The following is a 57,671-nucleotide window of genomic DNA, read 5'->3' as shown; positions in this document are numbered from 1 at the left end:
AAATCAAATCTGACGCTCGGGGCGCAACAACGACACCGCCGATTACAGTGCCCGACCCAATCGAAGCGTAGAGCTTAATAAAGCCATCTTTTATGCCTTGCATCTTGGCTCGCGGATTGGTCTCCAACATCACTTTTTGAATCTCACCGCGCACTAGGCCCTGCTCAATTTCCTTTTGGGACCAGCCCACCGAAGCAATTTCGGGAGCTGTGAAAACATTCGATGCCACATTGCGTATTCTGGTCGGAGCCGCTACATCCCCCATGGTGTGATAAACGGCGGTGCGGCCCATCATCGCGCTCACCGAGGCTAGCGGCATACCCGTTGAGCAATCCCCCACCGCATAGACATTTGCTCTTGAGGTTCTGGCGACTTTGTTTGCAATAACGTGACCCGAGTCAGTCAGGGCAACCCCGGCTTCTTCTAGGCCGAGACCTTGAGTATTAGGAATTGCGCCAACCGCCATCAAGCAGTGGGACCCCTCGACGCTGCTGCCATCGGCGAGGGTGACCCGAACCGAATCACCGGTGTTCTCCACCTTCTCGGCACGTGCGTTATTCAAAATATTCATTCCACGGGTCCTAAAAACCCGCTCTATCAAATCTGCTGCATCAGAGTCGTTGCCTGGCAAAACCTTATCTCGGCTCGAAATCAGAGTGACCTTGCTGCCTAGGTATAGATAAGCCGAAGCGAACTCGGCTCCGGTGACTCCAGAGCCCACCACAATCATGTGCTCGGGGAGCTCATCAAGACTGTAAAGCTGTTTCCAGTTCAGAATCCGCAAGCCATCCGGGGTGGCATTGGCTAACTCTCTTGGTCTTGCTCCGGTGGCAACAATTATGGTCTTGGCCTCGATTCGCTCTGGGGCTGAGCCATCAAGTGGCTTTACAACAACGTGATGATTACCATCCAGCACGGCGCGACCATTGATTATTCGCACCCCATCGGCTTCGAGGATTGAGAGCATTTCTGCCGACTGGCTTTTGGCCAAGGCCAGCAACCTGCGATTCACCGTCTTTAGATCAATCGCGATCTGAGGCTCAACGGTCTTCCCCTCCAACAAGAGAGTCACGCCCAAAGACTGCGCCACTCCAATCCGCTCGGCCGCTTCGGCGGTGGCAATCAGCGTCTTTGAGGGAACAACATCGGTGAGAACCGCGTTACCGCCGATTCCAGATTCTTCGATCAACACGACTTCGGCGCCAAGCTGACGACCGGCACGAGCCGCCTCGTAGCCTCCTGGACCCCCGCCAATGATGACTATCGGGTGAATGGTTTTTTTCTCAGTAGCTGACACAAGGAGTATTCTCGCTTAACCTTTGCGCTCTAGAAGGTTAGTTAGACTGATTTGATGGTCAATCCCCTTTATGAACAAAACGCCAACCCCTTTGAAATCGCGCAAGAAGCAGCCGATCAGATAGCTAAAATTTCAGGAATTCAATCCCACGACATAGCCCTCACCCTGGGCTCCGGCTGGGCAAAAGCGGCCGACCTACTCGGTGAAACCGTGAGCGACATCCCCGCAAGTCAAATCATTGGGTTCTCTAAACCCTCAGTGGTTGGCCACGTTGGCACGCTTCGTTCTGTGAAGCTCCCAAATGGCAAGCACGCTCTGGTGATCGGGGCTAGAACCCACTATTACGAAAACCATGGGGTTCGCTCAGTGGTTCACTCGGTGCGCACGGCCGCAAAAACCGGCGCAAAGATAATGATTCTGACCAATGGCGCCGGCGGCATTAAGAGGCAGTGGGATGGTGGCGCGGCGGTTTTGATCTCTGACCACATAAACCTAACCGCAAACTCTCCGCTTGAGGGCGCAAATTTTGTTGACCTGACCGATCTTTACTCGAAGCGGCTTCGCGACCTGGCCCACGAGGTAGACAGCTCCTTGGATGAGGGGGTCTACGTACAATTCCGAGGCCCGCACTACGAAACACCAGCCGAGGTTCAGATGGCAAAGATTCTGGGTGGCGACATTGTAGGAATGTCGACTGCTCTGGAGGCGATAGCCGCAAGGGAAATGGGAATGGAGATACTTGGGATGTCCCTCATAACTAACCTTGCAGCCGGAATCCAAAGCACGCCGCTGAACCACGCCGAGGTCCTAGAGGCTGGCAAAAATGCCGAGGCGCGCATCTCCAAGCTCTTGGCAGAAATTATTAAGAAGTTCTGATGAATCTGATTCCTACCGCTCAAGCCTGGCTGGATCAGGACCCTGATCCAGAAACCCGCAGCGAGCTCCAGAAGCTAATTTCCAACAACGAGCTGGCTGCCTTGGAAGCTAGATTCTCCAGTCGGCTCGAGTTTGGGACGGCAGGACTCAGGGGTGAACTGGGTGCCGGACCAAATCGGATGAACCGAGTGTTAGTAGCTCAAACCGCTCTGGCAATCGCCAATTTCCTGAAGCGAAACCAGAGCGAGTATCTGGATACAACCGGGTCGCTTTCGGTGGTAATCGGTTTTGATGGCCGAGTGAACTCCGATGTCTTTGCGCTTGATTCGGCTAAAATTATCGCCGGTGCTGGCATCAAAGTAAGCCTGTTTGATTCGCCGGTCCCAACCCCGGTGGCCGCATTTACCGGCAGGGGACTGCGTTCAAGTGCCACGATCGTGGTGACCGCAAGCCACAACCCGCCAAAAGATAACGGCTACAAAGTCTTTCTAGGTGGCGCCACCGGCGGATCTCAGCTTGTGCCCCCGCAGGATTCTGAGATCGCAAATGAAATCAACCACGTGGCAGCTAAGCTCAAATTTCCCGAAATCCCAAAGTCGGATGATTTTCAAATCATTGGCCAGCACGAGATAGACACCTACGTAAAGCGCGCCGCTGAACTGATTCCAGCTGAAGATTCCAGACGTAAAGACCTTCGAATCACCTACACCGCGATGCACGGCGTGGGCCACCGAGTAGTAAAAGGGATTTTAGACCTAACCGGGTTTGATTTTCAGTCGGTCCCAAAGCAGCAAGAACCTGACGGCAGTTTTCCAACCGTGGCATTTCCAAACCCCGAGGAAAAAGGCGCGATGGACCTGAGCTTTGAGACTGCCTCAGAGTTTGGCTCGGATTTGATATTGGCGAATGATCCGGATGCTGACCGCCTGGCGGTTGGAATCAAATCCACCGACGGGTTCAGGATGCTGACTGGCGACGAAGTGGGGTTGATACTTGCCGACCGCATGGCAACCTTGGGCAAGGCAACTGTGATTGCCAACTCTTTGGTGTCGTTGGACATGAGTGCGCTTGCAAAGCACTACGGTCTTGAGTACCAGCAAACTCTGACCGGCTTTAAGTGGATCTCCAAGGTTCCGAACCTCTCTTACGGTTACGAAGAGGCTCTCGGCTACTGCGTTGACCCCGAATTCACCCCGGATAAGGATGGCATTACCGCCGCCCTGATGATTGCGGATTTGGCTTCAGAGCTGAAGGCCTCGGGCAGCGACCTTGCTGAATATCTAGTCGAGCTTGCAGGTCGGTATGGTCATCAGAAAACTGGTCAAGTATCGATTCGAGTAACCGATCTGGGGATTATCAAAAATATTATGGCGACGGTTAGGCAATCGCCTCCAATCGATTTGCTTGGCGAAGCTTGCAAGAGTGAGGATTTGGCTTTGGGGGTCAATTTCCCTGCAACAGACGGCATGATTCTTGAAAGCCGAAATGCTCGCGTGGTGATCAGGCCTTCAGGTACCGAGCCCAAGCTCAAGTGCTACCTGCAATACACCGGGCCCTCCGAATTAGTAGCCCAAGAAAAACTTAATGAACTCAGCTCCTGGGCTAGCGAGCTTTTGGAGAACCTCTCCTAAACTCTCGAACGCTCTCGGGAATCTCTAACCGCTGCGCTTCCTCATCGGCCGAGACTATCTCTCCAATGCCTGTGACAAATGGAATGATCCCCGACCAGGTGCCTTTGCCTAGGTCCTCGGGATCATCGTCGTCTTGATTGACGGCTATTTTCACTGAGGTCTCATCAAGGGATAATGAAATTATCAGGCTCGCGGCAAGTTCTTTTTTGGTTGAAGGCCTAACCTCTTGGACCCGCCCCGGCAGCATGGCGTTGCTGATCGCGTTCAACGCTCGATCCTTCAAATCATCCGGCACTAATTCGGCTTTTCCAAAAATCACGACCGAGCGATAATGCATACCGGAGTTAAAGGTGGATCGGGCAACTTTGATTGCATTCAGTTCGGTGACACTCACGCACAAATTGGGCCCGTCAGCCAAGGCTCGCATGAGCCTGGAGCCGGAAGAGCCATGAAGATAAACGAGGTTGCCGACTCGGCCATAGGCCATTGGGATCACTAGCGGTTTGTCTTCAAAAATGATTCCAACATGGGCAACCAGGTTGGCGTCCAAAATGGAGTAGAGCTCTACTTGGCTGTTTGAAGCCTTATGGCTCAAACGATTGAGCTTGGTCTGATCTGTGGCTCCCGGCTGTGGCATCTAAAAAGCCTAGCCCAGCGCTATTCGTAACTTCTCCTCAAGCTCCGCCAGATCAAAAATGTTGTTCACCGCGATTACCTCGGACCGAACGTTCTTGAGCTTTTCAAGTAGCTCCGGAGTCGCCATCACAATCTGAGCCGGAGAGTCATCCTCTAGGGCTTGGGAAATGGCTACCGCGTGCACTTCAGCCTCGAAGCCTAAGGCCGCTAAAACTCGATCAACATTGGCCTTCAATAAGACCGAGGTGCCGATCCCGGCACCGCACACTGCGTAAATTTTCATGATGCAACTATTTAACCAACTAAGCGTTGATGACATCTCTTATCTCGCTCAAAGCGGAAGCATTTAATAAAAGGTTTACATTCCCTTCACTCGATAAAAGGGTCGCAAACTCAGCAAGCAATTCAAGATGGGATTCGGCATCCTTCGCGCAAAACGCAAACACCAGCTTCACCGGGTCATTATGGGAACCCGAAGCAACCGGGTAATCCAGCCGCAATAGTGCAAAGCCGACCGCCTTCACGGATCTTGAAGGCTTTGCGTGAACAATTGCTATCCCGGGGGCTACTACGAAATAAGGTCCGAGTTCTTGATTAGCGGCCAGCACCTCGTCGAGATAGGCAATCCCCACTCGATCATCGAGTTGCAATAAACCAATGGCCTGGGTGATAGCGCTAACCCAGTCGATGCGCTCACGCGCAATGGCTATTGAATTAGGCCCGAAGGCGCTACTGAGCAACCTGGGCCTCAGCGAAACCCATTTCAATCATGTCCATAAGCTCTTCGCGCTCGGTCAATCCCTGAAAAGCCGCCTCGGCCGCGTTCAGCTGAAACTGCTCCAGATCTCCTAAGTCATAGCCGAAGGTGTCGACCAGGATCTCTAGCTCCCGAGTGAGGCTTGTGCCACTCATTAAGCGGTTATCCGTGTTGACAGTAACTTTGAACCCCAAATCGTAGAGTGCATCAAAGGGGTGGTCTGCCATGGTGTCACCAAGCATAAAAAAAGCGCCAGTCTGCAAGTTTGAAGAGGGCGAAACCTCAAGGGTTATGCCACGATCGTGAACCCACTGCGCAACCTCACCCAAAACCACCAAGTCGGTATCACCCTCGCTCCGAGAAAACATAATGTCTTCCACCAAGCGAACTCCGTGGCCCAAGCGAAGCGCCCGCCCGGAATAAATTGCATCTCTGATTGACTCAATGCCGTCGGCCTCGCCAGCATGAACGGTCACCGGAAATAATTCCTTAGCTAGGTAATCAAAAGCGTCTTTGTGAAGGCTGGGCAGGAATCCGGCCTCCTCGCCCGCGATATCGAAACCGACAACACCATCGTTACGATGTTTTATCGCCAGATGCGCTATCTCCATGGCTCGGTCTGTGTGCCGCATCGCGATTATGAGCTGACCGGTGCGAATAAACCCGCCCTTCGCCTCTACGTCCGCCATGCCACGCTCCAAGCCATCCTGAACAGCAGTTACGGTGTCATCAAGGCTCAAACCCCCCGCTAGGTGCTGCTCTGGTGCCCAGCGCAGCTCAGCGTAGATTACGTTTTCCTTGGCTAAATCAATGACTGCCTCATAGGCCACTCGCTCTAGTCCGACCTTGGTCTGCATCACCGCGACGGTGTGCTCAAAGGTCTCCAAATAGCGCACTAAAGACCCAGAGTTGCAGGAATCGATAAACCAAGTGGCCAGCTCCTCGGCATTACTTTTTGGAAGCTCGTGACCGATTTTGGCAGCCAACTCGATTATGGTCTGGGGCCGCAGGCCACCATCTAAGTGGTCGTGAAGGGAGATTTTAGGTAGTGCCTGGATGTCCATTTGAGTCCTAACTAATGCGGTGCAGGATCAGCTTACGCGCACCACTTGACTGCTCAGAAATGGAAACTGCTTGCTCTGCAAGACCCAGGGCTCTGGCAAACTTTTCCTCGGTATCGGTGAATAGAGTCATTAGGGGTTCGCCCTTTTTCACCCTATCCCCAAGCTGAGCGTGCAATTGGACGCCAGCGCCAAACTGCACGGCATCTTCTTTTCGCTCTCTGCCAGCGCCCAAGCGCCAAGAGGCCACTCCAACATCCAGTGCATCTAGGCGCGTGATAAATCCGGACTCCGTTGCCAATACCTCGTGCGAGTGCCTAGCTTTTGGAAGCTCGGCATCCGGGTCACCACCCTGGGCAGTTATCATTTGGCGCCACTTATCAAACGCTTTGCCGTTTTTGAGATTTTCGCTCGGATCGACATCGCCCAAGCCAGCCAGCTTTAGCATTTCTTTGGCCAACTCAACCGTTAGCTCCACAACATCGGCCGGCCCACCACCTTGGAGAACCTCTACGGATTCTTCAACCTCTAGCGCGTTTCCGATTTTGAGACCCAACGGAGTTGACATATCGGTCAGTAGCGCCGAGGTATTTACACCGGCATCCTTGCCCAGCTGAACCAAAGTCTGAGCCAGCTCGATTGCAGTGTCGAGGGTCTTCATAAAAGCACCCGAGCCGACCTTGACATCTAGCACCAAGGAGCTAGTGCCCTCGGCAATTTTTTTCGACATAATCGAGGAGGCAATCAATGGAATGGCCTCCACTGTCCCAGTGACATCACGCAGCGAATAAAGCTTTCTGTCAGCCGGAGCAAGACCCGTGCCAGCTGCGCATATCACAGCACCAATCTCAGCTAGCTGACTGTAGAGCTCGGTGTTAGACAGGGTCGCTTGCCAGCCAGGAATTGACTCAAGTTTGTCTAGGGTGCCACCGGTGTGACCTAGGCCACGCCCACTCAGCTGGGGCACTGCAACTCCATAGGATGCCACTAGCGGTGCCAGTGGAAGCGTAATCTTGTCTCCAACACCCCCCGTTGAGTGCTTATCGGAGGTGGGGGCGGTGAGTCCGGAGAAGTCAAGTCGCTCACCGCTAGCAATCATTGCCATGGTGAGGTCTTTTATCTCTCGGCGATCCATGCCGTTGAGCAAAATGGCCATTGCGAGCGCCGACATCTGCTCATCTGCCACCACGCCAGAGGTGTAGTTTTCGACCAGCCAATTGATTTCTTTGCTAGTGAGCTCTTGGCGCTCTCGTTTTTTAATTATTAGTTCTACCGCGCTGAAACTCATTTTCTAATTTCCAAATCTTCGGGCCCGAAGGCATCGGGCAAAACTTCAGCCATTGTCTTGATCCCGGAAACGGTTGCCAAAAGCATCCCGGGTGCTCGGTGTTCGTATAGCAGCTGTCGGCAGCGCCCGCAGGGCATCAGGGCATTACCGTGTCCATCAACACACGCGAATGCCACGATCTTGCCGCCACCCAAGCGAAACAGTTCCGAAACCAACGAACATTCGGCGCATAGGCCCAGACCATAAGAAGCGTTCTCAACATTCGAACCGGTGATCACATCACCTTTATCGGTTAGAGCGGCCGCCCCGACCGGAAAGTTGGAATAGGGGACGTAGGCGTTTTTGAGGGCGCCCTTAGCTGCCTCGTGAAGCTGATCCCAGTTGATGTCCAAACTGCTAACCCTTCTCGTAGGGGATAGCTAACCCCTTAGGCGGCATTGATTTACCAACAAACCCAACCACCGCGATGATGGTTACCACATAGGGCACCATGGTGATGAACTCGGTTGGGATTCCAGGGCTTACCTGATTGGCCCAAACCCGCAGGATGATTGAGAACCCGAACAGCAATGCTGCCAAGGCGGCGTAGATAGGGTGCCAGCGACCAAGAATGACAACCGCCAGCGCGATAAAACCTAATCCACCGGACATTTCGCGCCCAAAGGCACCAGTATCTCCAATTGTCAAAGCCGCACCACCCAAGCCCGCTATAGCCCCGCCCAAGGTGACCCACCAGAACCTGGTTCGCCCAACATTGATGCCCACCGTGTCAGCAGCCAGCGGGTTCTCCCCAACAGCGCGAACCCTGAGACCCAGCTTGGTCTTGAACAACACGTACCAAAGTGCAGGAACAATGATTAGGGCTGCAAATACCGTCAACCGGTTCTCAAATAGAACCGGACCCAACAGTGGAATATCACTCAAAAATGGAATCCTGATTATGTCTAAGGTTCCAGGGAAGTTGACATTCTGGGCGTCTTGAGTGAGCCACTGCTGATATAAAAAGTTCGTGATTCCAATAACCAAGACGTTTAGAACAACTCCCACGATGATCTGCTGGGCAAGATATTTGATTGCGAACACCGCAAGGATTACCGAAAGCAAAGAGGACGTGAACATGGCGGCGAATATACCAAGGTAGAAATTACCAGAGATGGTAGAAACCACCGCAGCCATAAAGGCGCCCGTTAGTAATTGGCCCTCAATTGCGATGTTGGTCACTCCCGAGCGCTCGGACATGATTCCGCCCATCGCACCCAACATGATTGGCACTGCCAATACCAGCGCTGTTCCAATTATGAAAGCCAATGGGACCGACTTGCCAGCAGCAATCCAGCCCAATAAAGCAGTCACTCCGACCAGTCCGTAAAGAGCAGATAGCCACATCGGCGTGCGCTGATTTCGCATCGACCTCATGAGTGCAAAGCCGGCCGTTCCGAGCATCAAAAGACCGGCGATGATTCCCAGCAAGGATGAGTCGACCGGCAACGCAGGCACCTGAATGACGTCCTGTCGCCGAGAGATTTCAAAATCCACTGAGCCTTCTCGACCCAAGAATCCGAAGAAAACAATCACAACGGCCCCGAGGAAACCCATCACGATTGGAGCCTTGAATCCAACTTTTTCAGCTTTTAGGATTTCATTCATTTCGCTGCCCTCTTTCTAAAGAGGCGATCTTTAAATTCACCTAGAACGTGGCTAGTTTGAGGCTTGGGAAGATGGAAAATCGCCCTAATCAATGGTGGAGCGGCGATAAACAAAACAATTGCACCCTGCACAATTGCGAGCACCTCCGGGGAGATTCCCACCACCTGCATTGAAGGTGCCCCTGCCTTAAAGGCTCCAAAAAGCAATCCAGCCAAAAGAATTCCTGGAGCCGAAGAGCCGCCCAAGAGAGCAACCGTGATGGCGTCAAATCCAATATTCGAGTGTGAGGTGGGTGAAACCCCGCTCGCAGCGCCCAGGGTTTGGTTGGCGGCAGCAAGACCAACAAAGGCTGCTGAGAGCGCCATTGCCAAGATGAAAGTTCGGTTTACGTTAATTCCGGCAGTTTTTGCAGCATCGGCATTATGGCCAACCATGCGCAGTCTGAATCCGATCGTGGATCGCTCCATCAACCACCAGTAGACAACTACCGATACCAAAATCAGCACTAGACCCCAGTGGAGTGCGTAGTCATCCCCGAGTAGTCTCGGGAATATTGCCGTTTCGGCGGCCGGGTCGGCCTTGGGATTCGCTCCCTCGCGCCCCTCCTTGAGTAACTCTGGCGTACGCAAGATGAAAGTAAATAGGTTGATCATCACGTAGTTGAACATGATGGTGAGAATTACCTCGTGAGCACCGGTGCGCGCCTTCAAAAAACCAATTAAAGCGCCCAACAGCGTAGATCCGATGATTGCCGCAATGACTGCGACGATGGTGTGCAAAACGATTGGAAGCTCGAGGCGAGTTGCCACAAAGGTTGCGAAAATCATGCCCGAGATGATCTGCCCGGTCCCACCAATGTTGAATAGCCCCACCCGGAAAGTTAGGCCAATACCAAGACCCGCTGCGATAAGGGGGGCACCCAGGCGCAGCGATTCGGTTAGTGGCCTGATGGCCTTCACGAAAGTGTCGGCGTCGGCGTTGAAAACAGCTCCGCGGAATAGCGCTCCATAACCGGTTGCGACTACATTTCCGGCAGCTGCCAGAGCGTCGGCTGGTCTAGAAAAGAAAAAACCTAGCCCCTCGATGAACTCCTTATTCGACGCAATCATGAAGATTGCACCGACCAAGAATCCAAGGATCACCGAGATGATTGTGCGGGTGGCGCCACCCGCGAAGATCTCTTTCAGGGCTTGTGCGAAACGCTGGTCTTTTTCTACAGTTTGGCTCACGCTACAACTCCAGCCATCATTTTGCCGAGATTTTCTCTTGAGGTTTCTGGGGTCACAATACCGACAATTTTTCCTCGATACATCACGGCTATTCGATCAGCCAAAGCCAGGACCTCATCCAGCTCTGTGGAAATTAAAATCACCGCTCGGCCAGAGTCCCGCTCAGCGAGAATCTGCTCGTGAATAAATTCGATTGATCCGACATCAACACCCCGCGTAGGTTGCGCTGCGATTAGCAGATTGCCATCGCGAGATAGCTCTCGAGCTACCACGACCTTCTGCTGATTTCCACCCGATAGCTTGCTGGCGAGAGTCTGCGCGCTGGGGGTTCGCACGTCAAAACGTTTCACCAAATCCTCAGCTATTTTGCGACGGGCCGGGAAGTCTATGTTGAGCCCCTTTGTGAATCTGGACCGATAAGAGGAATCCAACATTAGGTTTTCTGCAATCGAAAACTCAGAAACCAATCCGTCTTTTTTGCGGTCTTCGGGAATGAAAGAAACTCCGGCTTCTAGCACTTTGCGAACCGAATCCTGGGTGATGTCTTTGCCATTCAGGGTCACCTTGCCGCGAGCAACATCGCGAATGCCCAAAAGTGCTTCTGCGATCTCGGTTTGCCCGTTGCCCTGAACTCCCGCGATTGCCAGAATCTCCCCTGCCTGCACGCTGAAGCTAACATCATTGACGGCCTTGTGAGAGCGATCATCCATAACGGTAATGCCCTCGACCAAAAGCACTTGTTGGCCAAGATTTGCCGGAGCCTTATTGAGCTCCATGTCTACCTCGCGGCCCACCATCAAAGAGGCCAGCTCAGAGGTTGAAGCATCTGGAGATGCGGAGCCCACCACGGCACCCAGGCGGATCACCGTGATGGCATCGGCCACCTCTTTTACCTCGCGAAGCTTGTGGGTAATAAAGACAATTGAAGTTCCGTTTTGGGCCAGCTGCCGCATGATGTTCATTAACTCATCGGTTTCCTGCGGAGTTAGAACTGCGGTTGGCTCATCGAGAACAAGGATCTTGGCATCGCGCGAAAGCGCCTTGATTATTTCCACTCGCTGCTGGATGCCGACCGGCAGGTCCTCGACCAGCGCATCGGGATCTACATTGAACCCAAATTTATCCGAAATCTCAATGACTCTTTTGCGGGCTTCGGCAAGATTCAGAGAACCGAATTTACTCACCGGCTCATGACCCAAGACAACATTTTCCGCCACGGTAAAAACCGGGATCAGCATAAAGTGCTGGTGCACCATCCCGATGCCGGCTGCCATTGCAGCTCCGGGACCGGAGAATTTCTGAACCTTATCGTCCAAAAGAATTTCACCCTCATCAGCCGTGTAGAGGCCATAAAGGACGTTCATCAGGGTGGACTTGCCCGCTCCGTTTTCGCCCAAAAGGGCGTGTATTTCACCAGGATTGACCGTTAGGTCAATTGAAGCGTTAGCTACCAGCGATCCGAAGCGCTTCGTGATTCCGCGCAACTCTAATTTCACTTGGTACTCCTTCGTACTGACTAATTATGGCTTAAAGAAAAGGGGTCGCGGTTACCCGCGACCCCTAACATTTTTGCTACTAGCTCATTGGGTCGATTTCACCCGAGATGATGCCTGCTTCTAGCTCAGCTAGACGGGCCTTTACCTCGGCGGAAATCTTGTCCTCAAAACCGTAAAGCGGGCTTAAGCCAGTTCCACCGTTGGCCAAAGTACCGATGTAAGCGTCAGCGGTGAACATGCCTCCGGCTGAAAGCTCAGCAATGACATCGTAAACCGCACTGGTCATGCGCTTCTCAGCTGAAGTCAGAACTAGGTCTGCGTACTCTGGTGAGGTGAGTGCGATGTCCTTGTCAACACCAACCATGACACCAGCAACGCCAGCCTCCTTGAAGGCCTCAGAAACTGCACCGAACTGGAAACCGGCAACTGGGAAGATTACATCTGCGCCCTCGTTGATCTGAGCTGCTGCGATGGACTTCGAGATACCAGAGTTAGCGTCAAAGTTACCCATGAACTGACCGTCTGGAGTCGCCAAAGTTGGGTCCCAGCCCAAGACTCGAACCTCAACACCGTTGTCGCGGCCATAGGCCATTGCACCGTAGTAAAAACCGTCCATGAATGCAGTAACTGCACCGACCGGAGCTCCACCGTATGTGCCCACGACCTTAGTGGTTGAGTAAGCGGCTGCAAGGTAGCCGGCCAGATAGCTGGACTGCTCCATTGCATAGTTGATTGGCTTTAGGTTTGTGGCTCCCATGGAGAATCCATCAATAGTGACGAAGTTCATGTCTGGGTTGGCTTCGGCGGTAGCGTTCACCGCATCGATTAGTCCAAACCCGACCGCGAAGGTTACGTCGCAGTTCAAGTCAACCATCGCCTGAAGGTTTAGTGGAAAGTCATCAGGTGAGTTTGACTCGGCATCACCGATCTGGACACCCAACTCAGCTTCAGCCTTTAACAGTGCGTCGTAGGTGGACTCGTTGAATGACTTGTCATTCCAGCTTCCCTCATCGGATACGGCGCAGGCCAAGTAGTCGACGGTTGGTGCTGCGCTGGTCGTGGTTTCTGTAGCCGTTGGCTCTGCATCTGGTGCGGCTGCGCAACCAGATAGCACTAGAGCCGATGCACCTAACAGTGCGAATGCGGCTGTTGCATTCTTAAGCTTCAAGGTTCCTCCTGAATTAGTGTGGCGCGATTGCGCCGTATTTGCTCAATACTCTAGTGGGCAAATTGCGATGAATTTGCCAGCTTTGATCAAGGTTTACAACAATGAAATAAAGGCTAAAGTAGTTCTGAGTGACCGGACTGTCGAAGCGCCTCCACCAGTGATTTGACCTTTTGAGCATTCGCCTTATTGGTGACCAATAGTGCGTCCGGGGTGTCAACCACAATCACATCTTCCAAGCCAATCAAAGCCACCAGGCGGTTGGTATAAGAAACCAAAATTCCACTCGAGGAATCGGAGAGCACTTTAGCCGACCCAATTACCGCCAAATTGCCTTTTCGCCCCTGCGATTGCAACTCTGCAATCGAGGCAAAATCTCCCACATCGTGCCATTCGAATTCAGCAGGAACAACCGCAACCAAATTCTTCAGTGCTGCTGGTTCTGCAATTGCGTAATCGATAGCGATTTTTTTGAGTTTCAGCCAGGTGGTTGACATCACCTGATCGCGCTCCTTTGAATCCCAAACCTGCGCGATTTTCATTACTCCAGCGTGGAGCTCGGGCTCGGTTTCTGCTAGCACCTCCAGCAAGAGCTTGGCCGGTGCGATGAACATGCCGGCGTTCCAAAAGTAATCCCCCGAGTCAACATATTCTTGTGCAAGATTGATATTGGGCTTTTCGACGAACTTTTTTACCGCACGAGCGCTCTTGGAATCTAAGGGTTCACCTTGCTGAATGTAACCGAATGCCACCGAGGCTTCGGTTGGCACTAGACCGATGGTCACAATTCGACCCGTGACAGCCACCTCCACCGCCTCCAAGACTGCCGCTTGGAACTTTTTATCATCCAAGATCACGTGATCGGCTGCGAAGGATCCAATGATGACATCCGGTTCGCGAAGCATCAGTATTGCGGCTGCTAAAGCGATTGCCGCAGTGGAGTCCCTGGGGGTCGGCTCCAAAATAATGTTCGATAAATCGAGTGCAGGCAACTGCTCTTCTACCGCTCTAGCGTGGATATCGCCGGTGACAACCATGGTCCGATCCTTTGCCAGAGGTTGCAGCCGGTCCCAAGTGTCTTGCAAAAGAGTCTGGCCACTGCCGGTGAGATCGTGAAGGAATTTCGGAGCGGCAGCTCTAGAAAGAGGCCAAAGTCTGGATCCTGATCCCCCCGCCGGAATAATTGCAAAGAACCGGCCCATGTTGCTCTCTTTAGAATTTTGCACGCATTTAGCCTAGGACTTTAGCCCTTGTTATAAAAGTGGCCACCAGAACCCTTTAGACTTTATTTATCTCTTTAACTACCCATGGAGGCTAGATTGGCACTAAAGCCACAAGGAACTCTTTACCGCGGCAAAGTAGGCATGTGGTCTTGGGTTTTGCACCGCATTACCGGTGTCGCAATATTCTTCTTTTTACTGGTCCACATTCTGGACACAGCTCTGGTTCGAATCAGCCCGGAGGCTTATAACGTGGTCATGGAGTCCTATAAGACCCCAATTATTGGCTTGGCCGAGTTGGGCTTGGTAGGAGCAATCTTGTTCCACGGTCTAAACGGCTTAAGAATCGTTGCAATTGATTTTTGGTCCAAGGGAACGAAATACCAGAGCATGATGTTCTGGGCTGTCATGGCTATAACGGTTGTAGCCATCGCGGGGTTCGCACCGCTTCACCTTGCAAGAGTATTCGCAGAATAAGGAGCAGCTGATGAGCGTAATAATCGAAACCCCAAATCAGCCCCGCACCCGCAAGCGTGCAAACTGGGAAAAATACGGCTGGCTCTTCATGCGCGTCTCCGGACCGCTTCTGATTGTTTTGGTCTTCACCCACTTGGTAGTGAATCTAGTGCTTGGCGATGGCATCACTGCAATCGACTTTGCCTTCGTGGCTGGCAAGTGGGCTGATCCCTTTTGGCAGGTCTGGGATCTTGCGATGCTCTGGCTCGCGATGATTCATGGCACCAACGGCATGCGAACCATCGTCAACGACTACACCTCTAGGGAAACCGTTCGAGTCCGTTTGAACTACACACTCTGGGCGGTGTGTGGACTGCTTGTTCTTTTGGGAACTCTGGTCATCTTCACATTTGACCCTTGCCCCGCCAATGGAGCAGCCTCGCTGCTCCCCTCATTTTGCCCAGCTAGATAGTAAGGAAAACCTTGAACTTAGAAGCGAATAACAACGTCACATATCACGAGTACGACGTTGTAATCGTGGGTGCCGGTGGCGCCGGAATGCGCGCCGCAATCGAAGCCGGTCCGCTTGCCAAAGTCGCCGTGGTTTCCAAGTTATTTCCAACCCGTTCGCACACTGGTGCCGCTCAGGGCGGAATGGCAGCGGCTCTTGCAAACGTTGAAGAGGACAACTGGGAGTGGCACACCTTTGACACCGTCAAGGGTGGCGATTACCTGGTCGACCAGGATGCTGCTGAAATTTTGGCTAAAGAATCAGTTCAGGCAGTCATTGACCTTGAGAATATGGGGCTTCCTTTCAACCGAACCCCAGACGGCAAGATTGACCAGCGCCGATTTGGTGGTCACACAAGAGATCACGGAAAAGCTCCGGTTCGTCGCAGCTGCTATGCGGCTGACCGCACCGGCCACATGATTCTGCAGACCCTTTACCAAAACTGCGTGAAGCTCGGCATTGAGTTCTACAACGAGTTCTACGTTTTGGACCTGGTGATGAACGATGGCAAACCGGCCGGTGTTGTGGCTTATGACCTAGCAACTGGAGACATCCACGTTTTTGCTGGTAAAGCGATCATTTTTGCAACCGGTGGTTTCGGAAAGATTTATAAGACAACTTCAAACGCCCACACCCTCACGGGTGACGGCGTGGGCATCATCTACCGAAAGGGCTTGCCCCTAGAGGACATGGAGTTCTACCAGTTCCACCCAACTGGTCTTGCTGGGCTCGGGATTCTGCTGTCCGAAGCCGCTCGCGGTGAAGGTGGGATTCTAAGAAACTCCCTCGGTGAAAGATTCATGGAGCGCTATGCGCCAACCATTAAGGACCTTGCTCCAAGAGACATGGTTGCAAGGGCGATGGCCAACGAGGTAAGAGAGGGCAGGGGTGGCGGACCCAATAAGGACTACGTCTTTTTGGACCTAACCCATCTGGAGCCAGCTGTGATTGACGCAAAGCTGCCCGACATTACCGAATTCGCCAGAACATATCTCGGGGTCGAGCCCTACACCGAGATGGTGCCGGTATTCCCAACTGCCCACTACGCAATGGGTGGAATCCCAACCAACATCAAGGCCGAAGTCCTCTCGGATAACAACACCGTTGTACCGGGGCTCTATGCCGCTGGTGAGTGCGCCTGCGTCTCGGTCCATGGCGCGAACCGCCTGGGCACCAACTCCCTGCTGGACATCAACGTGTTTGGTAAAAGGGCTGGAATCTATGCCGTCGAGTACGCCAAGACGGCTACCCAGGTCCCAGTTCCAGAGGACGCACCAGACATGGTTATTCGGATGCTTCAAAAGGTTCGAGATGCCAAGGGAACCGAAAAGGTTGCTGTCTTGCGCAAGGAGCTTCAGGAGACTATGGACAAAAATGCCCAGGTTTTCCGCACCGAGGAAACCCTGAACGAGGCCTACGAAAAGATTCAAGAGCTTCGCGTGCGCTACGAGAACATCTCGATTCAAGATCAGGGCAAGCGCTTTAACACCGACCTTCTCGAGGCCGTTGAGCTTGGCTTCCTAATCGATCTAGCCGAGGTAACAGTGATCACCTGCCGTGAGCGCCGCGAAAGCCGCGGAGCTCACCTTCGGGAAGACTTCCCAGATCGTGACGACAAGAAGTTCATGGTCCACTCGATGGCCTACCAGATTGACAAGGTCGACAAGACCACTAAAGCAAAGATAAAAATCGGTTGGAAGCCGGTTGTTGTAACCAACTATCAGCCGATGGAGCGTAAGTACTAATGGCACAGCAAGCCGCACCGCAAATCGAAGAGATTCCCTCATTCACAGTCACTTTATTTGTTCGACGTTTTGACCCAGAAACCGACACCGAGGCCAAGTGGGTCGATTACGACGTTGAAATGTATGGCACCGACCGCATTTTGGACGCCTTGCACAAAATCAAGTGGGAGCAGGATGGCTCTTTGACCTTCCGTCGCTCTTGCGCTCACGGCGTGTGTGGCTCGGATGCTATGCGCATCAATGGCCGCAATCGTCTGGCCTGCAAAACCCTTATCAAGGACCTCGACATTTCTCAGCCGATCTACATTGAGCCCATCAAGGGTTTGCCGGTTGAAAAAGATTTGATTGTTGACATGAACCCTTTCTATCAGGCGTTCAGGGACATCAACCCGTTCTTAATTGCCTCGGATAAGCCTCAAAAAGAGCGCCTTCAATCCCCCGAGGAGCGGGCTCGCTACGACGACACCACCAAGTGCATTTTGTGCGCCGCCTGCACCACCAGTTGCCCGGTGTTTTGGACCGATGGTCAATACTTCGGCCCAGCCGCAATCGTGAATGCGCACCGTTTTATCTTCGACTCTCGCGATGAGGGTGCGGAGCTTCGGTTGGATATCTTGAACGATAAAGAGGGCGTCTGGCGCTGCCGCACCACCTTTAACTGCACCGAAGCTTGCCCGAGGGGCATCGAGGTAACCAAGGCAATTGCTGAGGTAAAGCAGGCGATGCTCAGGTCTAAGGTCTAAGAAAATGTCAGTCACCCGAAGAGCGATTTTGGTCACATCAGTCGCTGGCGCAGCTGGGCTCACCCTCGCAGCTTGCGCAAGTGGTCCCCAGCTAGCTGAGACCACGCCCCCTTCTGGCACAGTTGACCAAACCCCCAAGGCGGCTCTGGGCGAGGTAATGCTCGGAATGACCAGCGCTGTAATGGCTGGCTCAGGAGCCAAATTCATGATCGATGACGCACTAACTATCCTGGTAACCCAGCCCATTGCTGGAGTGTTCAAGGCATTTAATGCGACCTGCACCCACGCCGGATGCATAGTAAATGGAGTGCAAGACAATCAAATAGCTTGCGGTTGTCACGGGGCGCGCTTCGATGTCGAAACCGGTGGAGTCGTGGCCGGACCAGCTCGACAAGCGCTAGGGAAAATTAATCTTGAGGTTAGAGGCGAAGAACTCTGGGTCATAATTTAGGCATGCTTTCTATCGCATCGGTTAATGTCAACGGTATTCGCGCAGCGGCTAGAAAAGGCATGGCCGATTGGCTCAGTGTCGCCAAACCGGACATTCTTTGCCTCCAGGAAGTAAGAGCGCCAAAATCAGAACTCTTAGCCTTGGCTCTGGACGATGGCCCACTAAGCCTTGAAAATAACTGGCACATCTACGAACACGAAGCAACCGCAAAGGGTCGTGCCGGGGTCGCGGTCTTATCCAAAACCGAAGCTATCGCGATTCGCACCGAGTTGGGTGCCGAAGATTTTGATTCGGCAGGGCGTTGGCTAGAGGCAGATTTCCAAACTGCTGCCGCGGTGCTCACCGTCATCTCTTGCTATGTGCACTCGGGTGAGGTTGATACCCCAAAGCAGGTTGAGAAATATAAGTTTCTGAACGCAATGCAGGCTCGTATGCAAGAGCTAATAAAAGACGATCGACTAGTGGTCGTGTTGGGAGATCTCAACGTTGGCCATACTGAGCTAGACATTAAGAACTGGAAGGGCAATCTTAAAAACTCAGGGTTCTTGCCTCAGGAGCGAGTCTTCTTTGATGCTTTTGCATCTCAGGGTTGGCAGGATCTTGGTAGAAACGCTCACCCAGATGTTCCGGGGCCCTATACCTGGTGGTCTTATCGAGGGCAGGCCTTTGATAATGATGCTGGCTGGCGGATTGACTACCAATTAGCAACCCCCGCCCTGGCGAAACTAGGGCAGAATTATCGGGTTGACAGAGCGGCAAGCTATGACACCAGGTGGACTGACCACTCTCCAGTGGTAGTCGACTACTCACTTTAGGATCTAAGAAATGACCAAACCAAATCTCTTATCAGGCATGCAGCCCTCGGCCTCAAGTCTTCACCTGGGCAATTATCTTGGCGCCTTGACCCAGTGGGTGAAGATGCAGGATGAATATCAGGCCTTCTACGTGATTGTCGACCTGCACGCGATCACTGTGCCGCAAGACCCAAAAGAGCTGCGCAACAACACTCGCAGAACCGCCGCCCAGTATTTAGCCGCCGGAATCGATCCTAAAAAGGCGGCGCTATTTGTCCAATCCCATGTTCCCGCCCATGCCCAATTGGCCTGGGTCCTAAACTGCATCACCGGCTTTGGCGAAGCCAGTCGCATGACCCAGTTCAAAGACAAGTCCCTCAAGGCGGGCAGCGATCAGGCTTCTGTCGGGTTATTCACCTATCCCATCCTGCAGGCGGCCGACATTTTGTTATATCAGCCAAAGGCGGTTCCGGTTGGCGAAGACCAGCGTCAGCACCTCGAACTGACAAGGGATTTAGCGATGCGTTTTAATACTCGCTACGGGAATACCTTTGAGATTCCCGAAGCGGTTATTCCTAAAGAAACAGCCAAGATTTACGATCTGCAATTACCAACCGCCAAAATGTCAAAGTCGGCGGTAGACCCCAAGGGAACCGTCAACCTTTTAGACGAGCCGAGTGTTATCGCGAAAAAGTTCAGGAGCGCGGTTACTGATACTGACGGTGAGATTCGGTTCAATCGGGAGAGTAAACCTGGAGTCTCCAACCTTTTAGGGATTTACAGCGCAGTGACCGGAGAAAGTGTGGACCAGATTGCCACCAGACTCTCCGGCCTTGGCTATGGTGCCCTGAAAAGCGAAGTTGCTGATGCGGTCATCGCCCACCTCGAGCCAATTAGAATCCGAGCCATCGAGCTGTTGGAAGACCCGGCCGAGTTGGATTCTCTTTTGGCGATCGGGGCCCGAAAAGCCAACATCATTGCCGAAGCTACTCTGGCGAAGGTCTACGACAACTTGGGCTTAGTTCGCGCTTAGCGTTTAGGAATTTATCTTGGGCAGAGAGTATTGTTCTTTATAACACAGTTCTTCGGGGTCAGTGAAAATCTGAGCCGGCGGTTATAGTCCGCGACCCGCGTAAAAGCCCTGCATCCAGCAGGGCGGCTTTGGGCGGTTGATTTGGTGAAATTCCAGAACCGACGGTCATAGTCCGGATGGGAGAAGAACTAAGGGGTGCTTTTGGCACCCCTAGTTTTTGCGCCCCCTGGCGTCTGTGTCAGAGTTTTCGATAGGGGCCAAATGTCAACAACTGATCAGTATGAATCAGCGATGCTGCGCGCCCTAGAGCTTTCGTTGCAGGGTCCATTTATGGGCGTGAACCCCCAGGTTGGGGCTGTAATTCTGGATGTTGATGGCAAGATCGTCTCAGAGGGCTGGCACCTTGGATCCGGAACAGACCACGCCGAAGTGATGGCGCTTAAAAACCTCCGAGAAAAACTGGGAGTTGAGATACTGCCCAAGGACTTCACTGCAGTTGTCACTCTCGAGCCCTGCAATCACACTGGAAAAACCGGACCCTGCGCCGAAGCACTAATTGAAGCCGGAATCTCAAGGGTGGTATTTGCTTCCGGTGACCCAGGAGATGCCTCGGGCGCTGGTGCAGAAACTCTAAAATCGGCTGGCGTGGAGGTCATCTCCGGTGTGCTCTTAGAAGAGGCTGAGGCCCAGAACCGAGTTTGGCTAACCTCCAACCGTTTGGGCAGACCCTTTGTGACACTCAAGTGGGCCTCCAGCTTGGATGGCAGAAACGCCGCCCAGGATGGCTCAAGCAAATGGATTTCAGGTAAAGAATCAAGATCCGACACTCACTTAAGGCGCTCCCAAGTTGACGCGATCATGGTTGGCACCGGCACCATCGAAGCCGATGATCCGGCGCTCACCGCCAGGCAGTCAAATGGGATGCTGTGCGGCTCACAACCGCTTCGAGTGGTACTGGGTAAGCGCGAGTTGGATCGGAACTTGAAGGTGTTTAATAATGACGCCGAGACGGTTCAGCTCAAGACCCACTCCATTGAAGAGGCTCTGGACACGCTTTGGGATCGCGGCATCAAGCACGTATTTATCGAAGGCGGCCCAAACCTTGCGAGCGAGTTCGTGAAGCTTGGGCTGGTAGATGAATACCTGATCTATTTGGCTCCAATGCTTTTGGGTGGCGACAAAACCTCGCTGATAGACCTTGGGGTTGAGGGCATCTCGGAAGCTAAGAATCTCGAAATCTTAGAGACAAAAAACTTGGGAAACGACATTTTTATCAGAGCAAGGAGCGCGTAAATGTTTACTGGAATTATCGAAGAGCTGGGCAAAGTAATTGCCATTGAGGTTCAGCCAGATGCCGTCAGGCTGACTGTTGGGGCTACTAAGGTGCTCTCAGACTTAGGCAGAGGTGATTCGATATCGTGCTCTGGCACCTGCCTCACAGCTATAGAAATCGACGAGCACGGCTTCACCGCCGATGTGATGCTGGAGACCCTCAAGCTTTCAAGCCTGAGCGAAGTCAAAGTGGGAGACCCAATCAACTTGGAGAGAGCGATGAGTGCGGCCACTAGGTTTGGAGGCCACATCGTGCAGGGTCACGTTGATGGAGTCGGAGAGTTGGTAAGCCGAGAGGAAAGCGAGAACTGGGAGTGGGTCAGGATTCGGGTTCCAGAAGAGCTAATGAAGTATGTGGTTCATAAGGGCTCAATAACCTTTGACGGCATCTCGCTAACCGTAAATGAAATAGTGGATGACGTTATCGGGCTATCTCTGATTCCAGAAACCCTCAGAGTCACCACCCTGGGCTATAAATCCCCGGGTGACAAGGTGAACGTAGAGGTAGACATATTGGCCAAACACATCGAGCGATTGTTAGAAAACAAATGAGCACAGTTCAGCTGAGCAGCATCGAAGAGGTCCTAGAGGCGCTTCGCCAGGGAAAACCAGTGCTTGTTAGCGACGCCGAGGATCGTGAAAACGAGGGTGATGCAATCATCGCCGCCGAGTTCGCTAGCCCAGAATGGCTGGCCTGGATGATCCGCTACACCTCCGGTTATATCTGCGCACCGATGAGTGATGAGAGAGCGAACGACCTAAACCTGCCTTTGATGTGGAGCCAATCCGAAGACCCGCACCGCACCGCCTACACCGTGAGTGTTGATGCCGCTGCAAGGGAATCAACAGGAATCTCCGCGAGTGAGAGAGCTCTGACAGGAAGAGTTTTAGCTAATCCAAGCTCGCAGCCAGTCGATTTATTGCGACCAGGTCACGTATTGCCACTTAGGGCAAAGCCTGGCGGAGTGCTTATTAGGCCCGGCCACACCGAAGCCGCAGTTGACCTAATGCTTCTTGCAGGCCTTCAGCCAGTTGCAATGATGGCGGAGATGGTGAACGACGACGGAACAATGATGCGCTTTGCGGAATTATTTGAGATGGCGCAGAGGTTTGACTTACCTATGACGACCATCTCACACTTAAAGGATCACATGGCTAAACGTGCCGATCTGGCAAGCGAGCCTGCCAATAGAATCCGCTTCGAGGCCGAAGCAAACATCCCAACCACTCACGGCGACTTCCGAGTCCGCGGCTACTATGACGTGCAAACCACCGCCGAGCACATGGCAATCGTTTCCGGAAACCCAACCGGGCAAAATGTGCTGGTTCGAATTCACTCCGAGTGCATCACCGGGGAAGCTTTCGGTTCTCTCAAGTGCGAGTGCGGCCCGCAACTAGACGCTGCAATGGACGCTATTAACCAAACCAAGGATGGCGGAGTCGTTATCTACCTTCGCGGCCAAGAAGGCCGTGGCATTGGTCTTTTGAACAAGCTCAAGGCTTATGCGCTTCAAGAAAAAGGTCTGGACACCGTGGACGCCAATCTAGCCCTGGGGCTTCCCTCAGAAGCAAGAGAATACGGCGCAGCCGTGGCAATCTTGCGCGATCTGGGAATTGAGAGCGTAAAGCTTTTGACCAATAATCCTGCGAAAAGAGAATTCTTGATTCAAGCCGGCATCCCTGTCACCGAGACTGTCCCATTGATTGTTGGGCTGGCGGAGCAGAACAAGGGCTACTTAGACGCGAAGCGTGAGCGGATGGGTCACAATCTTCCCGCTAATCTTGAAGGATGAGCGGACACGGAGCGCCAGAGCTTGAAGTTTCAGGCCAGGGAAAACAGATCTATGTAATTGCCACTTCTTGGCACACCGAGATCATGGATGGGCTAGTTCAAGGAGCTCTTAGGGAACTCGAAAAATCTGGCACCAAAGACATAGTTCTGCAAAGAATCCCAGGGGCTTTTGAGTTACCTCTGGCGGCCCTCAGGGCAGCCGAAGCCGGAGCGGATGCAATCATCGCCTTGGGCGTTGTGATCCAGGGAGAAACCCCACATTTTGACTATATCTGCTCCTCCGCTACCGATGGCCTAACCAGAGTTCAACTTGATTACTCGATCCCAATTGGTTTTGGGTTTCTCACTGTGAACACCGAAGCTGAGGCACTTTCAAGGGCCGGGCTCGAGGGTTCCAAAGAAGACAAGGGTAAAGAGGCGGTCCAGGCCGCATTGCACATGCTCTCACTCGGCTAATAGTCGGCCAGAGGGTTAGCGCATAAACAGCGCGCGCAGCCTGTGGGTTGTGAACCAAAGCCCGGCAAGAATCATCACCACAAAATATGCCACGTGACCCAAAATACTTAGGTCCCAATTCCCAAGCATGATTGAACGAATCATCTCGACCCCCTGCCAAAGTGGCAAACCCTGAACAATTACTTGAATCCACTGTGGGTAAACACTCACTGGGAAAAAGGTTCCGGAGAATAAGAACATCGGCAACAAGAAAAAGTTAATCCACTGCATCTGCTGGATGTTTGACATATAAGAAGTAATTGCCATGCCCACCGACGCGAATCCAAATGCAATCAGCGTCGCGGCAGGTATCGCCAATAGCCCCCACCAGCTTGTTACTAGACCAAGGGGCGCAACAATGGCCATGAAGCCAATCGAGTAAACGGTGCCGCGCAATAGTGCCCAGGCAATCTCCCCAAGTGCGACATCCAGTGGCCCAAGCGAACTTGAGAGCATCACCTGGTAGATCTTGCCGAAATGCATTTTGAAAAATACATTCCACGTCGCGTCGTAAATTGCGCCATTCATCGCGCTGGTCGCCAAAAGTGCCGGCGCAATAAAGGCCGCATAGCTGACCGTGTTGCCGCTACCGTCTTCCAAGTCTCCAATTAACTGGCCGATACCAAAACCAAAGGCCAAAAGATAAAGCACCGGCTCCACAAAGCCGGAAACAATTACCAACCAGTTGGAGCTCTTGGCTGCGTAAACACCGCGCTCTACCAAAACCCGAGAGCGACCCGCATAGACACCACTGCCGGGTTTGCTGGCGCGTCTTTCGGCAATCGCCACCGCGCCTGAAACTAGGGCCTGAGTAATCATCTACTTAGCCTTTCTTGGAACTTGGGATAAACCAGGGCCATCCCAATGACCCCCATGAGTACCAAATAGGCAAGGTGGATAAAAAGCATTACAGGCTCGAGCGGGTTGCCATAACTCAGTGCTCTACCGAGTTCGGTGGCATGCCAAAGCGGTGAAACCCATCCAATTGGCTGAAGAAAAATGGGCATTAGCTCGAGCGGGTAAAAGGTTCCGGAGAATAAAAACATCGGCGCGATCACAAATCGGGCAATCATGGCGAAATAGCCCTCGTCCTTTTCGAGCCTCGCGGTAATCGCCAGAACACCCGCGGCCATGCCCCAAGCCGCCATCATGGAGGTCAAAACCAGTGCAACTGAGCTACTGAGGGGAATCGCTCCGAATAGCAAAAGCACCCCCATGTACATCAGGGTGGTAAAAAGCGCCCGACCCATTGCCACGATCATGACCCCGTTGGCTATCTGGATAGCCGAAACTGAGGTGTTGTGGATTGCAAAAAATAACTTGTCCCACACAAAGCCATCCATGGTTGGGAATGTCACCTCATCCACGGCGGCTTGAATTGCAGCGGCGGCCAAAAGTGCAGGAGCCACGAACTGCAAATAGCTCACTCCACCCAGGCCTTGGTCGGAAGAATTCGCATCAACCAATGCGCCAATTCCGAGCCCAACGGATACCAGATACAAAATCGGATTCCCGAGCGCAAAGGCAATCACTCCGCCGAGCCATTTGCTGATTGAGTAAAAGCGATATTCGGCTACTCGAAAGGCGCCAAACCTAACGGCTCGTTTTGGGTCAACGGCACTGCCCGGAGTGAACTTTAAATCCGACATTTAGTCGACCAGGGTTCTGCCGGTGAGTCTCAAAAAGACATCTTCCAATGACGACCGCCTCACCAAAGAGGTGATTGGCTTCATACCCGAAGCTTCAATCTGACCAAGAAGCTCCTCGCCCCTATCGGTGTAGATCAAAATGCGATCAGGCAAGACTTCGATACGAGCATCAAACTTCTCGAGCGCTATCGCCGCCGCTTCGTTTTTATCGGTGCCGAATCGAAGCTCCACCACCTCTTTGGAGGAGTACTCCTTGATGAGCGCCTGCGGGGAACCCTCCGCCATGATCTTTCCGTTGTCCATAACTATTAGGCGGTCGCAAAGTTGCTCGGCCTCATCCATGTAGTGGGTGGTTATAACCAGTGTCACGCCCTGTTCCTTGAGGCGAAATAGCCTGTCCCACAGAATGTGCCTAGCCTGCGGATCTAACCCGGTAGTGGGCTCGTCCAGCAGCAAGATTTCCGGCTCGTTCACCAGACCCCTCGCGATGGCGAGCCTGCGCTGCATGCCCCCCGAAAGATCATCGGCTTTGGCATTTCGCTTCTCAACTAGTTGAGCAAAAATCAAAAGCTCTTCCACCTTGGCCTTGAGCCACTTACGTGAAAGGCCAAAATAGCGCCCATAGGTGAAGAGGTTCTCCCAGACCTTTAGTTCGCGATCGAGCATGTCTTTTTGAGGCACAACTCCGAGGTGAGCCCGAATTTCGGGACCTTGAAAATCGGGCTCTTTACCCAAGATGGTGAGCTCGCCGCTCGAGCGCTTTGACACCGAAGAGATCATCTTCATGGTGGTTGATTTGCCGGCGCCGTTCGGTCCCAGTAGACCAAAGGACTCACCTCGATACACATCAAAATCGATTCCGTCAACCGCAATAAAGTCTTTATAGGTTTTGGTTAGGTTCTTGGCGTGAATTACTATTTCACGAGAGGTATCTAAAGCCAATTTTGCTCCATCTTTTTTGCCTGAGTGGGCAAGCCCTACAGGATACCAAATCCAAATGCCGAACTCCGGATAACTTGTGCCCCGAAGAGTTTCTCGAGAAACCTTGATATGTTTAGCCGGTGAAGCCAAAGCTTGGAAACCGCAGGGTTACTGGAACCGAGCAGTACTACACCCCAATCGAACTGGCTCAAGACCTCACCAAGCAAACCCTAGGCATAATACCGAACGCCCTTGCAAGGGATTATTTAGAGCCCGCGGGCGGCACCGGTAGCTTCATTGAAGCGCTCAAGAGCCAAGGGGTCAAAAAGATTCAGGCAGTGGACCTCTACCCCAAACACGTTGCGGTCGAGCAGGCCGATTTTCTAATCTGGCAACCTAAACTGGCGAACTTGGTAACTATCTCTAACCCACCGTTTGGGCGAAATAACGCGCTTAGTGTGCCATTTTTCAATCATGCAGCTGAGTTTTCGGATTACATTGCCTTTTTGGTGCCGAGGTCTTGGCGCAAGTGGTCGGTGCAAAATCGCCTCGACAGAAGATTCCACCTGGTTCACGATGAAGCCCTCGAAATTCATTATCAAACCGACACTGGTGAAAGCTACCAAAAGGGAAATGGCTTTCGAACCTGCTTTCAGGTCTGGGAAAAGAGGATCGATCTGAGAAAACTTCACGTTGTGCCGGATAACGGATATGTGAAAAAGACCAGCGTCGAGGAGGCCGATATCGCCTTGCGGGTATTTGGCTATGGCTGCGGCAAGGTGCTGCGCCAGTTTGACCGCGTGCCCAATACGACCTTGATGTTTCTTAGAGTTTCTAGTGAGGATGTAATTGGCACTCTTGAAGGTTTAGATTATGAGAGGTTTAGTTCCAACACCGCCTACACCAAGGCATTGAGTTTCCAAGAAATCAATTTCTTGCTCAATGAGCAGCTCCTAGGAGATGGGCTAGCCCGTAAGAATCAGGAATAGATGAGCAATCAGTACGAAGACCCAACCCAGAATCCAAGAAGTCGCGAATACAAAGGGCCCAGGGCAAAACTAAAAGACCTCCTGCCGTATCTGGTCGACCACAAAAAAGCCCTCATTTTTGCAGTGATTCTGTCCGTTGTGGTGTCCGCACTATCCCTAGCGCAGCCACTTTTATTGGGACAGGTTATTGCAGGGGTTGAAGCCGGCACCGCAATTGGTGGTCTGGCGTTCTGGATTGTTATTTTGCTAGTTTCAAGCGCACTTATAAATGGTTATCAGTTCTACCTTCTATATCGAACCGGTGAGGGTGTTGTTCTTTCCACTCGTAAGGCTCTTATTTCACGCTTAGTTCGCTTACCAATTTGGCAGTATGACCGCCGAAGAATTGGCGACTTGGTTTCTAGGGTCGGTTCCGACACCACTCTTCTGAAGGCAGTTTTGACCCAGGGGCTGGTATCCGCGGTCGGTGGAATATTCACGTTCTTCGGTGCAGTTATTGTGATGGCTTTTATCGACCCGGTTCTTCTCGGTGCCACCTTGGCCGTTGTTGCAATAGCGGTCGTGGCTATCGCGCTGGCTGGTCGCAAGATTCGCTCCGCGACTACCAAGGCCCAGCAAATGGTTGGTGAAATGAGCTCTGCGGTTGAGCGAGCCCTTGGAGCTATCCGCACCATTCGCGCAGCGCGCGCGGAAGACCGTGAGATTGCCGCGATGAATAAGGATGCGGAGGCGGCTTACGATCAGGGCGTCAAAATCGCCAAGCTCTCGGCCGTCATCTCCCCAATCGCCCAAATCGCCTTCAACACCGCTTTCATAGTGGTGCTTGGTCTCGGTGGCTTGCGGGTCGCCACCGGAGAGACCACCATCGCGTCGCTTGTGACATTTGTGATCTTGTTGTTCTTTATGATTGGCCCACTGATCAGCACCTTTGGCGCTTATACCTCGGTGATGAGCGCCCTTGGCGCTCTGGCTCGAATCCAAGAGATCATGGTATTGGTTGAGGAGGAGGCCGGAGAAGCTAAAGACCTAAGAGAGGCGAAAAATAAGACAGCCTTAGAATTCAAGAACGTGAATTTTCATTACCAGCCCGAAGCGGGCGAGGAGCCAAAGGCGATTCTCGAGAACGTCAGTCTAGAAATTCCTCGCGGTTCAAGAGTTGCACTGGTGGGACCTTCCGGAGCCGGTAAGTCGACCATCTTCTCGCTCATCGAGCGCTTCTACGAGCCAACCGGTGGCAGTATTTTATTCGATGGTCAAGACGTCTCCTCATTCTCTCGCCAAGCACTCCGAGAGCAAATTGGGTATGTCGAGCAGGACGCTCCAGTTTTGGCTGGCTCGCTAAGAGAAAACCTGCTGCTCGGTAAGGGCAGCGCCACGCAGGAAGAACTGACTCAAGTTTTGGACATGGTCAACCTCTCAGAAGTATTGAACCGAGACGCCAAGGGACTAGACGCCGAGGTTGGCGAATCAGGCATCATGCTCTCTGGCGGAGAGCGTCAAAGACTGGCGATCGCCAGGGCACTTCTCGCCGCTCCCCCAATTTTGCTTTTGGATGAATCGACCAGCGCGCTGGATGGTCCAAACGAGCAGCGGATGCGCGAGGCCATCGATGCGGTGGCTAAAGACCGCACCCTGATCGTGATTGCCCACCGTTTGTCTACGGTGGTCGACAGCGATCAAATCATCGTGCTTGAGCGTGGCCAAGTGGTCGGCTCCGGCACCCACAGCGAATTGGTTAAAACGACCCCGCTATACGCAGAGCTAGCGAAGCACCAACTGCTGGTTTAGGTATAGGTTGGTCGAATGAGCCAGAAAATATCTCAAGAATCAGCCACGCAAAGAAGCTTCGCAATTGAGCTAGATGCTGCCGACCCGCTAGCCGCATTCAAATCCGAATTTTTAATAACTGATGCGGATCTTTGCTATCTGGATGGCAACTCGCTTGGCCGTCTGCCCAAGAAAACCGTCACGGTCGTGAATGATTTTCTACTAAAGGAATGGGGACCCGAACTAGTGGATGGCTGGGGTCACTGGATTGACCAGGCCCAGCCAGCAGGCGACCTCTTAGCAAGAGCAAGCTTGGGCTCAGGCCCAGGACAGACCCTTGTTATGGACACCACCAGCGTGAATTTCTATCAACTCTGCGTGGCTGCAATCAAAGCCAGACCGAATCGCAAAACGGTAATCATCGATTCTTCAAATTTCCCAACCGATCGCTACATAATTGCCGGCATTGCCGAAGCGTTTGGGCTAAAGCTGATAACCCTGAATAACGATGGCCAAGGTGGCCCGGGGGCAGTTGAAATTGAGAGCGAAAATGAACTGATAACCCCCGAGGCGCTTGAGCCACACCTTTCAGATGATGTGGCACTTATTACCCTTCAGGCAATTCACTACCGATCGGGTGCAAGATCGAACACAAAAGCAATCAACGCGCTGGCTAAAAAATATGGCGCCCTGGTGGTCTGGGACTGCTCTCACGCGGTGGGATCTATTCAACTAGATTTTGATAAAAACGATGTCGACCTCGCTGTCGGTTGCACTTATAAATATGGCAACTCGGGGCCCGGTTCTCCAGCCTGGTTATTCGTCAGAAAAGAACTACAAGATCAACTTAGGGTTCCAATCCAAGGCTGGTTTGCTCAGGACAAGCAATTCGAAATGGGCCCGTTTTTTGAGCCGAACAACGAGATTCGCAGGTTCCAGATTGCTAGCCCTTCAATCATCGGCATCAGGGGTGTTGAAGTGGCTTTCGAGATGATTGAGAGAGCTGGAATTGCAAATATCGAGAAGAAGGCTGCTACCGGCACCGACCTGATGATTGCGCTTTTTGATGCCTGGCTCGAGCCGCTTGGCTTCACACTGGGGACTCCGAGGGATTCAAGCAAACGCGGTGGCCATATCATACTCACTCATAAAGACGCCAAGCAGATTGCCCTAGCCCTTCGAAAACTCAAGAATGTCATTCCAGATTTCCGTGAGCCAAATGCTGTGAGGCTTGCAATTTCTCCCCTGGCAACCTCTTACCTCGAAGTTTTTGACGGCTTCGAAAGATTGCGTGAGTTGGTGGAGTCTGGCGACTATAAGAGCGTTGAGATTGATGGGAATCGCGTTACATGAGCGAAAATAAACACGTCACCTACATCTCTTATCTAAAAGTCGATGAGCTATTAGAGCTGCAGCATCCGCTAAGCGATGGCCCAGAACATGATGAACTTTTATTTATCACCATCCACCAGGTCTATGAACTTTGGTTCAAGCAAATTCTGCACGAAGCCTCGGCCCTGCAGGTTGTTTTAGAAAAGGGAGATAGCCACCGTTCTCTGGCGATACTTGGGCGAATTCGCACAATTATGAAGACCTGCGTTTCGCAACTCGATATCTTGGAAACCATGACTCCGCTGCAATTCAATTCCTTCAGAGAAAGACTCTCCTCTGCCTCTGGTTTTCAATCCGCTCAATTCCGAGAATTGGAGGCGGTCCTTGGCAGGCGAGATCAAGCCGGGGCTGGCGCAGATAAAACTAGCGGAATGGGAATGGCCGAGCACCTAGTGCAAGGATCAAGCGCCAGGGCTCGGGTGGAGGCAGCAATGACAAGGCCTTCGCTTTGGGATTCCGCGATGCACTATTTCAACCACCGCATCAAGCTCCCCAGCGAGGCGCTCGAAAGAGATGTCGCGATGGCCTGGGAGCCACACGAGGGCTTACAGATCGCACTAATTGAAATGCACAGAACCGACCCGGAAGCCGCAATGGTTTCCGAAGCGCTAGTTGATTTTGATGAGGGCTTGCAGGAGTGGCGCTATCGGCATGTGAAGATGGTGGAACGCACAATCGGAAGAAAAATGGGTTCTGGCGGCTCAGCGGGTGCCGGCTACTTAGCCTCAACTTTATTCAATCCGGTCTTCCCGGACCTTTGGGCTATCAGAAGTAAGTTCTAGCTAACTGCTCGAACCACATTTGACAAGAGCATCGCCCTGGTCATTGGTCCGACCCCTCCTGGGTTGGGCGATAGGTAACCAGCGACACTTGCTACACCGGGATCAACATCGCCAAAGAGTGAATCATTTACTCTCGAAATTCCAACATCCAAAACCGCCGCACCGGGCTTGACCCATTCTGGCTTCACAAAATGAGGTTGGCCGATTGCCGCGACAACGATGTCAGCCCGCCTAACCGCCTCGGGAATATACCTCGAGGAACTGTGCAATATTGTCACGGTTGAGTCAATTCCCCTGCGGCTCATCAAAAGACTAAGCGGTCTTCCCACCGTGAGGCCACGGCCTAGAATTACTACCTCGGCACCGGAGGTTGGCACCCCGTGCCTTCTTAGAAGCTCCACTATGCCGGCGGGAGTGCAAGGTAGCGGAGATGTCATTTCACCGGAGACGTTCATCACCAATTTGCCAAGGTTTATCGGGTGTAAACCGTCGGCATCTTTTTCAGGGTCAATCAATTCCAGCATCTGATTGGAGTCCATGCCCGCTGGAAGCGGAAGTTGAACTATGTAGCCGGTGACTTCGGGGGCTTGATTGAGGTCTCGGATTGCCGCTTTGATATCTTGAGCACTTGCAGTTTCAGGAAGATCAATCCGAATCGACTCGATGCCCACCTCGGCGCAGTCTCGGTGCTTGCCAGCCACATACTTCAGTGACCCGGGATCCTGGCCTACTAGAAGAGTCCCCAGCCCAGGGGTGATTCCCTTTGCCTTGAGCTCAATTACTTTGAGTCTTAGGTCACTCTTGATAACCTTGGCGGCTGCCAAGCCATCTAGTTTGACCGCCGTCAAATGCTTACCAGTTCTCTAGGTTCGAATAAAGTGGAATTGCCTCGGTTAGCACTCGCACTCTCGCCCTGAGCGCTGCAATGTCAGAACCCGGGATCAAAACGTGGGCGATGATGTCAGCCACTTCAGTGAATTCGGCGGCGCCAAAGCCACGGGTGGCCAAGGCCGGGGTCCCAATCCGAATACCCGAGGTGACCATGGGTGGCCTCGGGTCGTTAGGAACAGAGTTCTTGTTCACCGTGATACCGGCTTCGTGAAGCAGGTCTTCGGCCATTTGGCCATCAAGCTGGGAGTTGCGAAGATCAACCAAAACCAGGTGAACATCGGTTCCGCCAGTCAAGACAGAAACCCCCGCCGCCACAACGTCTGGCCTAATTAGCCGTTCTGCGATTATTTTGGCACCTTCGATTGTGCGCTGCTGGCGCTCTTTGAACTCGGGCTGCATGGCCTGCTTAAATGCAACAGCCTTGCCGGCTATGACGTGCATCAGCGGACCACCCTGTTGCCCAGGGAACACGGCAGAGTCGATCTTTTTTGCATACTCCGCCTTGCACAAAATCATGCCAGAACGAGGTCCAGCAAGGGTTTTATGTACTGTCGAAGAAACCACATCAGCATAGGGAATTGGGCTTGGGTGCAGCCCTGCCGCTACCAAGCCAGCAAAGTGGGCCATGTCGACCCAAAGTTTGGCTCCAACCTCATCGGCAATCGCCCTAAAGGCGGCAAAATCGAGATGCCTTGAGTACGCGGACCATCCCGCAATCAAAACAGTTGGGCGGACCTCCAGGGCTCGTGCTCGAACTATGTCCATGTCAACCAAGAAGGTTTCTGGGTTTAGCTCATACTCGTGACCCTCGTAGGTCTTGCCAGAGAAGTTCAACCGCATGCCGTGGGTGAGGTGCCCTCCATGAGCCAGGCTCAAACCAAGGATCTTGTCACCCGGCTTGGCAAGTGCCATCAATACGGCTGCGTTAGCGGTTGCTCCCGAGTGGGGCTGAACATTCACGTGTTCTGCTCCAAAAAGCTCTTTCAGGCGATCCTTGGCCAACTGCTCAGCGATATCTACAGCTTCACAGCCACCGTAATACCGCTTGCCCGGGTACCCCTCAGCGTACTTATTGGTTAGGACCGAGCCGGTGGTTTCCAAAATACTCCGAGAGACGAAGTTCTCGCTAGCAATCATCTCCAAGGTGTGGCGCTGACGGTCTAGCTCCTGCTGTAAAACAGCGGCAATCTCCGGGTCAACCTCGGATAGTGGTGCGGTAAAGCTATTTGGTTGAGTTGTCATCTACTAAGTTTACCAAACCTAAAGTCTGAAACTTAGCTTTGCCCTCAATAGGATTGTTGGCATGCAACCAACCAAAGAACACTGGGTCCTAACCTTTATTTGCGCCGATAAAAAAGGCATCGTGCATGCCATATCTGGCGTGGTCGCCGAAGTTGGGGGCAACATCACTGAGAGCCAGCAGTATGCCTCCATGGACACCGGTCGTTTTTTTATGCGTCTTCAGATAGAAGCCGAGATTTCAAAGCAGGATTTCGAACAGCAGTTCGAGGCTATCGCCGAGAGATTTCAGATGGAATACGTACTGGATTTTGTTGCCAGGCCGATGCGGGTTTTGGTCCTTGCCTCCAAGGCAGGTCACTGCCTGAATGATCTCCTATACCGACAGCGCTCAGGTCAGCTGCCGATAGAGATTCCCAAGGTATTTGCAAATCACAATGATCTCTCCGGGCTTGCCACCTTCTATGGCGTGGAGTTCGAATCCATGCAAATCGAAACCAGTGTTGACAAAGCATCATTTGAGAAAAAACTCAGTGAGTTTATTCATGCCCGAGATGTTGAACTAATCGTTTTGGCGCGCTACATGCAAATTCTTTCCCCAGAATTCTGTAAAGAATTCCAGGGAAAGATAATCAATATTCACCACTCTTTCCTGCCCGGCTTTAAGGGAGCTAATCCTTACGCGCAGGCCCACGCTCGCGGCGTAAAAATCATTGGGGCCACAGCGCACTTTGTGACCCAGGAGCTAGATGAGGGTCCGATTGTTGAGCAAAACGTCACCCGAGTGGAACACTCGAATACCGTTGCCCAGTTAGTTTCCATCGGCCAGGACGCGGAATCTAAAACCCTGACCCAAGCGGTCAAGTGGTTCGCTGAACACCGCGTCCTGCAAGATGGTGCTCGCACCGTTATCTTCCGCTAAACCTCCAGAATCCAAGGCCAATCAGAACCATAAATCCAGCCAGTAGCGCGGCTATCCAAGGTGCAAACCAGGCCCGCTCTGCCTGAGCCTGAAGTGGTGCGCCCCTCACAGGCTGCGCTAATACTGGTTCTGAACGAGGCTCTAAATTCGTAACTACCGGTGCCGCGGGTTCGATAACCCTCTCTGGTTCCATCTCGACCACCAAGGGAGATTCGTTCTCATCAATCGAGATGACTATCGGTTTAGGCGTTGTCCCCACAACCAATTTCAGCGCCTGATCAATCACTTTTGCCGGCACAGCCGGCGGGGTCACAGGGCTCGGAGTTGTCTCAGGAGTCGCCACGGTTTCGGAATCTGCGGGATCAGTGCTCTCGACATCGGGTTCGGAAGCTGTGGGCGGCAACTCGCTAACGGGCGCTGGTGCACTAGGGGGAGCAATGATTCCGGGTTCAGGTTCGGGTTGGGCCACCACTAGCGGTGCTCGATTATCAAATCCCAATCTATAGGCGCTGGAAGGTCCGGTAGATAAAACTCGATCGGTCAGTGAGTCGGCTGCTAACTCAAAATTCCCCTCACCGTAACCACACACCGCATCGAATCTCCAGCCTTGCACTTGCTGCTCAAAAACGAGCGTGCAATCTGAATCGAAGTTAATGCTCACGCTTTGCGGATTGAAATCCACCTCTTCTGAAAAAGTGAGAGTGGCGCTATATGTAAAAGGGCCGGTTCCTGCGATAGTCACTTCTGACCACAGGGCCTCGGGGCTATCTCGATCAACCTCGAAACTAAAGCTGACCTCAGTTTGAGGCCCCAGGTTCCCCCACTGATCGCTGAGAGAATTTGCCGGCAGGAGTAGCTGGTGGAGGCCTGTTACGCAACCCGAAAGCGAGACTTCGTTCTGCAAAATTTCAGCAGCTTCACAGCCCTGAATTTCAAACATTTCAGACTCTACCGCTAACACATCTGGGCTTGTCGTGAAAGAAATCAACAAGCTGTCCTGCGAAGTCAGAATTTCTTCAGAGTCAAATACGAAATCCGGACCAGTTCCATCAAATTCCACTTGGAAACTCGTCGAGGTGTTAGGACCAGTAGCACCTGATCCCACCGAGTTGGCCAAAAGCGTGAGGAGGATTGAGCCCTCTGCACAGTTTGTTAGCGCAATACTCGCCAATGATTCATTCACGTTAATCTCATTCAATACACATCCGCTTGAGGTGAGCTCGAAGTCTTGAGAGTCCAAGCCCGATATTGCCGAGGACATCTCGAGCGAATATAAAGCTGAGTCAGAGTCAATCTGGACCCCGGAGAAGCTCACTAGCATTAAAGGCAATTGATAAGTTATCGTGACGGTGCCGTTTCCTGCGCGGCCATCCACGATGTGGGTTGGATTGGCTACATGGGTTGGATCGGTGAAGGAAGATCCACCGCCGCCGCCGCCGCCATCGGCGCAACAGTTGTCATCGTCACCACCGCCACCGCCGCCGCCATACCAGCCACCGCCGCCGCCGCCGCCGCCGGCGTTCCAACTCGAACCTCCCGACCCACCAGCTCCAAAACCGCCGCCTGAAGCTGCAGAGCCGCCATTGGAAGAACCACCCGATCCACCCGAGGATTGTCCGCCGCCAAATCCGCCGGCTCCCTGCCCGGATCCACCGCGCAATGCCTGGAGTCCCCCGCCGGGTGCTCCAGCAGCTCCAGTTAGACCTCCTGGGCCACCGCCCCCACCAGCCACCGCAATACGAGAGCCCAAGGCGGTCCCCAGCCTGATGTCGCTTGCACCGCCCCCAGAGCCCTCATTGCCTCGGTTACCCCCAGAGCTCCCGCCGCCGTTGAAGCCCCCGGCTAGATAAGCACCGTAACTGCCAGCACCTCCCACATAGATTGAGACGGTGCCGGGAAGGTTCCTAAGATTTCCCTTGACAGTTCCGCCGCCGGCCCCGCCGGCACCTTGGGCGCCCTTGACATCAAACTGGACATTGCTCGCGCCATTGGGCACAATCCAGGTTTGCACCGCACCGGTGTATTCAAAGGTGACGGTGCAATCAGCACCGACACACACCTCACTAGCTGAGGCGGAGAGTGGAATTAGAGTTGCGACCAAAAGTGCCGCACTGGCTATTGCCGACTTCAATTTATATTTCATGCCGACAAAGGTAAAACTCCCTGCAGATTCTTGCAGGGAGTTATCCACAGCCCTCGAAAGGGCAGTGTTTTCCTAGGCCATTCTGCCGCGCAGGTTTTCTGCGAGGGTGCTCATAAATTCCTGGGTGGTCTGATAAGCCTGATCTGGCCCGACCAGCGCTGCCAGATCCTTGGTCATGTGGCCCGCTTCGACAGTCTTGATAATGACATCCTCGAGGGTCTCGGCGAATGCCTGCACCTCGGGAGTGTTATCTAGCTTTGCGCGGTGCATCAAACCCCTGGTCCACGCGAAAATCGAGGCAATCGGGTTGGTCGAAGTTGGCTTGCCGGCTTGATGTTGGCGGTAGTGACGAGTCACTGTGCCGTGGGCGGCCTCCGCAAGGGCTGTTTCGCCATCCGGGGTAGTTAGCACAGAAGTCATAAGACCCAGTGAGCCGAAGCCCTGGGCCACAGTGTCGGACTGAACATCACCATCGTAGTTCTTGCAAGCCCAAACATAACCGCCCTCCCACTTGAGGCAAGCGGCGACCATGTCGTCGATCAGGCGGTGCTCATAGGTCAAGCCGGCCTTTTGGAACTGCTCGGCATATTCGGCGTCGAAGACCTCCTGGAAGGCGTCTTTGAATGCGCCGTCATAGGCCTTCAAAATCGTGTTTTTGGTTGAGAGATAAACCGGGTAGTTGCGGGCTAGGCCGTAATTAAAAGATGCCCTCGCAAAGTCTCTAATCGAATCCATGTAGTTATACATACCCATAGCTACACCGCCGGCCTCTGGGTAATCCGCGATGGTCATGGTCTGAGCCTCTGAGCCATCGGCCGGAGTCCAAGTCATGGTGACAGTGCCCTTACCCGGAACCTTGAAGTCAGTGGCCTTGTACTGGTCTCCGTGAGCGTGACGACCGATGATGATTGGCTTGGTCCAGCCGGGAACCAACCTTGGCACGTTGGAAATGATAATCGGCTCGCGAAACACCACGCCGTCCAAGATGTTTCTAATGGTGCCATTTGGTGAGCGCCACATTTTCTTGAGGCCGAATTCGGTTACCCGGTCTTCGTCCGGGGTGATGGTTGCGCACTTCACTCCAACACCGTGCTTTTTGATGGCGTGGGCAGCATCAATGGTTATTTGGTCGTCGGTAGCATCACGGTTTTCGACCGAAAGGTCGTAGTATTCCAAATCGACATCCAGAAACGGCAGAATCAGATTGTCCTTAATGTCCTGCCAGATGATGCGGGTCATCTCGTCGCCGTCTAGTTCAACGACCTTGCCTATCACTTTGATTTTGCTCATAAATTACTCCTGATAAAAGACGCTGATCGCGCCAAACGGGCACCCAATAGCCTATCGGTTAGCACAAGTTGGAAAATTAGATTCAATCACTGAAGACAGTCGGCCTAAACCAGCGACTCCTTCCAGGCTTTATAAAGCCTGGAGAACTTGCCACCAGCATCGACCAACTCTTTAGGTGACCCGTCCTCGATTATCTTGCCGTGTTCCATTACCAAAACTCGATCGGCAATCGCCACCGTTGATAAGCGGTGCGCAATGATCACAGCGGTCCTTCCCTTCAATAGAGTCTTGAGCCCGACCTGCACCAATCGCTCCGAGGGAATGTCCAGCGAGCTAGTGGCCTCATCGAGAATCAAGACTGCGGGGTTGGCCAAAAAAGCGCGAGCAAATGAGATTAGCTGACGCTGACCCGAAGAAACTCGGCCACCGCGCTTATTCACATCGGTCTCGTAACCGCTGGGCAGTTGCAAGATAAATTCGTGAGCGCCGACCGCCTTGGCGGCATCGATTACCTGCTGCATCGAAGCACCGGGCTTTCCAAGCTGAATGTTTTGAGCCACCGAACCTGTGAATAGGTAGGCCTCCTGGGTAACCATCACGATTTCCCGGCGCAAATCAGAGTTTGAAATATCTTTTAGGTCGACGCCATCGATTGAGACGACCCCCTTAGAAGGATCGTAGAAGCGAGATATCAGCTTGGCTAGAGTCGATTTTCCGGCACCGGTAGTTCCGACCAACGCAATTGTTTGTCCGGCAGGAATCTCGAGGCTGAATGGGTGGAGCACCACGGCCCCGGTTGAATACTTAAAATCGACATTCTCAAAGTTAACCTTGCCCTGAGCGTTATCAATTTTTACCGGCTTTAAAGGTTCTGGCACACTCGGCTCTTCTTGCAGTACGCCAGAGATTTTTTCGAGTGCCGAAGAAGCGGCTTGGTAAGAGTTGTAGAAGATGGCAATTTGCTCCATTGGATCAAAGAATCTTCTGGCATACAAAATGGCCGCGGTCAAAACCCCAATCCCTAGTGAGCCATCCAGAACCCTGAATCCACCGGCCAACAACACCGCCGCCACCGTGATATTGCCAATCAGAATTAGACCCGGGTCGTAGATACCAAAAAGCTGAATCAGCTTGGCGTTTAGGCCGCGGTATTTTTCAACCAGAGAGCCAAAGTACTTTTCGTTACGCTTCTCTTTGCGGAATGCCTTGACCGCGCGGACTCCCGTCATGGTCTCAACAAAGTACTGAATCAGGGTGGACGAGGCTACTCGCTGCGCCCTGAATCCCTTATTGGTGTTGACCTGGAACCAACGGGTGAGAATGCCAAGTGGAATAAGGGCCCCAGCCAAAATAAAGAAGCTGATCGGGTCCAAAATCAAAAGAGCAATAGCGGTGAAAAGCATGAACATGCCCCCCACTACCAACTCGCTTAGACCGCCCGATAAGAGCTCCGAAATAGATTCCAGGTCTGAGGTTTGGCGAGCGATGACCCGGCCCGCGGTGTAGCGCTCATGAAACTCGACTGAGAGCTTTTGAGTGTGGACAAACACCCGATTTCGCAAGTCATAGAGCATGGCCTGCGATATCTTCGCGGTGAGCATCAAAAAGTAGTAAACGGTTATCGCACTCAGCGCCGCAGCCGAAAGATAAATGCCCACAATCAGCCAAAGCGGCTGGTAGTTGCCGTCAATCGCATTCGGAAGAGCCCAGTCGATACCAAAGGCAATCAGTGCGGGGCCCGCTACTCGAAGTGCAGTAGAAAAAACGATCATCACCACAGCGGCATAAAGCCGCATTTTGAGTGGAATCAGGAGTGAGCCCAAGAGCACCCTGGAGCGCCGACGAATGAACTTGGATTCTTCTTTATTTAGATCGGTGCGTTCTTCGTTATTTGTGCCGTAGAGACTCACAGGTTCACCTCCCTGTTCTTCTCATCTTCATCCAAAGAGGTGATGACATATCGGTAGTGGGCATTGTTCTTGAGCAATTCTTGGTGAGTGCCAAAGGCTGTGATTTGACCATCCTGCATCAGCGCAACCCTGTCCGCCAGCATCACGGTTGAAGGCCGGTGCGCGATAATCAGCGCGGTGGTTTTATTCAAGACATGCCGCAGCGCATCTTCGACCATTGCCTCGGTGTCCACATCCAAAGCCGATAGCGGATCATCCAAAACCAAAATACTCGGGTTAGCCGCAACCGCCCTGGCCAGCGCGAGACGCTGGCGTTGGCCGCCAGAAAGTGAGAGCCCCTCCTCGCCGATGGCCGTGTCAAGACCCTTGGGTAGCTCAAATACGAATCCAGCCTGAGCAATCTCCAGAGCCTGTATTAAGTCTTCTTCGCTCTCCTCGAGGTTTCCCAAAAGCACGTTATCTCTAACCGATGATGAAAATAGCGTGGCATCTTCGAAAGCCATCGCAATCTGAGTTCTGAGGTCATCCCTGGAAAGATCCCTGATGTCGACACCATCGATTGTTATGGAGCCTGATGTGACATCGTAAAGCCTTGTGGTTAGAGCTGTCAGCGTTGTTTTACCGCAACCGGTAAGCCCTATCAGCGCCACCGACTCACCCGGTTCGATCCGCAAACTGACTCCGTTTACTAAATCGGGTAAATCATCTGGGGTATCTGGATATCTAAAGTGAACATCGTGGAATTCGAGCAACCCCTTAGGGTCTTTGATGGTCTTCACCAAAGTCGGATCCTTAATCAGATCGGGCTCATCCATGACCTCGTAAAAACGCTGGGTCGCAGTCTTAGCCTCAAGCGTCATGCCAAGCAGGAACCCAAGTGACTCGGTTGGCCAACGCAAGACCATCGCGGTGGCAATGAACGCCACCAGAGTGCCCACGGTCAAATCTCCAGTGGCCGCAAGCCAAACCCCAGCCAAAAGCGCCAACCCGAGGGCGAACTCGGGAATCATGATCAGATACAACCAAATATTCGCAATCGCGCGAGCCTTGGAAATCTCGGTGTCGCGCAGCTCGGTGGCTTGCAAAGCAAACTGATCGGCTGCAAAGCCACCCCGACCAAAAGCCTTGAGCACCCGGACCCCGTGCACCGACTCCTCTACCCTGGTTGCCAAATCGCCAGATTGATCCTGGGCCAGTCTGGCTATTGAGCCATATTGCTTTTCGAACTTGAAGCCAATAACCCAAATCGGGATTGATGCGACGGTGAAGATTAGCCCGAGCCAGAAGTTATAGACAAACAAAATTCCCAAGCCCACCACCAGGGTTAGAAAGTTTGCGACCAAAAGTACCAGACCAAAACTCAGCCAACGCCTAATCAAACTTAGATCAGACACGGCCCGAGATAAAAGCTGCCCCGAAGGCCAACGATCGTGAAACGCGACCGGAAGATCCTGGAGTTTGGCATAAATCGAATTACGCATCTCCGCCTCAACGAATGTGCCAGGAGTCAAGACCAACCAACGCCGCAGTAATACGAAACCAGCCTCCATGAATCCCAAAAGAAGAATCAGACCAACTGCCGGAAGTAGCGCACCGACCCCGCCGGCAACCAAAGAATCAACCAGGTTTTGCAAAAACTGTGGGATCGCCAAGGCGAAAAGGTGCGCCAAAATGGCCGCCAACATTCCCAGTGCGATTCTAGGAAGTGCGGATTTTGCATATGGCACCAAACGCCAGAGCGTTCTAATCGTGCCGAGTTCTTTTCGTTGCATTTTTCTCTCCACTAAAGGCTATTTGGGACAGCCCTCCAGAATACACCCGTAATAAATCTTCATAAACCATGCCAAATGGGCCGGTCACTTAAAATTTAAATCAAACCTCAAGGAGAACAAGTGTCTATCACAGACCAGTATTTAGCCAATAACATCGAATATTCCAAGACCTTCCAAGGACCACTGCCATTGCCCCCCTCGAAGCACGTGGCGGTTCTAGCCTGCATGGATGCAAGGCTAGATGTGCACGGAGCATTGGGACTCAACCCGGGAGAGGCTCACGTAATTCGCAATGCTGGAGGCGTGGTTACCGAGGATGAAATTCGCTCTTTGACAATCAGCCAGCGACTATTGGGAACCAAGGAGATAATCCTGATTCACCACACCGATTGCGGCATGCTCACTTTTACCGATGATAAATTTAAAAACGATATTCAAAAAGAAACCGGAATCAAGCCAGCTTGGGCCGCAGAAGCTTTTGATGACCTAGCGATCGATGTCAAGGCTTCGATCTCAAGAATCAAACAGAGCCCATTCATCCCCCACACAGACAGTGTTCGCGGATTTGTGTTTGACGTGTCAACCGGGTTATTACAAGAAATCCACTAGCCGAAACCTAAAACTACAGGGGTCCCATGGGGCCCCTGTTTTTTTAGTGGTAGAAGTGCCTCTCCGAAGTGAAATACATCGAGATGCCGGCTTTTTTTGCGGCAGCAATCACCTCTTCGTCTCTCACACTCCCGCCGGGCTGAACCACCGCCTTGACTCCGGCTTCAATTAAAACCTCGAGCCCATCGGCGAATGGGAAAAACGCATCGGAGGCGGCCACCGAATCGATCACTCGATCACCGGCGCGAGCTATTGCCAAACGGCAGCTATCCAGCCGGTTCACTTGCCCCATGCCAATGCCAACCGCGGCGCCAGCTTTTGCCAGCAAGATGGCATTCGACTTCACAGCTCTGCAGGCTCGCCAAGCAAATTCCAGATCCAGCATTCCAGCGTCATCCAAGGCCGGTCCCGAGACTAATACCCAATCCCTTGAGTTGAGCCCCTCGAAACCGTCAGATTCTTGCACTAGCAGTCCGCCAGAGATCTGCCTTAGTTCGGTTTTGGGTCTTTGGTAGCCGCCGCGGAGTTCAAGAATTCTAAGGTTCTTTTTCTTACTGAGAATTGTCAGGGCCTCAACTTCAAAACTTGGCGCAGCAATCACCTCTGTGAAGATTTCTGACACCTGCTCGGCCATTTTTTTGGTAACCATCCGATTGGCTGCAATAACTCCGCCAAAGGCTGAAACCGGGTCGGTCTGGTGAGCCCTTAGGTGCGCATTCGCAATCGCGTCTTCCGAATCCTCGAAAGATACCGCCACCCCGCAGGGGTTCGCATGTTTGATGATTGCCACGGCCGGTTCAATAAAATCGTAAGCGCAGCGAAGCGCAGCGTCCGCATCGACATAGTTGTTATAAGACATCTCCTTGCCTGAAAGCTGCCTTGCTTGCGCAATTCCAGCAAAAGCACCTCTTTGATTGTAAATTGCTGCGGCTTGATGCGAATTTTCTCCGTATCTTAGAACGCTCGAAAGGTCGAAACTCGGGTTCAGTTCAGATTCAAATCCGGGGCTTCTTCCGGGCTCACCCCTAAGCGAATCAAACTCTTTGGAAAACCAATTCGCCACGGCCGAATCGTATTGGGCAGTGTGCGTGAAGGCCGACCCCGCAAGCTCTCTGCGAAGCTCGAGGGTAGTTCCCCCCTGGTTTAGCGCGGCTATCAGTTTCGAATAATGTCCGGGATCCACAACGATTGCGACATTGGCGTGGTTTTTAGCCGCGGCCCTGACCATTGCCGGCCCACCAATATCAATCTGCTCTATGGCCTCGTCGCCCCTCGCGCCAGCTGCCACGGTCTTCACAAAAGGGTAAAGGTTCACCACCACCAGCTCAAAGGCCTCAATGCCCAGACCTGCAAGTTCCTCTCGATGATCCTTGAGCCTAAGATCAGCCAGAATTCCACCGTGGATTTTCGGATGCAGGGTCTTCACTCGACCATCCAGCGACTCGGGGAAACCAGTGACCTCGGATACCTCTTGAACCGGATAACCCGCCTGAGCGATTTGCTTTGCGGTGGAGCCGGTGGACACAAGCTTCACGCCTTGTGAGACCAGCGCGCCAACAAGTTCAATCAAGCCCGTCTTATCGGAAACCGATATCAGCGCGCGTTTGGGCCTGATTCGATCCCTATGGTTGAATTCGTCTGCTCCTCTGACATTAGTCATTAGATTAAGCCCTCCATGTTTATTGTGCCCTCGGATATTTCACGAATCACATCCACTAGATGTCTGCGCTCCAACACCTTAATCATTTCGGTGAGTTCAACTTCCAAAACGGCTTCGGGTATTTGTAGTTCGCGCTGCGAAATGATCGGACCGGAGTCCATTCCAGCGTCAACCAAGTGAATCGTGCTACCAGTGTGATTTGCACCAGCCGCCAAAGCATCACGAACAGCGTGAGCCCCAGGAAATAGCGGCAGCAGTGAAGGGTGGAGATTAATCAACTTCGACCTAAAGGCTTCAACAAAACTCGGCGGCAACATCTTCATGAACCCAGCCAAAACAACTAGATCCGGATCGAAAAAATGTATGTTGGCCATCAACACATTCGCGAACTCCTCGCGAGTTTCAAACCTGTCCGCCTCCACCACAAAAGTTGGCACGCCATATTTCTCAGCGTGCTCAAGGCCGAGAGCTGGATTATCCGAGCCGACCGCCAGCACTCGAACTGGATAAAGCGGGTTTTCTGCCGCTTCCAAAAGTGCCAGCAGGTTCGAACCCGAACCGGAAATAAGTACAACCACCGATAACATTTCCAACCCCTACTTCATATCTTCAGAATCAACATAGGGCCGAATAACCACCAAGCCGGCCAAGAAGCTTGGGATTAGTATCTCTAAGAAAACCAGGCCGCCAAATAATAAAGGATCGATTCCCACAAAACCGAACCGCCCTGGTCCAAAGCTCCCTGAGGCTATGAGTGAAAGCCCGATAGCGAGCGCCGCCCCGATCGCTGCCGCGGTGACCGAGAACGCCAGGGCGGCGGAGAATCTAGTGGCGTACTCCCAACGCATCTGCTTGGTGTGACGCCGAACCAAAAGCGTTGCCAAAAAGGCTGTGAGCATTGGGACTAAAACGAATAGCACGCCGCGCTCAAGCCCCCCGATTGGTATGGCGGTAAAAATCGGGAAGGCGGGCATCGGACCCAATTGGGTTAAAAACGGTGTTACAGAAGAGCCAGCCCCAATTGAGAATCCGGCTCCCGAGAGCCAGGCCATGCCGTAAATCACCAGGTTCGGTAGAATCGCCAACTGGCCAATAGTCAGCACCACACCACCAAGAATGCTCACTCGCATTGCTTCGTAGAGTCTCACCACCTCAATCCAACCAAAACCTAGAGCCACAGCCATCCCGAGAGCGGAGACCAGAATCATGGTGGCCATTACGACAATGCCAACTCTTGCCGCTGGAGACAGCACGGTCCTAATCGACCAATGCAATTTTTGATACAAGGCCAAAAGCAATGCCCGAACCGCAATTCTTTCTTTAGCCTCGGGGCCATTCGCGCCACTGAACAACTCATAACGCTTGCCCGAGACCGAGGCTATGAATATTAGGATTCCGAAAAATAATGCGGGGATGAATAATGGTTCGAACTCGCCGACGCTGACAGCATCCCCTCTTATCAGCCACGACACTAAAAAGCCGATGCCGCCAAAGGTGGCTGAGCCAGCGAGCCAGGCCGGCCACAAACTTGAAGCCGCCGATAGGCGGTGCCCGATACGGATTGCCAAAAGAGCTATTAAAAGGGTCATTCCAAGTGGCATGGTACTGATGACAAATTCCGGAAACGGAATGTCTATAATTTCTCCAGCCGCAAAAGTCACCGGAACACCGCAGGCCAGCAAAAACGCATAACCGGCTACTTGAAGAACAACCCCGTAATCAACTGAGCCATCACCCTCGATGAACCAAGCCAAGGTAAGTGGGGCGAGAACTACACCCAGGGCAGTTGCGGAAATTATCAGCGCTTGAAGCGCTGCAATTACGAAGCTCAGCCCTCGGTTCACGAGGTTACAGCTTGGCGATAATCTCGCGCATCAAAGCGGCAGTCTCCGAAGGAGTCTTTCCAACCTTGACGCCTACTGCTTCAAAAGCTTCCTTCTTGGCCTGAGCGGTCCCAGCCGAACCAGAAACAATTGCGCCAGCGTGACCCATAGTCTTACCCTCGGGGGCGGTGAAGCCTGCGACATAAGCGACCACCGGCTTGGTGACATGCTTAGAGATGTATTCGGCGGCCTTTTCTTCAGAGTCGCCACCAATTTCACCAATCAGAACAATAGCCATGGTTTCCGGGTCATTCTCAAAGGCCTCGAGCGCATCGATATGGGTGGTTCCCACAACTGGGTCACCGCCGATTCCAATAGCGGTGGAAAAACCGATGTCCCTGAGTTCGAACATCATCTGGTAGGTCAAGGTTCCACTTTTGGAAACCAAACCAATTGGGCCCTTGCCGGTAATGTCCGAGGGGGTAATGCCAGCATTTGACTCGCCGGGACTGATGATGCCCGGGCAGTTTGGGCCGATAAGTCGGGTCTTTAGCCCCTTATCGACGTTATAGGCCCAGGCCGAAGCTGAGTCGTGAACCGGAATTCCTTCGGTGATTGCTACCGCAAGTTCAATCTCGGCGTCGATAGCTTCGAGAATCGCAGCCTTTGCAAAAGCTGGCGGCACGAAGATCACCGAAACATTAGCGCCGGTCTTTTCCATCGCCTCTTTAACTGTTCCAAAAACTGGCAGCTCTTTATCCAAAACGGTTACGGTTTCACCGGCCTTGCGGGGGTTCACGCCACCGACGATGTTTGAGCCACCTGCCAGCATGCGGGTGGTGTGCTTCATGCCCTCTGCGCCGGTCATGCCCTGCACGATGATGCGGGAGTCTTTGTTTAGGTAAATTGCCATCTTGCTACTCCTACTTATTGGCCAATGCGGCAGCTAGGTCCGCACCGCCATCCATCGTGTCGGCCAAAGAAACTAGTGGGTGATTGAAATCGGAAAGAATCTTTCTGCCCTCTTCAACGTTATTACCATCAAGGCGAACAACCAGTGGTTTTTTGGCCCTGTCTCCCAAAGTGTTTAGAGCGCCAACAATCCCATTCGCAACGGCGTCGCAAGCGGTGATGCCACCGAAGACATTTACAAGGACACTCTTGACTTGAGGGTCGTTCAAAATGACGTCGAGACCAGCTGCCATAACCTCGGCAGATGCACCTCCGCCGATGTCTAAAAAGTTGGCCGGCTTTACATTGCCGTGTCTTTCACCGGCGTATGCCACAACATCCAAAGTTGACATCACAAGACCCGCGCCATTGCCGATGATTCCAACTTCACCATCGAGCTTCACGTAGTTCAAATCCATCGCCTTGGCTTTGGCTTCAAGTGGATCCAACTGATCGCGCTCCATTTCGGCGCGCTCGTGCCTAAACTCAGCGTTCTCATCAAGGGTTACCTTGCCGTCAAGAGCCAAAATCCGGCCGTCATTGGTCATCACCAGAGGGTTTACCTCCACCAAAGTTGCATCCTCTTTTGTGAAGACCTCGTAGAGCTTCACAAATACTGGAGCGACCTTGTCAACCAGCTCGGCGGGGAACCCGCCGGCCACTGCAATCTCTTTGGCCTTTGCCAAATCAATACCCTGAGTCGCCGAGATCGCAATCCTTGCGAGCGCCTCTGGCCGCTCAACCGCTAGCTGCTCTATCTCGATGCCGCCCTCGACGCTGCAGAGCACCAAGAAGGTCCGGTTAGAACGATCCAGTAGGACTGAGAAGTAAAACTCCTGCTCAATCTGAGCGCCCTCGGCAATCATCACCCGCTTGACTACGTGACCTTTAATGTCTAGCCCAAGAATCTTGGCGGCCGCATCTTTAGCTTCTTGAGGCGAGTGAACCACCTTGACGCCGCCGGCCTTGCCGCGGCCACCGGTTTTTACCTGGGCCTTGACAACTACCGTCCCGCCAATTTTTTGAGCTGCAGCTTCAGCTTCTTCCGGGGTATCCGCGATCAGACCCTGTAAAACAGGGACTCCATAAGCCTCAAAAAGGTCACGCGCTTGATATTCAAATAAATCCAAGGGTTTTTTCCGTCTCTCGAGCGATAAATAACAAGCTAAGTCTAGCGAGCGTTTTCCTAGTGAAAAGGGCTAATGCTTTTGAATCGGAGCCATCTTCACCAATAACCGCTTGGTGATTCCGGATTCGAATCTAACCTCTGCGGTTTGCTTTGGAGGGTTGCCGGTGACACCAATAACCTTGCCAGCGCCAAATGCATCATGAGAAATCTTGTCGCCCACTTCAAGAGATAACTCCTTGTTGTCCCGCACCTGAGCCACGGTATTGATTGCTCCTTGCCAACTGGATCGTTTCTGGAAACCGGTGCTTTGAGTTAGTGGCTGGCGTTCCGCACCCTCGGCATCTAAGAGCTCGGCTGGAATATCCGATAAAAATGCCGAAGGCATAAAGCTTGCGGTATTACCAAACAGGGTGCGCTGCAGGGCGTGAGATAAAAATAGTCGCTCTCGAGCCCTGGTCATCCCGACATACATCAGCCTGCGTTCTTCCTGCAGGCCACCCGGTTCATCGAAGGAACGAACGTGTGGCAAGGTGCCTTGCTCAAGACCAATCATGAATATCACCTGATATTCCAAACCCTTGGCGGTGTGCAAAGTCATCAGCGAAATGGTGCCCGACTCATCTTCAATCTCATCGGCCGAAGCCGAAAGAGTTACCTCGGCTAGATAGTCAGCTACCGTGCCCTCCGGGTTCTGGGCTTGCCATTCGAAAAGCTGACCCAGTAGCGCATCTAGGTTGTCTACCCTTGCTTCATCCTGCGGGTCTCTGGAGGCCTCAAGGATTGATCGATAGCCACTTCTTTCAAGCGCGAGCTTTAGAACCTCAGCCGGGCCATCGGTAGCAGTCAGAGCATCCAGCTCATTGAGCAATTCCCCGAACTCTAAGACCGAGGCGGTGAGTTTTGGACCAAGCCCTAATTCATGCGCGCGGAGCAAGGCGTGCCTGAAAGGCACATCCTGACTTCTTGCGAATTGAGCGAGTTTGAGTTCGGTCTTATCCCCTATGCCACGGGCCGGAACATTGATGACGCGCCTGACCGCCTCGTCATTTCTGCCATTTGAGATAGCAGAAAGATAGGCCAGCGCGTCTTTGATTTCCTTTCGCTCAAAGAACTTCAAACCACCAATCACGGCGTAGGGGACTCTTTGGCTCTTGAGCTCCGCCTCTAAAGAAGGGGTTAGCGCGTTGGTCCGATAAAGCACGGCAATATCCCGGTAGGCGACGCCCTCACCGTGCAGTTCGGATATCTTGTCGACTATAAATGCCGCTTCGTTACGCTCGTCTAATCCAGTGAAAAGCGAGATCAGCTCGCCGGCTCCCTGATCGGTCCAAAGGTTTTTAGCTGGCCGATAAGGGTTTTGGGAAATCACCGTGTTGGCCGCCGAAAGGATGTTTTGGGTGGAGCGATAGTTTTGTTCGAGGAGAATGGTGGCCGCTCCGGGGAAATCTCTTTCAAACTCGGTGATATTTCTAATGTCAGCGCCGCGAAACGCATAGATGGATTGATCCGAATCGCCCACCACGGTCAATTCAGCTGGCATTAGCTGCTCGGCTGTTTGGTCATCGTAGATGGCATATTCATCCGGAAGCGGCCTGGTGAACTCGCGAATTAAAGCGTATTGAGCGTGGTTAGTGTCTTGATATTCATCTACCAAAACCTGCCTAAATCTTTTTTGATACCTAGCTCGCACCTCAGGAAAAGCCCGCAGTAGATGAACGGTTTCGGCAATTAGGTCGTCAAAATCAAAGGCATTATTGCGCTTAAGTTCATTGGTATAAGCCAAGTAAACCTCGGAGACGATTCGCTCCTTGGGGTTTGACCGATCGGCATTTCGGGCAAAATCCTCGGCGTCTTTTAGTTCGTTTTTGGCATTGGAAATAATTGCAGCGGCCTGCTGTGGCTTGATGTCGGCGTCTTCGGCACCGGCCTCACGCAGCAGTCTTCTTAGAAGCGCCCTGGTGTCCTGCGTGTCGTAGACCGTGAAATTAGCATCGTGCCCAAGGCGCTGCGCCTCGCGCCGAAGAATCTGCAAACAAGCAGAGTGAAAAGTCTTGATCCACATCCCCTGACCAGAAGGCCCTATCAGGTTTTCGATGCGCTCTCGCATCTCAGCCGCGGCCTTATTGGTGAATGTAATAGCGAGGACTTGGCTTGGCCAAACCTCCTTAGAGTGCAGCATGTGGGCGATGCGGTGGGTCAACACCCGCGTCTTACCACTGCCGGCACCAGCCACAATCAAAAGTGCGCGGCCACGGTGCACCACGGCAGCTCGCTGTTGTGGATTCAACCCCTCAAGCAGGGAATCTGGGTTTAGGTTCTCAAAAATGTCTAATTGCATCGGAGGGTAGCCTAGGTGAGAGAACTGACTACTTTGGCCAACTGGTCTGGCTGGTCGCAGAAGATTCCATCAACCCCGGTTTCGACAAGCATTTTGAACCATTCATCGACCCCGCCTTCTGCGGTCTCGATCCTTGCGGTAAACAGGTATGTTTCAAGACCCATGGCCTTGGCTCGCATGACCAAATCTCCACGAAGTGCCATTGATATGGCGAGCGATAAGCCATCAAAGTTCTTGGCTATCTGGGCCAACAACTCATCGGTCAGCAGCGTAACGCCAGTCGGGAGCATGTCGGGAGCAGACAGAAATACAAAGCGAGCGGGCCTAGAAATCCGGTCTCGAAGTTGTTGCAAAATGTCAAACTCGAAGCACTCAATCGTGATTCGCATCCCGCGCCCTTGCCAGCCAGATTCTTCCAGAATCCTTGCCAGCGCCTCGACCGGATTCAGCCCGAGGGCCGCAAAATGCTTGCCAAATTTCAGTTCAATAATTAGGTGTTTTTGATCAAAAGCAGGATTGTTCAAGACCTCAGACAGTTCCGGAATCGAATACTGACCGTCTTTGGCGGCGGAGCCGCTGCGTCCCTCGGGGTAGCGCTCAATAGCTCTAAGTTTTTTCACGTCTTCGAGATTTAGTTCTTCGACTTTATTGGATAAGAAACTGTGATTGGCGATGTCCGTGGTGTGACTGAGGTCGTTATCGTGTCGAATAACTAGGTGGCCGTCTTTGGTCATCACGACATCGAATTCAATCGCGTCGCTCCCGAGCTGGAATGCTAGCTCGAAGGACTCCATTGTGTTTTCCGGGAGGTAGCCGCAGGCTCCGCGGTGGCCAAAAATCTGCACGGCTACTCCCATTCGATGGTGCCGGGCGGCTTGGAGGTGATATCCAACACCACCCGGTTCACGTCTTTGACCTCGTTGGTTATTCGGTTCGAAATCTTAGCCAGCAGGTCATAGGGCAACCTCGACCAATCCGCAGTCATGGCGTCCTCTGATGACACCGGCCTCAAAACAATCGGATGGCCGTAGCTTCTGCCATCTCCTTGCACCCCAACCGACCTAACGTCAGCCAAGAGCACAACCGGACACTGCCAAATCAAGGCATCCTGCCCCGCTTTTGTGAGCTCTTCACGAACAATCGCATCGGCTTGGCGTAATAGGTTCAACCGCTCCTTGGTAACCTCACCAACAATCCGAATTCCGAGGCCCGGGCCCGGGAAGGGTTGTCTTCCGACAATTTCTTTTGGCAAACCCAGTTCGGCCCCGATAGCGCGAACTTCGTCTTTGAACAAAGTTCGCAAGGGTTCAATGAGCTCAAAGTCGAGATCATCCGGCAATCCACCAACGTTGTGGTGAGATTTAATGCCCGCGGTTACGCCACCGCCAGATTCCACGACATCCGGATAAAGCGTCCCCTGCACCAAAAACTTGATTGGTCGATCATCGGCCATCGACTCTGACAGCAATTGCCTTTCGGCTTCTTCGAATGTGCGAATGAACTCTCTACCGATTATTTTGCGCTTGGTCTCAGGGTCAGAAACCCCAGCGAGCGCAGATAGAAATTTATCTTCGGCATCAACGGTAATGAGTCGGATCCCGGTAGCGGCCACGTAATCGCGCTCCACTTGCTCGCGCTCTCCCTCACGCAAAAGTCCGTGATCCACAAATACCGCCGTCAGCTGATCACCAATTGCTTTATGCACTAGAGCCGCGGCCACTGCGGAATCCACTCCACCGGAGAGACCGCAGATTACCCTGGAGTCACCGACCTGCTCGCGAATTCGCTCTATCTGTTCTGCAATCACGCTGCCGGAATTCCAGTCTGGTTTTAGGCCAGCCCCCTGGTATAAAAAGTTCTTCAAAACCTCTTGACCCTGGGCCGAGTGCTTTACTTCCGGGTGCCACTGCACGCCATATATTCTTTTTTCTACAGACTCGAATGCCGCAACCGGGGTTGTCTCGGTAGAAGCCAGAACCACAAAGCCCGCTGGAGCTTCGGTGACTTGATCGCCGTGACTCATCCAGCAAACCTGCAGATCGGGCTGACCGGCCAAGAGGGTTCCTGCCGAAGCCACATTCAAATCCGTCGCACCGAATTCGCTCTTGCCGGTCTTGTCAACCCGGCCGCCAAGGGCTTGAGCTAAGACCTGAAAGCCATAGCAAATACCAAGAATGGGAACCCCAAGCTCCAAAATCTTTGCATCCAACTGTGGTGAGTTTGGTTCATAAACCGAGGCTGGGCCGCCCGAAAGAATGATCGCGGCTGGATTTTTCTTGGCCAAATCTTCGGCTGAGATGGTGTGGGGAACAATTTCGGAATACACGTTTGCTTCGCGCACCCTCCTGGCGATTAGCTGGGCGTATTGGGCACCAAAATCAACTACTAGTACTGGCTGCATTTTTCTCTATTTCAGCTAATTCTTGATTAGCAATTTTCTTATAACGGTGCTCGGTATAAAAACTTAGTAGCGGGACCACTCCACCGAATGCAATGAGCAAAAAGCGAGTAAGCGGCCAACGCATGAGTGTCCAGATTCTAAAGTCAGCGTAGAGGTAAAGCACATATAGCCAACCGTGAACAATCAAAATCATGACGGTGAGGTTGATGCCAACATCCGGCAGGCCTTCACCATCAACACCGTACTGCTCAAAACTTATTAAGCCGTTTGGCCCACCGGCCCATAGGTCGTAGCCCAAAAAGGGTAATCTTCGAATGCCCCAAGTGATCATCAGCAGAATCAAAAAAGTTCCTGTGATATAAGAAGACACGCTAAAAAGCTTTATCACAGAGCGTACTTTGGGGATTTGAGAGATAGAAGGACCGGCCATGATTACAAGTTTACTTGTCTTATAAAGATGCAAGCTCCTCAAGCACCGCAGCCTTGGCCGACTCCGCCGAAGTTTGCGCCAAAGCGAGCCTGGCAACCCCTTTAGCCTGATCTAGGCTCACCGCACTTAGCGCGTTACGAACCGCTCCAACCTGAGACCTGGAAGCTGAAAGTGACTGGAACCCAAGGCCCGCAAGAACAATTGCAAACGCGGGATCCGAAGCACTCTCGCCGCAAACACCCGAGCTAATGCCGACCTCGGCGCTCTCTCGGGCAATCTTTTCGAGCATGCGAATTAGCGCGGGTTGCCAAGGGTTCAGCAAGGCTCCTAGCCCGGCGTTCATTCGATCCGCCGCAAACAGATACTGCGACAGATCATTTGTCCCAACCGAGATGAAATCCAATTGGCCCTTTAAGTCCTTAATTGCCATTGCAATCGAGGGAGTTTCGACCATTATTCCGACCTTATATTGACCATGGGATCGGGCCAGATCTGCGAATTCGATAGCCTCTTGAGCGGTGGAAATCATCGGAGCCATTACCCAAACCTCACGGCCAGATTCTTTTCTCGCGCTCTCTAGGCTCGCTAGCTGATCGACGATAAAGTCCCTGTGGTTTTGAATCAACCTGAAGCCACGGATCCCGAGCGCGGGATTCTCCTCTTGCGGCATATCTAAAAATGGCACTGGCTTATCCGAACCAGCGTCAATGGTGCGCACCACGATTGGGCCTTCCGGCGCCGCCCTAAGAATATTGGTATAGCTCTGGGTTTGTTTTTCCCTTGTTGGCTGATATTTTTCCGATAGGTATAAAAGCTCAGTTCTAAAAAGCCCAACTCCAGCGGCGCTAGAAGCTGCCGCGGCAATCGCGTCCTCAAGTGAGCCGATATTGGCTCGGACCGGAACTATCGGATCTAGCGATTTTGGCACGAAACTAATTGCGGTTGTAGCCTGTGAATCATCGCCGTCCACTACGACTCGGTCGCCAACCGGATCAATTAAAACCATTTGGCCGTCTAAAAGATCCTTGGCCCCAGCACAAGAAACCACTGCCGGTATGGACCTGGAGCGGCAAATAATTGCGGTGTGGCTGGTGGGTCCACCCTTTATGGTTACTACCCCGACCACAGCCTTGGTGAATTGGGCCGTGTCGGCGGGAGAAAAATCGTCTCCAACTATCACAAAACTGCCCTGGGTTGGAATCTCAAGTCCCACAGAAATTCCGAAGATATCCGCTGCCACGCGCTTAGCTAAATCTTTGAGATCAACCAGTCGCTCTTCAAAAGCCTCATCTCCAGCAAAGAGCTCACCGAACTCATCCACCGCCAAATCAATCGCGGTTGCCGCATTCCAGCCGGCTTCGATCTGCAAACTGGCCGCTTCGAAAAGCTCTTCGTCCTCAAGCATCATTTTGAGAGCTTCTAGAATCTCGGCCGAGGTCTCCTCCGCACCAAGGACGAGCTCATCCAAGCCGCCTGCGACGTTGGAGATTGCGGTCTTGAGGGCCAGAACCTCTTTTTTTACGTCCCCCAAATGCTTGGCAGCGGCTGGCAAATCTTGGTGTGGGCGAATTCGCAGCACTTCGGCCACAACCGCCTCTAGGCCAACACCCAAGCCGGTTAGAACTGTTCCTGACTCCAGGGTCATTATCAACCCTTAATGAAGTCTTGAATCTGATGAATTATCGAATCGGCTAGTGCCTGATCCTCGGTATCAATCTCAACAACTAGCTCTTGGCCAGTCTTTGCCTTTAGAGCCATCATTCTCAATGGCGAATTAGCCTTCACTAGCTCTTCGCCAACTTTGCCAATGCGCACCTCGAGTCCAGTCTCTTTTATCAACTTAACTATTTGGCCAGCCGGTCTGGCGTGCAAGCCGATGGGATCTTGAATAATTACGTTGGCTCTAATGGTGGGCATGATTCCTCCTGGTTACTTTTGAGATGATAGCAAAATTATCAATTGCGGCTTAGGTCGTTTAGGCCCGATTCAACGCACTTTTGTGCATTGAAAATACCTCAAGCAAGTTTGGATATAAGGGATGTGAGGTATCGACGCCACATATCTTCACAACACAATCGGAGACATTGTGGGTCGCAATAATTTCAGTTAGCTCAAGCACCTCTGAATCGGAATCATCGCGAAACAAAAGAGCTGCCAAAACGACCTTCAGAATTGCCTTGGGTTCGTGTCCGAGCTCGGCGGAATAGGCTGCCGGACCTATTAATCTTTCATTTCTTGAGAGTTTTCTTAGGGGCTGTCGACCAACCCTTATAACCTGATCGTCGATCACGGGGTTTCCCAACCTTGCCAGGGTTTTCAAGACATAAGCCTCGTGCTGCTCAGGATCAAAGTGATGACGCTCGATCAACACTCGGGATGTCTCGTCCAAGACAGCGCGCGTCATTTCAAAAACATTTGAGTCACAAAGTGACTGAGCTATTGTTTGGTACCCGGCAAGCTGCCCCAGATAGGCGATGGTTAGGTGGGCAGTGTTGACAGTGAAGAGCTTGCGCTCAATAAATGGCGCTAACTCCTTGACGAACACGGCTCCGGGTATTGAGATTAATGAATCCGACATCCGGCTCGAATCGATTACCCATTCACAGAACTCTTCAACGAATACATTTGGGGCCGAACCCTCAGGCTGCATCGGCACGATTCGATCCACAGCCGTGTTGGCAAAAATCACCTTCTCATAATCGAGCTCGCCCTGTTCGGCTATCGCACTCTCCAAGATATCGGTCGCGTTTATGGCATTTTCGCAAGCCATTACCAATAAGGGTTCGCGGGAGCCTCTTGCTTTGATTCCGGCTGCAATAGCACCGGCCAGCTTGGGCAAGAGATTGGCTCCCACAGATGCAGTGACTAAATCGGCGACCGATATCGCTTGAACCAGAGCATCAAATTGATTCACCGAGTGCAGCGCCGTGAAATTCGAATAACGCCGAGTAGTTTGCTGCTCGGTCAGCACCGTGAGCCGGTATTCACCGGCAGCCAGCATTAGGTCGATTAGGGGTTGATTGACATCGGCAAATGTGACGAAAAAACCTGCGTCTTGAAGAACTGCGCCGATAAAACCGCGGCCAATGTTTCCTGCGCCAAAATGAACAGCTTTCAAGTTCAAACCTTCTTATAAATCTCTAAATGGGAACTGCCGAAATTAATCTTGATTGCTGAGGAGCAGATCAAGGATTTCGGAAGGAGAATTCGAGTTCATCAAAGTGGCCAAGTGGGCCGGATCCTGAATCAGCTCTGCTAAATTCCCCAAAATATCAACGTGAGCATCGCCCTGAGAGGCGATTCCTAGCACGCAGTAAACCTCTTCGTCCCCCCACATAATGGGGTTTTCGAGCCTTAGGAAAACAAGTTGGTCAAAATTTACAAACTTGCGGGACTCATCAGTGCCGTGTGGAATCGCGAAGCCCATACCAATCGCTGAGGAGAAAATCTGCTCGCGCTCCCACATAGCCGCCGCATACTCGGTTTCGATCGCCCCGAGTTCGAACAGCAACTGGCCACAGCTAGCTACGGCCTCCTCCGAGGAGGAAGCCGCAGCAGCTAGTTGGATTCCGGCCTGTTGAATCAGATCAGTCATCGGAGATATCTTGACCATCCTGAAGCGCACTTACCAATCTTGCGATGGTTAGGTCACCCAGAAACATGTCAAACGCGATGACAACCGAGTCTGGAACGGCCTGCTTAGCTCGACCGCTCAGCCCTCTATGACAAAGCACGATGTCGTGCTCTGTAGTCGGCAACTGATTTACAGGGGAATGGGTTACCGTGATTCCTTGCGGCTTGAGCTGCTTGGCCAGCATTTTTGCCACCATCACCGAAGAACCCATTCCTGCCTCGCATGCCACGACTATCGTCTTGACATCGGCTCCAGATACTTTTGCCATGTTTACTGAGTTGCTCCGCTCTTCATTTCACTGCTTTTTGCTTTGGCGCCTGCGAGGTCGGCCGATGTTGCATCGTCCTTGGATAGTCGAAGAACAAAGAATGCGACCGTGAAGCTGACCGCAGCGGCCATGAAAATCCCCAGCAACACGCCCAGGTGGTTACCGGCAGGAGTCATCGCCATCCAGGCGAATATCGAGCCTGGAGAAGGAGTAGCGACAAGCCCAACGCCGGTTGCTAAAAACACGGCAACACCGGTTGCTCCACCAGCAATCATCGCGATGATGGTCTGTGGCTTCAGCAATACATATGGGAAGTAGATCTCGTGGATTCCACCAAGGAAGTGAATGATGATTGCGCCCGGAGCAGAGCCGCGAAGCGCTTTGGGCCCTGCGAGCCAGAAGGCAAGCAATAATCCGAGACCTGGTCCAGGGTTACTCTCGATCATAAACATGATGGATTTTCCTGCGGATTCGACATCGATTACACCAAGCGGTGCCAGCACTCCGAAGTTGATGGCGTTGTTCAGGAACAAGACCTTGGCTGGCTCAATCAGAATCGAGACCAGAGGTAAGAGTCCAGCATCGACCAAAACCTTGATCCCTGCGCCGAGTACATCGGTGATTGCGTTCACGGCAGGACCAATGCCCCAGTAACCAAGGATTGCCAATAGCAAACCGGAGATGCCAAGGGAGAAGTTGCTCACAAGCATCTCAAAGCCCGCGGGGACCTTTGGGTCCAACGCCTTGTCAATCTGCTTCAAGATCAAAGCGGCTAGCGGTCCAATGATCATGGCGCCGAGGAACATTGGAACATCGGTTCCAACAATCACGCCCACGGTAGCAATCGAAGCAATTACGGCTCCGCGCTGACCATGCACCAAGCGACCACCGGTGTAGGCAATCAAAATTGGCAGTAGGTTCACGATCATTGGACCCACCATTTTGGCTAGATCCTCATTTGGAAGCCAGCCGGTTGGGATGAATAGTGCCGTGAGGAGACCCCAGGCGATAAATGCGCCGATGTTTGGGATCACCATTCCAGCAAGGTTGCCGCCGAACTTCTGCAATGAAGCTCGCCAACCTTTATGTCCACTGTCTGTAGTGGG

Annotated in this window: 55 protein-coding genes and 1 riboswitch (2 of these 56 only partly in view); of the genes, 19 read left to right on the top strand and 36 right to left on the bottom strand. The window is 52.6% G+C overall.

Translation table 11 applies throughout. The annotated features are described in order from the left end of the window. On the bottom strand, window positions 1–1,297 hold the 5' portion of the coding sequence (locus BLP47_RS03225) for an NAD(P)H-quinone dehydrogenase (RefSeq protein WP_091850316.1). The gene continues 128 nt to the left of window position 1, outside the view; the window shows 1,297 of its 1,425 coding nt (coding positions 1–1,297); its start codon is at window positions 1,295–1,297; its stop codon lies beyond the left edge, outside the window. 54 nt (window positions 1,298–1,351) lie between these two features. Here BLP47_RS03225 and BLP47_RS03220 point away from each other — a divergent pair, with 54 nt between their 5' ends. Further along, window positions 1,352–2,173: a purine-nucleoside phosphorylase gene (locus BLP47_RS03220; protein WP_091850314.1), complete on the top strand. Its 822-nt coding sequence runs from the start codon at window positions 1,352–1,354 to the stop codon at window positions 2,171–2,173. Continuing rightward, window positions 2,173–3,804 carry a phospho-sugar mutase gene (locus tag BLP47_RS03215; RefSeq protein ID WP_091850312.1) on the top strand — a complete coding sequence of 544 codons (1,632 nt, stop codon included), beginning with the start codon at window positions 2,173–2,175 and terminating at the stop codon, window positions 3,802–3,804. The genes BLP47_RS03220 and BLP47_RS03215 overlap by 1 nt, the downstream gene beginning before the upstream one ends. Here BLP47_RS03215 and BLP47_RS03210 read toward each other — a convergent pair. The 11 genes from BLP47_RS03210 to BLP47_RS03160 all read right to left on the bottom strand — a co-directional run bounded on the left by BLP47_RS03210 (window position 3,776) and on the right by BLP47_RS03160 (window position 14,285). Further along, window positions 3,776–4,441 (bottom strand): pyridoxamine 5'-phosphate oxidase family protein, encoded by a 666-nt coding sequence (locus BLP47_RS03210; RefSeq protein WP_091850310.1) that lies wholly within the window; start codon window positions 4,439–4,441, stop codon window positions 3,776–3,778. The genes BLP47_RS03215 and BLP47_RS03210 overlap by 29 nt on opposite strands. A 9-nt stretch (window positions 4,442–4,450) precedes the next feature. Next, window positions 4,451–4,723, bottom strand: coding sequence for a PTS sugar transporter subunit IIB (locus tag BLP47_RS03205; protein ID WP_091850308.1), 273 nt, complete (start codon window positions 4,721–4,723; stop codon window positions 4,451–4,453). 19 nt (window positions 4,724–4,742) lie between these two features. Next, on the bottom strand, window positions 4,743–5,180 hold the full coding sequence (locus BLP47_RS03200) for a PTS sugar transporter subunit IIA (protein WP_157671437.1): 438 nt from the start codon (window positions 5,178–5,180) through the stop codon (window positions 4,743–4,745). Further along, on the bottom strand, window positions 5,170–6,261 hold the full coding sequence (locus tag BLP47_RS03195; protein ID WP_091850304.1) for an adenosine deaminase: 1,092 nt from the start codon (window positions 6,259–6,261) through the stop codon (window positions 5,170–5,172). Before BLP47_RS03195 ends, BLP47_RS03200 begins: the two co-directional genes overlap by 11 nt. A 7-nt stretch (window positions 6,262–6,268) precedes the next feature. After that, a complete protein-coding gene (locus tag BLP47_RS03190) occupies window positions 6,269–7,546 on the bottom strand; it encodes a thymidine phosphorylase (RefSeq protein WP_091850302.1) in 1,278 nt (425 codons plus the stop codon). Continuing rightward, a complete protein-coding gene (locus BLP47_RS03185) occupies window positions 7,543–7,938 on the bottom strand; it encodes a cytidine deaminase (RefSeq protein WP_091850300.1) in 396 nt (131 codons plus the stop codon). Before BLP47_RS03185 ends, BLP47_RS03190 begins: the two co-directional genes overlap by 4 nt. A 4-nt stretch (window positions 7,939–7,942) precedes the next feature. After that, window positions 7,943–9,193 carry an ABC transporter permease gene (locus tag BLP47_RS03180; RefSeq protein ID WP_091850298.1) on the bottom strand — a complete coding sequence of 417 codons (1,251 nt, stop codon included), beginning with the start codon at window positions 9,191–9,193 and terminating at the stop codon, window positions 7,943–7,945. Beyond that, window positions 9,190–10,422, bottom strand: a complete 1,233-nt coding sequence (locus BLP47_RS03175) for an ABC transporter permease (protein WP_249883388.1) — start codon at window positions 10,420–10,422, stop codon at window positions 9,190–9,192. The genes BLP47_RS03180 and BLP47_RS03175 overlap by 4 nt, the downstream gene beginning before the upstream one ends. Beyond that, entirely contained in the window at window positions 10,419–11,918 is a 1,500-nt protein-coding gene (locus BLP47_RS03170) for an ABC transporter ATP-binding protein (RefSeq protein ID WP_091850296.1), read from the bottom strand. The genes BLP47_RS03175 and BLP47_RS03170 overlap by 4 nt, the downstream gene beginning before the upstream one ends. Window positions 11,919–11,997: 79 nt before the next feature. Continuing rightward, the gene (locus tag BLP47_RS03165; protein ID WP_091850294.1) at window positions 11,998–13,086 is read right to left on the bottom strand and encodes a BMP family protein; all 1,089 of its coding nucleotides are present in this window, start codon (window positions 13,084–13,086) and stop codon (window positions 11,998–12,000) included. A gap of 113 nt (window positions 13,087–13,199) precedes the next feature. Further along, window positions 13,200–14,285: a mannose-1-phosphate guanylyltransferase gene (locus BLP47_RS03160; RefSeq protein ID WP_091852866.1), complete on the bottom strand. Its 1,086-nt coding sequence runs from the start codon at window positions 14,283–14,285 to the stop codon at window positions 13,200–13,202. A gap of 105 nt (window positions 14,286–14,390) precedes the next feature. On the opposite strand from BLP47_RS03160, the gene sdhC reads away from it, so the two are divergent. The 11 genes from sdhC to ribH all read left to right on the top strand — a co-directional run bounded on the left by sdhC (window position 14,391) and on the right by ribH (window position 23,616). Then, window positions 14,391–14,780 carry a succinate dehydrogenase, cytochrome b556 subunit gene (sdhC, locus tag BLP47_RS03155; protein WP_091850292.1) on the top strand — a complete coding sequence of 130 codons (390 nt, stop codon included), beginning with the start codon at window positions 14,391–14,393 and terminating at the stop codon, window positions 14,778–14,780. A gap of 10 nt (window positions 14,781–14,790) precedes the next feature. Further along, on the top strand, window positions 14,791–15,231 hold the full coding sequence (locus tag BLP47_RS03150) for a succinate dehydrogenase hydrophobic membrane anchor subunit (protein ID WP_091850290.1): 441 nt from the start codon (window positions 14,791–14,793) through the stop codon (window positions 15,229–15,231). Between the two features lie 86 nt (window positions 15,232–15,317). Then, window positions 15,318–17,015, top strand: a complete 1,698-nt coding sequence (gene sdhA, locus BLP47_RS03145; RefSeq protein WP_249883416.1) for a succinate dehydrogenase flavoprotein subunit — start codon at window positions 15,318–15,320, stop codon at window positions 17,013–17,015. Beyond that, entirely contained in the window at window positions 17,015–17,758 is a 744-nt protein-coding gene (locus BLP47_RS03140) for a succinate dehydrogenase iron-sulfur subunit (protein ID WP_091850286.1), read from the top strand. The genes sdhA and BLP47_RS03140 overlap by 1 nt, the downstream gene beginning before the upstream one ends. Window positions 17,759–17,762: 4 nt before the next feature. After that, the gene (locus BLP47_RS03135) at window positions 17,763–18,209 is read left to right on the top strand and encodes a Rieske (2Fe-2S) protein (protein ID WP_091850284.1); all 447 of its coding nucleotides are present in this window, start codon (window positions 17,763–17,765) and stop codon (window positions 18,207–18,209) included. A 2-nt stretch (window positions 18,210–18,211) separates the two neighbouring features. Further along, window positions 18,212–19,024: an exodeoxyribonuclease III gene (locus tag BLP47_RS03130; protein WP_091850282.1), complete on the top strand. Its 813-nt coding sequence runs from the start codon at window positions 18,212–18,214 to the stop codon at window positions 19,022–19,024. A 10-nt stretch (window positions 19,025–19,034) separates the two neighbouring features. Beyond that, a complete protein-coding gene (gene trpS, locus BLP47_RS03125; protein ID WP_091850280.1) occupies window positions 19,035–20,036 on the top strand; it encodes a tryptophan--tRNA ligase in 1,002 nt (333 codons plus the stop codon). 44 nt (window positions 20,037–20,080) lie between these two features. Then, window positions 20,081–20,228, top strand: a riboswitch (FMN riboswitch). Window positions 20,229–20,297: 69 nt separating this feature from the next. Further along, the gene (ribD, locus tag BLP47_RS03120; protein WP_091850278.1) at window positions 20,298–21,329 is read left to right on the top strand and encodes a bifunctional diaminohydroxyphosphoribosylaminopyrimidine deaminase/5-amino-6-(5-phosphoribosylamino)uracil reductase RibD; all 1,032 of its coding nucleotides are present in this window, start codon (window positions 20,298–20,300) and stop codon (window positions 21,327–21,329) included. Continuing rightward, a complete protein-coding gene (locus BLP47_RS03115; protein ID WP_091850276.1) occupies window positions 21,330–21,920 on the top strand; it encodes a riboflavin synthase in 591 nt (196 codons plus the stop codon). It abuts the gene before it with no gap. Then, entirely contained in the window at window positions 21,917–23,161 is a 1,245-nt protein-coding gene (ribA, locus tag BLP47_RS03110) for a GTP cyclohydrolase II (protein ID WP_091850274.1), read from the top strand. The genes BLP47_RS03115 and ribA overlap by 4 nt, the downstream gene beginning before the upstream one ends. Beyond that, window positions 23,158–23,616 carry a 6,7-dimethyl-8-ribityllumazine synthase gene (ribH, locus tag BLP47_RS03105; RefSeq protein ID WP_091850272.1) on the top strand — a complete coding sequence of 153 codons (459 nt, stop codon included), beginning with the start codon at window positions 23,158–23,160 and terminating at the stop codon, window positions 23,614–23,616. Before ribA ends, ribH begins: the two co-directional genes overlap by 4 nt. A gap of 15 nt (window positions 23,617–23,631) precedes the next feature. Here ribH and BLP47_RS03100 read toward each other — a convergent pair whose 3' ends face one another. From BLP47_RS03100 to BLP47_RS03090, 3 genes are read right to left on the bottom strand one after another with little or no spacing between them, the layout of a single operon-like run. Beyond that, window positions 23,632–24,474: an ABC transporter permease gene (locus BLP47_RS03100; protein ID WP_091850270.1), complete on the bottom strand. Its 843-nt coding sequence runs from the start codon at window positions 24,472–24,474 to the stop codon at window positions 23,632–23,634. After that, entirely contained in the window at window positions 24,471–25,304 is an 834-nt protein-coding gene (locus tag BLP47_RS03095; RefSeq protein ID WP_091850268.1) for an ABC transporter permease, read from the bottom strand. Before BLP47_RS03095 ends, BLP47_RS03100 begins: the two co-directional genes overlap by 4 nt. Further along, window positions 25,305–26,246 (bottom strand): ABC transporter ATP-binding protein, encoded by a 942-nt coding sequence (locus BLP47_RS03090; RefSeq protein WP_091850266.1) that lies wholly within the window; start codon window positions 26,244–26,246, stop codon window positions 25,305–25,307. It abuts the gene before it with no gap. 119 nt (window positions 26,247–26,365) lie between these two features. Here BLP47_RS03090 and BLP47_RS03085 point away from each other — a divergent pair, with 119 nt between their 5' ends. From BLP47_RS03085 to BLP47_RS03070, 4 genes are read left to right on the top strand one after another with little or no spacing between them, the layout of a single operon-like run. Next, window positions 26,366–27,214, top strand: coding sequence for a hypothetical protein (locus tag BLP47_RS03085; protein ID WP_091850264.1), 849 nt, complete (start codon window positions 26,366–26,368; stop codon window positions 27,212–27,214). Beyond that, window positions 27,215–29,002, top strand: coding sequence for an ABC transporter ATP-binding protein (locus tag BLP47_RS03080; RefSeq protein ID WP_091850262.1), 1,788 nt, complete (start codon window positions 27,215–27,217; stop codon window positions 29,000–29,002). It begins immediately after the preceding gene. Between the two features lie 15 nt (window positions 29,003–29,017). Beyond that, window positions 29,018–30,334: a kynureninase gene (locus tag BLP47_RS03075; protein ID WP_091850260.1), complete on the top strand. Its 1,317-nt coding sequence runs from the start codon at window positions 29,018–29,020 to the stop codon at window positions 30,332–30,334. Next, window positions 30,331–31,155, top strand: coding sequence for a tryptophan 2,3-dioxygenase (locus BLP47_RS03070; RefSeq protein WP_091850258.1), 825 nt, complete (start codon window positions 30,331–30,333; stop codon window positions 31,153–31,155). The genes BLP47_RS03075 and BLP47_RS03070 overlap by 4 nt, the downstream gene beginning before the upstream one ends. Here BLP47_RS03070 and BLP47_RS03065 read toward each other — a convergent pair. Further along, the gene (locus tag BLP47_RS03065) at window positions 31,152–32,003 is read right to left on the bottom strand and encodes a bifunctional methylenetetrahydrofolate dehydrogenase/methenyltetrahydrofolate cyclohydrolase (RefSeq protein WP_091850256.1); all 852 of its coding nucleotides are present in this window, start codon (window positions 32,001–32,003) and stop codon (window positions 31,152–31,154) included. The two genes, BLP47_RS03070 and BLP47_RS03065, sit on opposite strands and share 4 nt — an antisense overlap. 4 nt (window positions 32,004–32,007) lie before the next feature. Then, window positions 32,008–33,288 carry a serine hydroxymethyltransferase gene (gene glyA / locus BLP47_RS03060; RefSeq protein ID WP_091850254.1) on the bottom strand — a complete coding sequence of 427 codons (1,281 nt, stop codon included), beginning with the start codon at window positions 33,286–33,288 and terminating at the stop codon, window positions 32,008–32,010. Window positions 33,289–33,349: 61 nt separating this feature from the next. Between glyA and purU the strand changes: the two genes are divergently transcribed. Further along, complete coding sequence (gene purU / locus BLP47_RS03055; RefSeq protein ID WP_091850252.1) at window positions 33,350–34,207, top strand: formyltetrahydrofolate deformylase; 858 nt, start codon at window positions 33,350–33,352, stop codon at window positions 34,205–34,207. Here the strand turns inward: purU and BLP47_RS03050 are convergent. From BLP47_RS03050 to BLP47_RS03035, 4 genes are all read right to left on the bottom strand, one after another. Further along, the gene (locus BLP47_RS03050; protein ID WP_091852863.1) at window positions 34,194–36,350 is read right to left on the bottom strand and encodes a glycine-rich protein; all 2,157 of its coding nucleotides are present in this window, start codon (window positions 36,348–36,350) and stop codon (window positions 34,194–34,196) included. The two genes, purU and BLP47_RS03050, sit on opposite strands and share 14 nt — an antisense overlap. Window positions 36,351–36,422: 72 nt before the next feature. Beyond that, entirely contained in the window at window positions 36,423–37,640 is a 1,218-nt protein-coding gene (locus BLP47_RS03045) for an NADP-dependent isocitrate dehydrogenase (protein ID WP_091850250.1), read from the bottom strand. Between the two features lie 104 nt (window positions 37,641–37,744). Further along, window positions 37,745–39,550 carry an ABC transporter ATP-binding protein gene (locus tag BLP47_RS03040; RefSeq protein ID WP_091850248.1) on the bottom strand — a complete coding sequence of 602 codons (1,806 nt, stop codon included), beginning with the start codon at window positions 39,548–39,550 and terminating at the stop codon, window positions 37,745–37,747. Continuing rightward, window positions 39,547–41,322 carry an ABC transporter ATP-binding protein gene (locus tag BLP47_RS03035; RefSeq protein WP_091852860.1) on the bottom strand — a complete coding sequence of 592 codons (1,776 nt, stop codon included), beginning with the start codon at window positions 41,320–41,322 and terminating at the stop codon, window positions 39,547–39,549. The genes BLP47_RS03040 and BLP47_RS03035 overlap by 4 nt, the downstream gene beginning before the upstream one ends. Window positions 41,323–41,442: 120 nt before the next feature. On the opposite strand from BLP47_RS03035, the gene BLP47_RS03030 reads away from it, so the two are divergent. Beyond that, window positions 41,443–41,931: a carbonic anhydrase gene (locus BLP47_RS03030; RefSeq protein WP_091850246.1), complete on the top strand. Its 489-nt coding sequence runs from the start codon at window positions 41,443–41,445 to the stop codon at window positions 41,929–41,931. Window positions 41,932–41,974: 43 nt separating this feature from the next. On the opposite strand, the gene purH is transcribed toward BLP47_RS03030, so the two are convergent. The 15 genes from purH to BLP47_RS02960 form a co-directional block, all read right to left on the bottom strand. Next, the gene (purH, locus tag BLP47_RS03025) at window positions 41,975–43,591 is read right to left on the bottom strand and encodes a bifunctional phosphoribosylaminoimidazolecarboxamide formyltransferase/IMP cyclohydrolase (protein WP_091850244.1); all 1,617 of its coding nucleotides are present in this window, start codon (window positions 43,589–43,591) and stop codon (window positions 41,975–41,977) included. Further along, complete coding sequence (gene purN / locus BLP47_RS03020) at window positions 43,591–44,178, bottom strand: phosphoribosylglycinamide formyltransferase (RefSeq protein WP_091850242.1); 588 nt, start codon at window positions 44,176–44,178, stop codon at window positions 43,591–43,593. Before purN ends, purH begins: the two co-directional genes overlap by 1 nt. A 9-nt stretch (window positions 44,179–44,187) precedes the next feature. Next, window positions 44,188–45,435, bottom strand: a complete 1,248-nt coding sequence (locus BLP47_RS03015) for a DUF6350 family protein (protein ID WP_091850240.1) — start codon at window positions 45,433–45,435, stop codon at window positions 44,188–44,190. A 4-nt stretch (window positions 45,436–45,439) separates the two neighbouring features. After that, a complete protein-coding gene (gene sucD, locus BLP47_RS03010; protein WP_091850238.1) occupies window positions 45,440–46,327 on the bottom strand; it encodes a succinate--CoA ligase subunit alpha in 888 nt (295 codons plus the stop codon). 10 nt (window positions 46,328–46,337) lie between these two features. After that, window positions 46,338–47,495 carry an ADP-forming succinate--CoA ligase subunit beta gene (gene sucC / locus BLP47_RS03005; RefSeq protein ID WP_091850236.1) on the bottom strand — a complete coding sequence of 386 codons (1,158 nt, stop codon included), beginning with the start codon at window positions 47,493–47,495 and terminating at the stop codon, window positions 46,338–46,340. A gap of 69 nt (window positions 47,496–47,564) precedes the next feature. Then, window positions 47,565–49,832, bottom strand: a complete 2,268-nt coding sequence (locus BLP47_RS03000; protein ID WP_091850234.1) for an ATP-dependent helicase — start codon at window positions 49,830–49,832, stop codon at window positions 47,565–47,567. Between the two features lie 11 nt (window positions 49,833–49,843). After that, window positions 49,844–50,677 carry a glycerophosphodiester phosphodiesterase family protein gene (locus BLP47_RS02995; protein WP_157671435.1) on the bottom strand — a complete coding sequence of 278 codons (834 nt, stop codon included), beginning with the start codon at window positions 50,675–50,677 and terminating at the stop codon, window positions 49,844–49,846. 2 nt (window positions 50,678–50,679) lie between these two features. Then, on the bottom strand, window positions 50,680–52,233 hold the full coding sequence (guaA, locus tag BLP47_RS02990) for a glutamine-hydrolyzing GMP synthase (protein ID WP_091850229.1): 1,554 nt from the start codon (window positions 52,231–52,233) through the stop codon (window positions 50,680–50,682). Beyond that, window positions 52,211–52,663, bottom strand: a complete 453-nt coding sequence (locus BLP47_RS02985; RefSeq protein ID WP_091850227.1) for a DUF3817 domain-containing protein — start codon at window positions 52,661–52,663, stop codon at window positions 52,211–52,213. Before BLP47_RS02985 ends, guaA begins: the two co-directional genes overlap by 23 nt. Window positions 52,664–52,682: 19 nt before the next feature. After that, window positions 52,683–54,308 carry a putative PEP-binding protein gene (locus BLP47_RS02980; protein ID WP_091850225.1) on the bottom strand — a complete coding sequence of 542 codons (1,626 nt, stop codon included), beginning with the start codon at window positions 54,306–54,308 and terminating at the stop codon, window positions 52,683–52,685. Between the two features lie 2 nt (window positions 54,309–54,310). Next, window positions 54,311–54,580 carry an HPr family phosphocarrier protein gene (locus BLP47_RS02975; protein WP_091850223.1) on the bottom strand — a complete coding sequence of 90 codons (270 nt, stop codon included), beginning with the start codon at window positions 54,578–54,580 and terminating at the stop codon, window positions 54,311–54,313. Between the two features lie 58 nt (window positions 54,581–54,638). Beyond that, window positions 54,639–55,781, bottom strand: a complete 1,143-nt coding sequence (locus BLP47_RS02970; protein WP_091852857.1) for a mannitol-1-phosphate 5-dehydrogenase — start codon at window positions 55,779–55,781, stop codon at window positions 54,639–54,641. Window positions 55,782–55,823: 42 nt separating this feature from the next. Beyond that, window positions 55,824–56,258 (bottom strand): PTS sugar transporter subunit IIA, encoded by a 435-nt coding sequence (locus BLP47_RS02965; protein ID WP_157671433.1) that lies wholly within the window; start codon window positions 56,256–56,258, stop codon window positions 55,824–55,826. Beyond that, a complete protein-coding gene (locus BLP47_RS08570; protein ID WP_172807171.1) occupies window positions 56,251–56,565 on the bottom strand; it encodes a PTS lactose transporter subunit IIB in 315 nt (104 codons plus the stop codon). Before BLP47_RS08570 ends, BLP47_RS02965 begins: the two co-directional genes overlap by 8 nt. Before the next feature lie 2 nt (window positions 56,566–56,567). Next, window positions 56,568–57,671 carry the 3' portion of a PTS mannitol transporter subunit IICB gene (locus tag BLP47_RS02960; RefSeq protein ID WP_172807170.1) on the bottom strand. The gene runs 15 nt beyond the window's last position, so only the last 1,104 of its 1,119 coding nucleotides appear in the window; its start codon lies beyond the right edge, outside the window; the stop codon is at window positions 56,568–56,570.

This window comes from Candidatus Aquiluna sp. UB-MaderosW2red, from assembly GCF_900100865.1.
GTDB lineage: Bacteria > Actinomycetota > Actinomycetes > Actinomycetales > Microbacteriaceae > Aquiluna.
This window is presented reverse-complemented; position numbering and strand designations above follow the sequence as displayed.

Excerpts from the sequence above, each read along its gene's own strand:
- BLP47_RS03220 (WP_091850314.1), top strand. The coding sequence starts at position 1,352 with ATGGTCAATCCCCTTTATGAACAAAACGCCAACCCCTTTGAAATCGCG.
- BLP47_RS03215 (WP_091850312.1), top strand. The coding sequence starts at position 2,173 with ATGAATCTGATTCCTACCGCTCAAGCCTGGCTGGATCAGGACCCTGAT.
- BLP47_RS03210 (WP_091850310.1), bottom strand. The coding sequence starts at position 4,441 with ATGCCACAGCCGGGAGCCACAGATCAGACCAAGCTCAATCGTTTGAGC.
- BLP47_RS03205 (WP_091850308.1), bottom strand. The coding sequence starts at position 4,723 with ATGAAAATTTACGCAGTGTGCGGTGCCGGGATCGGCACCTCGGTCTTA.
- BLP47_RS03195 (WP_091850304.1), bottom strand. The coding sequence starts at position 6,261 with ATGGACATCCAGGCACTACCTAAAATCTCCCTTCACGACCACTTAGAT.
- BLP47_RS03190 (WP_091850302.1), bottom strand. The coding sequence starts at position 7,546 with ATGAGTTTCAGCGCGGTAGAACTAATAATTAAAAAACGAGAGCGCCAA.
- BLP47_RS03180 (WP_091850298.1), bottom strand. The coding sequence starts at position 9,193 with ATGAATGAAATCCTAAAAGCTGAAAAAGTTGGATTCAAGGCTCCAATC.
- BLP47_RS03160 (WP_091852866.1), bottom strand. The coding sequence starts at position 14,285 with ATGGGCCGGTTCTTTGCAATTATTCCGGCGGGGGGATCAGGATCCAGA.
- sdhC (WP_091850292.1), top strand. The coding sequence starts at position 14,391 with ATGGAGGCTAGATTGGCACTAAAGCCACAAGGAACTCTTTACCGCGGC.
- BLP47_RS03150 (WP_091850290.1), top strand. The coding sequence starts at position 14,791 with ATGAGCGTAATAATCGAAACCCCAAATCAGCCCCGCACCCGCAAGCGT.
- sdhA (WP_249883416.1), top strand. The coding sequence starts at position 15,318 with ATGCGCGCCGCAATCGAAGCCGGTCCGCTTGCCAAAGTCGCCGTGGTT.
- BLP47_RS03140 (WP_091850286.1), top strand. The coding sequence starts at position 17,015 with ATGGCACAGCAAGCCGCACCGCAAATCGAAGAGATTCCCTCATTCACA.
- BLP47_RS03135 (WP_091850284.1), top strand. The coding sequence starts at position 17,763 with ATGTCAGTCACCCGAAGAGCGATTTTGGTCACATCAGTCGCTGGCGCA.
- BLP47_RS03130 (WP_091850282.1), top strand. The coding sequence starts at position 18,212 with ATGCTTTCTATCGCATCGGTTAATGTCAACGGTATTCGCGCAGCGGCT.
- trpS (WP_091850280.1), top strand. The coding sequence starts at position 19,035 with ATGACCAAACCAAATCTCTTATCAGGCATGCAGCCCTCGGCCTCAAGT.
- ribD (WP_091850278.1), top strand. The coding sequence starts at position 20,298 with ATGTCAACAACTGATCAGTATGAATCAGCGATGCTGCGCGCCCTAGAG.
- BLP47_RS03115 (WP_091850276.1), top strand. The coding sequence starts at position 21,330 with ATGTTTACTGGAATTATCGAAGAGCTGGGCAAAGTAATTGCCATTGAG.
- ribA (WP_091850274.1), top strand. The coding sequence starts at position 21,917 with ATGAGCACAGTTCAGCTGAGCAGCATCGAAGAGGTCCTAGAGGCGCTT.
- ribH (WP_091850272.1), top strand. The coding sequence starts at position 23,158 with ATGAGCGGACACGGAGCGCCAGAGCTTGAAGTTTCAGGCCAGGGAAAA.
- BLP47_RS03100 (WP_091850270.1), bottom strand. The coding sequence starts at position 24,474 with ATGATTACTCAGGCCCTAGTTTCAGGCGCGGTGGCGATTGCCGAAAGA.
- BLP47_RS03095 (WP_091850268.1), bottom strand. The coding sequence starts at position 25,304 with ATGTCGGATTTAAAGTTCACTCCGGGCAGTGCCGTTGACCCAAAACGA.
- BLP47_RS03080 (WP_091850262.1), top strand. The coding sequence starts at position 27,215 with ATGAGCAATCAGTACGAAGACCCAACCCAGAATCCAAGAAGTCGCGAA.
- BLP47_RS03075 (WP_091850260.1), top strand. The coding sequence starts at position 29,018 with ATGAGCCAGAAAATATCTCAAGAATCAGCCACGCAAAGAAGCTTCGCA.
- BLP47_RS03070 (WP_091850258.1), top strand. The coding sequence starts at position 30,331 with ATGAGCGAAAATAAACACGTCACCTACATCTCTTATCTAAAAGTCGAT.
- glyA (WP_091850254.1), bottom strand. The coding sequence starts at position 33,288 with ATGACAACTCAACCAAATAGCTTTACCGCACCACTATCCGAGGTTGAC.
- purU (WP_091850252.1), top strand. The coding sequence starts at position 33,350 with ATGCAACCAACCAAAGAACACTGGGTCCTAACCTTTATTTGCGCCGAT.
- BLP47_RS03050 (WP_091852863.1), bottom strand. The coding sequence starts at position 36,350 with ATGAAATATAAATTGAAGTCGGCAATAGCCAGTGCGGCACTTTTGGTC.
- BLP47_RS03045 (WP_091850250.1), bottom strand. The coding sequence starts at position 37,640 with ATGAGCAAAATCAAAGTGATAGGCAAGGTCGTTGAACTAGACGGCGAC.
- BLP47_RS03035 (WP_091852860.1), bottom strand. The coding sequence starts at position 41,322 with ATGCAACGAAAAGAACTCGGCACGATTAGAACGCTCTGGCGTTTGGTG.
- purH (WP_091850244.1), bottom strand. The coding sequence starts at position 43,591 with ATGACTAATGTCAGAGGAGCAGACGAATTCAACCATAGGGATCGAATC.
- purN (WP_091850242.1), bottom strand. The coding sequence starts at position 44,178 with ATGTTATCGGTGGTTGTACTTATTTCCGGTTCGGGTTCGAACCTGCTG.
- sucD (WP_091850238.1), bottom strand. The coding sequence starts at position 46,327 with ATGGCAATTTACCTAAACAAAGACTCCCGCATCATCGTGCAGGGCATG.
- BLP47_RS03000 (WP_091850234.1), bottom strand. The coding sequence starts at position 49,832 with ATGCAATTAGACATTTTTGAGAACCTAAACCCAGATTCCCTGCTTGAG.
- guaA (WP_091850229.1), bottom strand. The coding sequence starts at position 52,233 with ATGCAGCCAGTACTAGTAGTTGATTTTGGTGCCCAATACGCCCAGCTA.
- BLP47_RS02985 (WP_091850227.1), bottom strand. The coding sequence starts at position 52,663 with ATGGCCGGTCCTTCTATCTCTCAAATCCCCAAAGTACGCTCTGTGATA.
- BLP47_RS02980 (WP_091850225.1), bottom strand. The coding sequence starts at position 54,308 with ATGACCCTGGAGTCAGGAACAGTTCTAACCGGCTTGGGTGTTGGCCTA.
- BLP47_RS02975 (WP_091850223.1), bottom strand. The coding sequence starts at position 54,580 with ATGCCCACCATTAGAGCCAACGTAATTATTCAAGATCCCATCGGCTTG.
- BLP47_RS02965 (WP_157671433.1), bottom strand. The coding sequence starts at position 56,258 with ATGACTGATCTGATTCAACAGGCCGGAATCCAACTAGCTGCTGCGGCT.
- BLP47_RS08570 (WP_172807171.1), bottom strand. The coding sequence starts at position 56,565 with ATGGCAAAAGTATCTGGAGCCGATGTCAAGACGATAGTCGTGGCATGC.